Annotated in this window: 39 protein-coding genes (1 of these 39 running past the window's edge); 12 read left to right on the top strand and 27 right to left on the bottom strand. The window is 76.0% G+C overall.

All coding sequences use genetic code 11. From position 1 onward, the window contains the following. The coding region (locus ACFQBR_RS31265; RefSeq protein ID WP_378554930.1) for a site-specific integrase at positions 1-321 on the bottom strand (321 nt) is incomplete at its 3' end. A gap of 160 nt (positions 322-481) precedes the next feature. Here ACFQBR_RS31265 and ACFQBR_RS31270 point away from each other — a divergent pair. Beyond that, entirely contained in the window at positions 482-1,615 is a 1,134-nt protein-coding gene (locus tag ACFQBR_RS31270; RefSeq protein ID WP_344182280.1) for a COX15/CtaA family protein, read from the top strand. Here ACFQBR_RS31270 and ACFQBR_RS31275 read toward each other — a convergent pair. Continuing rightward, complete coding sequence (locus ACFQBR_RS31275) at positions 1,542-2,837, bottom strand: PrsW family intramembrane metalloprotease (protein WP_267949031.1); 1,296 nt, start codon at positions 2,835-2,837, stop codon at positions 1,542-1,544. The two genes, ACFQBR_RS31270 and ACFQBR_RS31275, sit on opposite strands and share 74 nt — an antisense overlap. Positions 2,838-3,020: 183 nt before the next feature. Here ACFQBR_RS31275 and ACFQBR_RS31280 point away from each other — a divergent pair, with 183 nt between their 5' ends. Continuing rightward, positions 3,021-3,422: a hypothetical protein gene (locus tag ACFQBR_RS31280; RefSeq protein ID WP_267949030.1), complete on the top strand. Its 402-nt coding sequence runs from the start codon at positions 3,021-3,023 to the stop codon at positions 3,420-3,422. A 72-nt stretch (positions 3,423-3,494) separates the two neighbouring features. Here the strand turns inward: ACFQBR_RS31280 and ACFQBR_RS31285 are convergent, their stop codons facing one another. From ACFQBR_RS31285 to ACFQBR_RS31310, 6 genes are all read right to left on the bottom strand, one after another. Then, entirely contained in the window at positions 3,495-5,432 is a 1,938-nt protein-coding gene (locus tag ACFQBR_RS31285; protein WP_378554931.1) for a hypothetical protein, read from the bottom strand. 286 nt (positions 5,433-5,718) lie between these two features. Beyond that, positions 5,719-9,396, bottom strand: coding sequence for a DUF5682 family protein (locus tag ACFQBR_RS31290; RefSeq protein ID WP_378554932.1), 3,678 nt, complete (start codon positions 9,394-9,396; stop codon positions 5,719-5,721). A gap of 5 nt (positions 9,397-9,401) precedes the next feature. Continuing rightward, a complete protein-coding gene (locus tag ACFQBR_RS31295; protein WP_267949027.1) occupies positions 9,402-10,544 on the bottom strand; it encodes an ATP-binding protein in 1,143 nt (380 codons plus the stop codon). A 183-nt stretch (positions 10,545-10,727) separates the two neighbouring features. Next, positions 10,728-15,581: a hypothetical protein gene (locus ACFQBR_RS31300; RefSeq protein WP_344183295.1), complete on the bottom strand. Its 4,854-nt coding sequence runs from the start codon at positions 15,579-15,581 to the stop codon at positions 10,728-10,730. Further along, complete coding sequence (locus ACFQBR_RS31305) at positions 15,578-16,471, bottom strand: DUF4132 domain-containing protein (RefSeq protein ID WP_344183293.1); 894 nt, start codon at positions 16,469-16,471, stop codon at positions 15,578-15,580. The genes ACFQBR_RS31300 and ACFQBR_RS31305 overlap by 4 nt, the downstream gene beginning before the upstream one ends. A gap of 261 nt (positions 16,472-16,732) precedes the next feature. Further along, positions 16,733-17,698 carry a heme o synthase gene (locus tag ACFQBR_RS31310; protein WP_344183291.1) on the bottom strand — a complete coding sequence of 322 codons (966 nt, stop codon included), beginning with the start codon at positions 17,696-17,698 and terminating at the stop codon, positions 16,733-16,735. 669 nt (positions 17,699-18,367) lie between these two features. Between ACFQBR_RS31310 and tkt the strand changes: the two genes are divergently transcribed. From tkt to ACFQBR_RS31340, 6 genes are all read left to right on the top strand, one after another. Then, positions 18,368-20,461, top strand: coding sequence for a transketolase (tkt, locus tag ACFQBR_RS31315; protein WP_267949023.1), 2,094 nt, complete (start codon positions 18,368-18,370; stop codon positions 20,459-20,461). A gap of 84 nt (positions 20,462-20,545) precedes the next feature. Beyond that, complete coding sequence (gene tal, locus ACFQBR_RS31320) at positions 20,546-21,652, top strand: transaldolase (RefSeq protein WP_267949022.1); 1,107 nt, start codon at positions 20,546-20,548, stop codon at positions 21,650-21,652. A 150-nt stretch (positions 21,653-21,802) separates the two neighbouring features. Next, positions 21,803-23,368, top strand: coding sequence for a glucose-6-phosphate dehydrogenase (gene zwf, locus ACFQBR_RS31325; RefSeq protein ID WP_267950321.1), 1,566 nt, complete (start codon positions 21,803-21,805; stop codon positions 23,366-23,368). A gap of 28 nt (positions 23,369-23,396) precedes the next feature. Beyond that, the gene (locus ACFQBR_RS31330; RefSeq protein WP_267949021.1) at positions 23,397-24,323 is read left to right on the top strand and encodes a glucose-6-phosphate dehydrogenase assembly protein OpcA; all 927 of its coding nucleotides are present in this window, start codon (positions 23,397-23,399) and stop codon (positions 24,321-24,323) included. Next, a complete protein-coding gene (pgl, locus tag ACFQBR_RS31335; RefSeq protein ID WP_344183288.1) occupies positions 24,320-25,066 on the top strand; it encodes a 6-phosphogluconolactonase in 747 nt (248 codons plus the stop codon). The genes ACFQBR_RS31330 and pgl overlap by 4 nt, the downstream gene beginning before the upstream one ends. Positions 25,067-25,225: 159 nt before the next feature. Next, positions 25,226-25,828, top strand: coding sequence for a pyridoxamine 5'-phosphate oxidase family protein (locus tag ACFQBR_RS31340; RefSeq protein ID WP_344183286.1), 603 nt, complete (start codon positions 25,226-25,228; stop codon positions 25,826-25,828). Between the two features lie 82 nt (positions 25,829-25,910). Here the strand turns inward: ACFQBR_RS31340 and ACFQBR_RS31345 are convergent, their stop codons facing one another. The 7 genes from ACFQBR_RS31345 to ACFQBR_RS31375 all read right to left on the bottom strand — a co-directional run bounded on the left by ACFQBR_RS31345 (position 25,911) and on the right by ACFQBR_RS31375 (position 37,846). Continuing rightward, positions 25,911-26,771 carry a MerR family transcriptional regulator gene (locus tag ACFQBR_RS31345; RefSeq protein ID WP_344183284.1) on the bottom strand — a complete coding sequence of 287 codons (861 nt, stop codon included), beginning with the start codon at positions 26,769-26,771 and terminating at the stop codon, positions 25,911-25,913. A gap of 214 nt (positions 26,772-26,985) precedes the next feature. Further along, on the bottom strand, positions 26,986-28,488 hold the full coding sequence (locus ACFQBR_RS31350) for a UDP-N-acetylmuramoyl-L-alanyl-D-glutamate--2,6-diaminopimelate ligase (protein ID WP_344183282.1): 1,503 nt from the start codon (positions 28,486-28,488) through the stop codon (positions 26,986-26,988). A gap of 670 nt (positions 28,489-29,158) precedes the next feature. Next, complete coding sequence (locus tag ACFQBR_RS31355; RefSeq protein WP_344183280.1) at positions 29,159-31,285, bottom strand: multicopper oxidase family protein; 2,127 nt, start codon at positions 31,283-31,285, stop codon at positions 29,159-29,161. A 204-nt stretch (positions 31,286-31,489) separates the two neighbouring features. Continuing rightward, positions 31,490-33,100, bottom strand: a complete 1,611-nt coding sequence (locus ACFQBR_RS31360; RefSeq protein WP_344183278.1) for an alpha/beta hydrolase — start codon at positions 33,098-33,100, stop codon at positions 31,490-31,492. Between the two features lie 142 nt (positions 33,101-33,242). Beyond that, on the bottom strand, positions 33,243-34,817 hold the full coding sequence (locus ACFQBR_RS31365) for an alpha/beta hydrolase (RefSeq protein WP_344183301.1): 1,575 nt from the start codon (positions 34,815-34,817) through the stop codon (positions 33,243-33,245). Positions 34,818-35,145: 328 nt separating this feature from the next. After that, positions 35,146-37,308 (bottom strand): CRISPR-associated protein, encoded by a 2,163-nt coding sequence (locus tag ACFQBR_RS31370; RefSeq protein WP_344183276.1) that lies wholly within the window; start codon positions 37,306-37,308, stop codon positions 35,146-35,148. Positions 37,309-37,471: 163 nt separating this feature from the next. Then, positions 37,472-37,846 carry a hypothetical protein gene (locus ACFQBR_RS31375; RefSeq protein ID WP_344183274.1) on the bottom strand — a complete coding sequence of 125 codons (375 nt, stop codon included), beginning with the start codon at positions 37,844-37,846 and terminating at the stop codon, positions 37,472-37,474. Between the two features lie 375 nt (positions 37,847-38,221). On the opposite strand from ACFQBR_RS31375, the gene ACFQBR_RS31380 reads away from it, so the two are divergent. Then, the gene (locus ACFQBR_RS31380; RefSeq protein ID WP_344183272.1) at positions 38,222-39,373 is read left to right on the top strand and encodes a hypothetical protein; all 1,152 of its coding nucleotides are present in this window, start codon (positions 38,222-38,224) and stop codon (positions 39,371-39,373) included. A gap of 146 nt (positions 39,374-39,519) precedes the next feature. Here the strand turns inward: ACFQBR_RS31380 and ACFQBR_RS31385 are convergent, their stop codons facing one another. The 6 genes from ACFQBR_RS31385 to ACFQBR_RS31410 form a co-directional block, all read right to left on the bottom strand. Beyond that, positions 39,520-41,802, bottom strand: a complete 2,283-nt coding sequence (locus ACFQBR_RS31385) for a TIGR03986 family type III CRISPR-associated RAMP protein (protein ID WP_378554933.1) — start codon at positions 41,800-41,802, stop codon at positions 39,520-39,522. Next, positions 41,796-42,557 carry a hypothetical protein gene (locus ACFQBR_RS31390; protein ID WP_378554934.1) on the bottom strand — a complete coding sequence of 254 codons (762 nt, stop codon included), beginning with the start codon at positions 42,555-42,557 and terminating at the stop codon, positions 41,796-41,798. Before ACFQBR_RS31390 ends, ACFQBR_RS31385 begins: the two co-directional genes overlap by 7 nt. A 48-nt stretch (positions 42,558-42,605) precedes the next feature. Continuing rightward, a complete protein-coding gene (locus ACFQBR_RS31395; RefSeq protein ID WP_352985027.1) occupies positions 42,606-44,240 on the bottom strand; it encodes an RAMP superfamily CRISPR-associated protein in 1,635 nt (544 codons plus the stop codon). Further along, entirely contained in the window at positions 44,237-46,168 is a 1,932-nt protein-coding gene (locus ACFQBR_RS31400; protein WP_344183235.1) for a hypothetical protein, read from the bottom strand. Before ACFQBR_RS31400 ends, ACFQBR_RS31395 begins: the two co-directional genes overlap by 4 nt. An 82-nt stretch (positions 46,169-46,250) precedes the next feature. After that, positions 46,251-46,931: a hypothetical protein gene (locus ACFQBR_RS31405; RefSeq protein WP_344183237.1), complete on the bottom strand. Its 681-nt coding sequence runs from the start codon at positions 46,929-46,931 to the stop codon at positions 46,251-46,253. Then, positions 46,928-48,832, bottom strand: a complete 1,905-nt coding sequence (locus ACFQBR_RS31410) for a hypothetical protein (protein WP_378554935.1) — start codon at positions 48,830-48,832, stop codon at positions 46,928-46,930. The genes ACFQBR_RS31405 and ACFQBR_RS31410 overlap by 4 nt, the downstream gene beginning before the upstream one ends. A 302-nt stretch (positions 48,833-49,134) precedes the next feature. Between ACFQBR_RS31410 and ACFQBR_RS31415 the strand changes: the two genes are divergently transcribed. Continuing rightward, positions 49,135-49,314: a hypothetical protein gene (locus ACFQBR_RS31415; RefSeq protein WP_344183239.1), complete on the top strand. Its 180-nt coding sequence runs from the start codon at positions 49,135-49,137 to the stop codon at positions 49,312-49,314. Between the two features lie 224 nt (positions 49,315-49,538). On the opposite strand, the gene ACFQBR_RS31420 is transcribed toward ACFQBR_RS31415, so the two are convergent. Both ACFQBR_RS31420 and ACFQBR_RS31425 read right to left on the bottom strand, forming a co-directional pair. Beyond that, positions 49,539-50,498, bottom strand: coding sequence for a CRISPR system precrRNA processing endoribonuclease RAMP protein Cas6 (locus ACFQBR_RS31420; RefSeq protein ID WP_344183241.1), 960 nt, complete (start codon positions 50,496-50,498; stop codon positions 49,539-49,541). After that, a complete protein-coding gene (locus ACFQBR_RS31425; protein ID WP_267949004.1) occupies positions 50,458-51,117 on the bottom strand; it encodes a DUF1697 domain-containing protein in 660 nt (219 codons plus the stop codon). Before ACFQBR_RS31425 ends, ACFQBR_RS31420 begins: the two co-directional genes overlap by 41 nt. A 195-nt stretch (positions 51,118-51,312) precedes the next feature. Between ACFQBR_RS31425 and ACFQBR_RS31430 the strand changes: the two genes are divergently transcribed. Continuing rightward, on the top strand, positions 51,313-52,338 hold the full coding sequence (locus ACFQBR_RS31430) for a hypothetical protein (protein ID WP_344183243.1): 1,026 nt from the start codon (positions 51,313-51,315) through the stop codon (positions 52,336-52,338). Between the two features lie 12 nt (positions 52,339-52,350). Here ACFQBR_RS31430 and ACFQBR_RS31435 read toward each other — a convergent pair whose 3' ends face one another. After that, the gene (locus tag ACFQBR_RS31435; RefSeq protein WP_344183245.1) at positions 52,351-54,144 is read right to left on the bottom strand and encodes a solute symporter family protein; all 1,794 of its coding nucleotides are present in this window, start codon (positions 54,142-54,144) and stop codon (positions 52,351-52,353) included. Beyond that, a complete protein-coding gene (locus tag ACFQBR_RS31440) occupies positions 54,144-54,575 on the bottom strand; it encodes a DUF485 domain-containing protein (protein WP_344183247.1) in 432 nt (143 codons plus the stop codon). Before ACFQBR_RS31440 ends, ACFQBR_RS31435 begins: the two co-directional genes overlap by 1 nt. A gap of 529 nt (positions 54,576-55,104) precedes the next feature. Between ACFQBR_RS31440 and ACFQBR_RS31445 the strand changes: the two genes are divergently transcribed. After that, on the top strand, positions 55,105-55,380 hold the full coding sequence (locus tag ACFQBR_RS31445) for a hypothetical protein (protein WP_267949000.1): 276 nt from the start codon (positions 55,105-55,107) through the stop codon (positions 55,378-55,380). Between the two features lie 170 nt (positions 55,381-55,550). Here the strand turns inward: ACFQBR_RS31445 and ACFQBR_RS31450 are convergent, their stop codons facing one another. After that, positions 55,551-56,648: a GNAT family N-acetyltransferase gene (locus ACFQBR_RS31450; protein WP_344183249.1), complete on the bottom strand. Its 1,098-nt coding sequence runs from the start codon at positions 56,646-56,648 to the stop codon at positions 55,551-55,553. Between the two features lie 198 nt (positions 56,649-56,846). Further along, positions 56,847-57,671, bottom strand: the 3' portion of a protein-coding gene (gene hutI / locus ACFQBR_RS31455) for an imidazolonepropionase (RefSeq protein ID WP_344183251.1). 381 nt of this gene lie beyond the right edge of the window; only the last 825 of its 1,206 coding nucleotides appear in the window; its start codon lies beyond the right edge, outside the window; it ends in the stop codon at positions 56,847-56,849.

Raw genomic sequence — 57,671 nt, forward strand, 5'->3', positions numbered from 1 at the left:
CGTCACCATCCCCTCGTACACGACCCAGGCCCAGAAGGCCCCGAGGTTGCGGTAGTGGTGCAACGCGTTGCCCGAGCTGGACTCCGCGGCGAGGTTGTCGAGCCAGCCGGTGATGTCCTCGGCGGTGATCTCCCTCAGGGCCCGGGAGCGGCCAGCCTTCGCCAGACGGGCGTCGAGCAGCCTGAGGGTCCTCAGGTAGTTGCGGATCGTGTACGGCGACGCGGACTTCCTCTGCTTCTTCGTGGCGGTCCCGGACCGGAGGGCCCGCTCCCACGACTTTCCGAGGATCAGGAGCGGGCTCGCCGCTGGTTTCTCTGACACGTACTTCTCCGATGGTGAAGGACGGGTATCGTGCGGCAATCGTGTCGCCGGTGACCGTCGTGCTATGGGACAAATGCGCCTCGCGTCCATGTCCCCGCAGGTCAGACACGTCATCAACCCTGGTTCACAGCAGAGATTTCCGTGTACTACGCTCTGTCGTATGTCTGATTTCCCGGCCGCCGCGGCGCTGGCCCCGAACACGCTCCCCCCGCTCGCGGCGGAGGACATCATTCTTCTCGGCGCCCCCCTGTGGGCCTGGCAGGTCGCCGTGGCCGTCGCCGGGGTGCTCGCCCTGGTCCTCCTGGCCCGGACCATCTGGAACCCGACCCCGAGGTCCCTGCGCGCCTGGACCCTCGGCAACATCGCGGTCAACGCCGGGATCGCCGTGACGGGCGCCACCGTCCGCGTCACCGAGTCCGGGCTCGGCTGCTCGGAGTGGCCCAGGTGCACCCCCGAGAGCTTCGTGCCCATCGATACGGGACACGCCGCCTTCAACGCCGCCGTCGAGTTCGGCAACCGGACGCTCACCTTCGTCGTGCTGGCCGTGGCCGTCATCACGTTCATCGCCGTCATGCGGATGACGCCGCGCCGCAGCGACCTGGTCCGGATGGCCGCCATCATCCCGTTCGGCGTCCTCGGCCAGGGCGTCGTCGGCGGCATCACCGTGTGGACCGACCTGCACCCCGCCTCGGTCGCCACGCACTTCCTGCTGTCCATGGTGATGACCTTCATCACGGTCGCCCTGTACGTGCGCTGCCAGGAGCCCGAGGGCAAGCCGCAGGTCTCCGTCGGCCCCATGCTGCACGCCATCAGCGTCGGCCTGGTCGTGATCGGCTTCCTCCTGCTGGTCGCCGGCACGGTCGTGACCGGCAGCGGTCCCCACGGCGGCGACGCGGCGGCCCCGCGCTTCGGGTTCGACATCCCGGTCGTCACGCGCATCCACTCCGCGCTGGCCTGGCTCACCCTGGTCGGGGCCCTGGCCGCCACCGTCATCGCCTTCCGTGGCGGCGCCCGCCGCCCCGTCCGGATCAGCAGCGCCGCCCTCGTGGCGGTCGTGCTCCTCCAGGGGGTCCTGGGCTACACCCAGTACGCCCTCGGACTCCCCGAGGCGCTCGTCGTCCTGCACGTGCTCGGCTCCGCCCTGACCTGGGTCGCCGTCTCCCGGCTGTACTTCTCCACCAGCCGCCTGGTGCCCGTCGGCGAGGTCGTCGACGACGGCCTCAGCCGAGGCCCGGAGGGGCCTGCTGGCCGTGACGGGGGACGTACTCCTGCTGGCTCCTCGCCTGCGCTATGACGTGGGCGAAGTCGGCCCGGCGCAGGAACCCCGAGTCGGTCGGCTTCTCCGCCCAGCCCGGGGTGACCGGCTGGGGCACCCGCCCCAGGAAGGTGTCCCGGGCCACGTGCATCAGCGCCAGGAAGGAGTCCCTGCGGACCTTCCAGTCCTGGCGGGCCGACCCGGCGTCCAGCCTCTGGTGCAGCAGTGCCAGCTCGGTCGCGGCCAGCTGGTACTCCTTCATCGCCGTCCGCCCCCGCCGGCCGGCGTTGCGCCCCGCCCACTCACGGGCCCGGCGGCGCCCCTGCATGGAGCTGAGCATGGTGATGTCCGACGGCGTGACCAGGCCGGTGGAGATGTAGGGCGGCAGGTACCGGTCGATGGCACCGATCTGCCCCCGCCGGTCGCGCGCCGCCAGCGCCAGGACGCCCATCAGCACCGCGAACAGCACGACGTAGGCGACGGCCAGGCCGTACCAGCCGAAGCGGGTGGACGCGTTCCACATGCCGTGCAGCAGGACGGCCAGCGCCCAGCCCCCGACGGGCGCCAGCAGGCGCAGGCGCCCGGTGCGCGTGGCCGCGTAGGCGACGCCGATGCCGATCATCGCGGTGTAGACCGGGTGGCCGAAGGGGGCGATGATCCCGCGGATGGCGAAGGTCGCGACGAGGGTCCCGTCGAAGAAGGCGCTCAGGAAGTACAGGATGTTCTCGGTGAAGGCGAAACCGGTGGCGACCATCCCCGCGTAGATCACACCGTCGGTGAACGTGTCGATCTCGTGTCGTCTGCGCCACAGCAGGATCAGCAGCACCACGCCCTTGGCGCTCTCCTCCACCAGGGGCGCCACCACGGACGTCCCCAGGAAGCCGCCCAGCTCCTGCCCGAACAGCGGCACGGTGACGTGGGCCAGCCCCCAGCCGTTGAGCAGCAGGGACGCCACCACCGCCACGCCCGCGCCCCAGGCGAAGGCGAAGAACAGCACCCACCCGGGCTCGGGCTCGATCCGGTCGAGCATGAGGATGAGCGGCACGAGGATGCCGACCGGGATGACGGCGGCGACCAGGCTGACGACGAATCCGAGGGCGCCGTCGATGCCCGCCGCGGCCCCGCCCGCCATCGCGAGCAGCCACAGGTAGACGAGCATGCCGGCCATGCACACCACGCTGACGGTGATGCCCAGGACGAGGGTCATCGAGTAACGGGAGCGTCGGCCCTGGAGGATGGCCTTGCTGTCGAGTCGGGGCATGGGCACCGATCGTAGCGGGAACCGCGTCGACCACGTGTTTCACCCCCGGCGAGAGGGACGCGGACCCGGGCTGCCGACGGGGGACGACACGCTCCGGCCGCCGCACGCGGGGACGGAACTCCCCGTATGGGGCAGGATCGGAGTCCGCGATGCGCGAGCGCACGAGAACGGAAGGGCCCCGCCATGGAACCGACCACCATGCCGTCCACCACCGCACCACCGCTCCTGTGGTTGATACGGGTGACGGCGCTCCTCCAGCTGGCCGCCGTCCTCTGGGAGGGCGCGACCGCCGGGCAGCTGGTGACGTTCAACACCGCCGCCCTGCCCCTGCACTACTACGGCGCGTTCGGGGTGCACGTGGCGGCGGGCCTGCTCGTGGTCGCGGCGGGCCTGTACTGGTACCGCTCCGGGGGCGGCCCCGGCCGCCCCCGCGCGATCCTGCTGGCCGGCCTGGCGGCGTTCCTGCTCGGCTTCCCGCAGGCCGCGCTGGGGACCTACGGGCCGCTCCAGGCCCACGTCCCGCTCGCCCTGGTCCTGACCGGGGCCGCGGTGTGGGCGGCCGTGCTGGCCTGGCGCAGGCCCTGACCCGCGCGGGACGGATTCCGCGTCCCCGGGACGGCCCGGCCCGGGGACGGGCCCGCCGGGTCCGGGCCCCGGTCAGGCCGCCGGCCGGTGCGGACCGCCGACCCGTTCGGCCCACGCCAGGACACGCAGGTGCCGGTGCGCGGCCCCCAGGTAGGTCGTCGCGGCCAGCCACGCGCGGGCCAGGCGGTCCGGCGGGGGGACCACCGACTCGCCCGTGGCGGTGCGCCGGCGCTCACGGGCCGCCCCGACCACCTCGCCGAGGACGTCGGCGGCGGTGGGCAGGTGGTGGCCCCGCAGCCGGGCGGGCAGCGCGGAGCCGTCCGGGGCGGCCTCCCGCCCCGCCTCGGCGATCCGGGCGAGGACCCTGGTCAGGGCGCCCAGGCCGGGGTCGGCTCCGGGCGGCTCCGTCGGCCGGGGGCGGCTCGGGACCGCCGACCCGGCCGAGGGCAGGGTGTCCAGGGAGAGGTTGACCCGTCCCTTCCAGGCGGCGGGCAGCGGCAGCCCCGGAGCGTGCACCGCCACCGGCACGAGGAACCCGGGCCGCTCGGGGACCGGCCGTGCCACCGCGCGCAGCGCGAGCCCGGGTTCGGCCGCCAGCCGGAGGAGGTTGCGCGCCCGGAGGAGGTCCTGGGCGCCGTCGGGTGCCAGGACCAGGGGTGCGCCGGTGGCCGCCTCCACGACCGCGGTCCCGCCCTCCGCCTCGCCGGTGACGGTGAGGTCGGCGAAGACCAGGTCGTCGCCGGTGCGGTGGACGGGGGCCGCCTGCGCGGCGACGGCCGCGGCGACCTGATCGGCGAGGGGCCGCCCCCACAGCCCCGCCAGGGGTTCCTCGTCCCAGGCGCACCCGGCGGAGACCGCCGCCGTCGTCGCGGACCCCCCGCTCAGTCGGCCGTCGGCGCTGGCCGCGACCCGCTGGGCGACCATGCCCGAGCGGCCGAGGTCGCGGTGGCTCAGCGCGGACCGCCCGAAGGCGATCCCCGCTCCGTAGACGGCGGCGGCCCTGTCGGGGCCGCCGGGGGCGACGTCGCCGATCCGCCACAGGCGTGCCCCGCCGGCGAGGGACACGGCGTGGGTGACGACGCCCGCGTATCCGGACGCGGTGACGACGCGTTCGCAGCCCAGCCCGTACAGCCGGAGGGAGCCGACCTCGGTGTACGAGCGGCGTCCGATCCCCACGTCCGCGAGGGTCGGCGCGGGGCGGGGGCCCTCCGGTCCGCCGCCGAGCCGCCACGAGGTGTCGAGGAGCCCGGTGAGGGCCGCGGTGTACTCGGCCAGGGCGAAGGCCGGTGTGGCGTGGTCGCGCGGACCGGCGGCCACGGCGGTGCAGGCGGCGGCCAGGCGGGGCAGGCGGGCGGCGCGGGCCGTCGCCGCGGCCCGCAGGAGTTCGGAGCGCTGGGAGGAGCCCGCCGCGCGGACCCCCGCCGCCAGGGTTCGGGCCCCGGCGGCCCAGGCGAGCGCGGCGGCGGCGCGGGCGTCGCCGTCCTCGCCGACCGGGGCGGTGAGGGCGTCCGCGACGGGGTCCCCGGAGGCGCGGGCGGTCTCCGCGACACCGCTCCGGCCCGCGGGGGCGGCCGGGCCGCCCGCTCCCCCCGGCCGCCCGGCCGGCGCGGGCGGCCCCGGCTCCCCGTCCCGCGGGGGGACGGCTCCGGCGGCCCGGTCCCCGGCGGGCTCTCCTGGCGGCTCGGAGCGCTCCGGCTCCGGGCCGGGCTCCGGACCGTCCGCGTCGTCGTCGCCCGTGGGCGCCAGCAGGCCGGCGACCGAGAGCAGGTGCAGGCAGCGGGGGGCGAGCAGGCAGGTGCAGGCCGCCTGGGAGGCCTCGGTGATCCGCGGGCCGGTCAGGGTCACGGTCTCGTTCCCCGTCCCGACCGTCCACACGGGGCCGTCCGAGCTCCAGTCCCACTCCTCGGCCGCGCGGGGGGCGGCGTCCAGCTTGCGGCGGACCCGGCCGGGCGCGGCTTCGAGCAGCTCGGCGAGCAGGCCCGGGTCGATGCGGGGGCGTTCGGCTGTCACCTGGGGTCCTCCTCGGACTGCGTGTGCGTACGGGGCCAGTCGGCTCGGCGGCCCCCGGCGGTCGGTCGGGCACGGTGGTCGCCGCACGGCGGCGGTCGGAGTCCGCCGGCGGGACGGTGCGTGCGGGGGCCGGTCCGCGGCCCCGTCCGGCCGCGGGGCGCGCCGCCCCGGGGGCTCCCCTCCGGCCCGGGCCCGGCGGGCGCGTCCCGCAGGGGGGTGCGGAGGGCGGCCGGCCCGCGCGGCGCCGCCGGGGGGACCCCGCCGGCGGCGTGCCCGTCCCGGGCGCTCACCCCCGCACCTTCTCACCGATCCACGACGCCAGCTCCTGCGGGCTCAGCGACGCGACCGGCATGCCCGCGGCGACGAACTGCGCGGCGAGCGCCTGGTTGCAGACCGGCGCCCCCGTGTCGTCGAGGGCGGCGAGCCCGAGCAGGTGGGCCCCGGAGGCGGCGAGCGCGCGTACCTCGGCCAGGGTGCGGGACAGGTTTCCGCCCTCCTCGAAGTCGGTGACGAGCGCGACGATCGTCCTGCTGGGGACCCTGACCCTGGCCCGGGTGTGCGCCAGCCCCGCGCCGATGTCGGTGCCACCGCCCACGGACACCTCCAACAGGAGGGACAGCGGGTCCGGCACCCGGTCGGTGAGGTCCACGACCTCCGTGGAGAAGGTCGTGAACGACACGCTCAGCGCGGGCAGGCCGTGCAGCACCGCCGCGACGAGGGCCGCGTAGACCGTGGAGCGCTCCATCGACCCCGACACGTCCACGACGATGTGGACGTGCCAGTCCGCGCTCCGCCGCGCCCTGGTCCGGAAGACCGGGGCCTCGGGGACCAGCAGCGGTCCGTCCGGGCCGGGGCGGACCGTGCGCAGGTTGGCGCGGACCGTGCGGCCGAGGTCGAGCGGCCCGCCGCGCCGGCGGGTGGGGCGCGGCACGGACAGGCCCGACAGGGCGGGGCTCATGCGGCGCGCGAGCTGCCGCACCAGCTGCTCAGTGATCGCCGCGACCAGGGGCCGCAGCTTGGCCAGACGCGCCTCGGGCAGCGCCCCGGCCAGCGAGAGCACCTGTTCGAGCAGGTCGACGGAGGCCGTGACCCGGCCGGGGTCGAGGCGGTCGAGGGCGTCGGCCCGGCCGCGCGCGGCGGCCCGGCCCAGCACCTCCTCGCGGACCGTGCCGCCGAAGAGGTCCTGGAGCTCCTCGTCCCACCGGCGCGCGGCGGGTTCCGGGCTCCCGTCGCCGCCCCTCGCGCCGGGGCGGTCGGAGGGCTCCTGGGAGCCCTCCCCGTGGCCGCGGCCGTACAGCTCGTCGAGCGCCGCCGACGCCCTGCGGGCCAGGGTCCCGCCGCCCCGGGGCCGGCGCCCGAGGACGAGCCGCCACCGGTCCGCCGCCCCGATGGCGTGTGGGGCGTCCCCACCCGGGGCCGGCCCCGGGGTCGGCTGCCCGGCGGGGGATGCGTCCGCGAGGGCCGCGTCCGCGCCGTGGAGGAGCCCCGGCACCAGGGTCTCCAGGGCCGCTCGTGCGGCGGTGTCCGCTCCGGCCAGCGCGAGGGCCAGCTCCGGCGGCACCTCCAGGCGGGCGTCCACCTCGCCGATCCTCTCGGTGACCGCGTCCAGGAAGCGCGAGCGCGCCGCCGCCGACAGCGCCTCGAACCCCTCGCGCAGGGCGGGCAGCCGCGTGAGGAAGCCGGGGTCGGACCAGGCCTCCACACGTGCTGTGAGCGCGTCCAGGACGCCGGCGTCGGCCTCGACCACGGGGGCGGCCACGGTCAGTGCCCCGGCCAGGCGCAGGGCGAGCGGCCCGCCCCCGGCTGCCGCCTCCACCCAGCCGGCCAGGCGTACGGCCATGTCCCCGGGCGCGAGGTCGCCCAGGACCATCAGCGCGGCGGAGGCGGCTCCCTGGGCGAGCGGCCCGCCGTTCTCGGTGAGCAGTCCCAGGTGCCACAGGAGTCGCTGGGTCCCCACCGCGCCGGGAAGCGGCGCCTGGTCCTGGACCAGGCGCACGACCCGCAGCAGCGCGGCGGCGTCCGCCGGGTCGGTGCTGCCGGAGACGCCCGGGACGGAGGCGACCGCCGCCTCGGCCAGCCGCACGCGCAGCCGGTGCAGGGGCTCGGGGGCGCGCGGCATGCCCGGCACCTGGCCCGAGACGACGCGTTGGACCCGGTCGTGGAGCTCCACGGCGTCGGACAGGCCCGCCCGCGGCAGCACCTCCTCCCGGACGCGGTCGCCCAGGTCGGCGGCCAGGTCGGTCAGGGCGCACTCGGCGGCCTGGGTGAGGAGGGCGCCGGCCGCCTCCGGTGTCAGGGAGCCCTCCCCGCCGTCGCCGGCGTCGCGGAGGCGTGCGGCGACGCGGCCGCGCGCGGCCTGTTCGAGGGTGGGCCCGTAGCAGGACGCGAGTTCGAGGGTGGCGCTGGTGGCCGGTGTCCAGCGCGCGGTCCACAGGCGGCCCAGGGTCTCCCCGTCGGCGGTGGGGCCGCCCTGCCGGGGCTCGGCGTAGGAGACGCCCGCCGCGTACAGGCGGTGGAGGGCGATGTGGCGTTCGCGGTCGCGGCCGCCGCGCAGGGGGTCCAGTCTCAGGTCCCGGCCCTCCTCGCCCGGGCCGGGCAGCCCGAGCCGGCGGAGGAGGGCGGTGGCGTCGGCGACCAGGCCGGAGACCGGGGCGCCGTGGGCGGGGGCGCCGCGCCGGGAGCCGACCAGCTCGCGCTGGGCGGCACGGGCCAGGGCGCGGGCCCGGCCCAGGGGCTCGCCCTGGGCGAGAGCGGAGGAGAGGCCCTCCACCAGCTCGCGGCGGCCCGGGGCGGGCAGTCCGCGCAGGGCCGCGAGGTCGCGGGCCATCCGGTAGGCGGCGGTCGTGTCGGGCACCCCGCACACGTGCCCCTCCGCGCGCAGGCGGCCGCCGATGGCGGACAGGCGCCGGACGGCCGCGCGTTCGATCCCCTCGGGGTCTCCCCCGGCCGCGTGGACGTCCTGCTGCCACTCGGGGTCACGGATTCCGGCCGGGTAGCCCGAACGCGAGTCCAGGAGGGCGAAGGTGTAGGGGATGAGGGCGGTGGAGACCCCCTCGCGGGGCTGCTCCCCGGGTGCGGGGACCGTGATCCCGCCGGTGGGCGGGAGGCCCTCCGGCTCGGGGCCCCTCAGGAACGCCGCTGCGGCGGTGTCCGGCGCGCCGCCCGGGGCCCCCTCCCCCGGCGGCCGGACCGCGGCGGGCAGGGCGTGCGGGGGAAGGAGCGCGGCGGCGTGGAACGCGCCCACGACCGCCACGGGCCTGGCTGCGCCGATCTCGCCGATCCGGCGCCGCATCCAGGCCTCGCGGGCGCGGTCCCGGGCTCCCACCCCGCCCGCGCGGAGGGCGGCGGCGCGGTGCGCCCACCCCAGGGCGAGGGCCGCCCTGCGGACCCTCTCGGGGGCGGCGCCGTACGAGCGCGCCTCCACCAGCCGGTCCCACAGCTCCTCCCCGTCCTCGACGCCGCCGGCGCGCAGCAGTGCGCGGTCCGGCGCCGGGCCCTCGGCCGGGCCGGAGCCGCCGCCGTCGTCGTCGACGGCCAGGGAGGCGGGCAGGTCCACGGCGTGCACGGGCACGCCCCGGGCACGCGCCCAGCGGACCGCCGCGAGCTCGGGCGAGAAGTCGGCGAAGGGGTAGTAGGAGTGGTCCCCCCGTCCCGCGTCGCCGAGCACGAGGGCGACCGGGGCCACCGTGTCCGGGTGGCCCAGCCACTCCAGCCACGGCCCGGCCTCCAGCGGGAGTTCGACGAGCACGGCGTCGGGGTCCGCCGCGTCCAGGAGCGCGGGGACCGCCGCGGCGAGCACGGGCGAGTGGTGGCGCACCCCGATGAGGAGGGGTTCCGTGCACGCCGCCAGCGCCTCGGGGACGGATGCGGCTCCCGTCGGCCCGCAGAGGGCCTCTGCGGCGTCCGGCGCCGGGGCCCCGCCCTCGGCGGGCGAGGGCCCCCGGTGGTCCGGTTCGTGGGACACGCGGCTCACTCCCCCACGACGTGGCGCAGCTCGTACAGGCGCTTCCACAGCCGGGCCCCGTTCTCCGCCCTGTGGCGGATGGCGGAGTCCCAGTAGGCGAGCAGGCGCCCCTGGTCGTCGGGGTCGTCCTTGCGGACCGCTCCCAGCAGGTAGCCGGGGACGAGGGCGAGGGGGTCGGCCGCCCCCAGGTAGGCGGTCTGCAGACCGAGGGAGGTGGTGACGCCCACCGCCTCGGCGGTGCTCATGACGGTGGTGGGCCGCTCCACGGGCCAGCCCTCGACGGAGGCTCCGGAGCGCAGGTCCCGGAAGGCGGTGACCAGCGCTTCGAGCACGGCGTCGTCCACGGGGAGCTCGTGGCCGTGGCGGGCCAGCGCCGTGCCCGCCTGGCGGCGCACGAGGTCCACCTCGGCCTCCAGGTCGGCGATGGGCGGGACCACCTCGAAGTTGAAGCGGCGCTTGAGCGCGGCGCTCATCTCGGACACGCCCCGGTCGCGCAGGTTGGCGGTGGCGATCACGTTGAAGCCGGGCCGCGCCAGGAACTGGCCGTCGTCGGTGAGCTCGGGGACGGCCATCCGCCGGTCGGAGAGCAGCGAGACCAGGGAGTCCTGGACCTCGGGCAGGCAGCGGGTGACCTCCTCGACCCGGACGACGCGGCCCGTCCGCAGCGCCGTGAGCACCGGGGAGGGCGCGAGGGCGTCGACGGTGGGGCCCTTGGCGAGCAGGAGCGCGTAGTTCCAGCCGTAGCGCAGGTGTTCCTCGGTGGTTCCCGCGGTCCCCTGCACGGTGAGCGAGCCGGTTCCGCTGACGGCGGCGGCGAGGAGTTCGGACAGGAGCGACTTGGCGGTGCCCGGTTCGCCGACGAGCAGCAGGCCGCGTTCGCCCGCGAGGGTGACGACGCAGCGCTCGACGAGCCCCCGCTCACCGACGAACTTGGCGGGGATCTCCATGCTCGACGGGAGCCCGTCGACGGGGGCGGGCAGCCGCAGCGCGGCGCCGCCGCTGCCGACGACGAAGGTCACGACGGCGCGGGGGGTGAGCCGCCAGCCGGGCGGGCGCGGCCCGGGGTCGTGGGCGGCGAGGAAGGCGAGTTCCCCGGCGTACCGGAGTTCGGCGGGCTCGATCTGGACGTCGGGCGCGGTTTCTGGCACCGCTTCTCCTCGGGGTGGGTTCTGGTCGGGTCTGGCGGGGGCGTGCGGGGCCGGTCCGCGCGGCGCGGAGGGCGCCCGCGGCGGCCCCGAGGGGCGCCCCGGCCGGCTCCGGCGGTGCGGAGCCGGCGGGGAACGGGTCCCGGTCCGCGCCCGTGCCCGGGGGCGCGGCCGCGGACCGGCGGGCTACCGGCCGGGCCGGTCCCCGTCGCGGAAGCGTCCCCACGCCTCGGCGAAGAGGTCCGGCAGGGGGCGGGCGGCGTGGAACCTCACCTGTCGGCCGGAGGGCAGGCGGTTCCTCCGTGCGCCCAGGTCGTACATCGGCAGCTTCCACGCCTCGTACGGCAGGTTGGGCGCCTTGGCGTCGGTCCAGGGGCCGGGGACGAACACCGAGCGCCCCGACCGGGAGCGCTTGGCGGTCAGCACGAGGTCCGTCGCCGCCAGCTCGGCCTGGACCTTCTTGTGGCGTGCGGGGGTCCACCCGTTGACCGCGCGGATCCTGCGGTCGGTGGGTTCGAGCAGCGTCAGCAGCTGGAGGTACAGGCGGGCGGCGTCCGGCGAGAGCCCGAGTTCGGCGCGGGCCTCCTCCAGGACCCCGGGGGCCGAGGCGGCCGGGTCGTGCTCCCGGGCGCCCTCGGGCAGCTTCCCGGAGGAGACCCGCTCGGCCAGGGAGGTGAAACCCTCGCCGAGCAGGAGTTCGACCTCCGCGAGGACCCCCTGCCCGACGTAGCTCGAGCCGTCGACCACCACGCTCCGCAGCACCCGCGAACGGACGTCCCGGCCCAGCCCGGACGGGCGGAACCACACCTGCAGCACTCCGCGGCCGCCGGCCGTCAGCACGGCCACGCCGTTGTCGGCGCTCTCCGCGAACGGGGTGCCGCCCGCGGGGTCCCGGTAGGGTTCGCCCCCCACCTCCTCCAGGCGCCGCCGGGCGTCGGTGACCCACATCGCCCCGACGCCGAGCAGCAGCCCGGGGGCGCTCAGCAGCTCCCGGACCGCGGTCAGGGCGGCGGGGACGCCCTCGCGCACCGGGTCCCCCGCGGGGAGCTCGTTGCAGGCCCACGGGACGAGGTGGGCGAGGTCGACGAGGACGGCGGTCAGCCGCCCCGCCTCCACCGTGGTGTGGAGGAGTTCCGTGTAGTCGTGGTAGTGGCTCTTGGACAGCCGGAGCCGTGAGACGACGTCGCGGTTCAGGGCCGGCTCACCCGTGTGGTCGGCGAGGAGGCGCAGCCGCTGGAGTCCGACCCGGTCCAGCCCCGACGCCCCGAACGCCGTCAGGGTGGACTCCGGCAGGGCGAACCGGCGTCCGAAGCGGGCGTTCCACGCCCGGGCGACGCGTTCGGCGACCCCGGACACGCCTCCCGGCTCCCACAGGGCGGCGATGCCCTCCGGGGTTCCGGGCAGGGCCTCGCGGTACAGGTCGAGCACGTCCTGCACGGTGACGCCGGCGAACTCCTCCGCGGCGAACCGGGCGCCGACCGCCGACAGTCCCAGCTCGCGCCGGTCCAGGTCGGGAACCGCGCCCGCGCCGACCCTCCACGGGGCGCGCAGCAGCAGTTCCGCGGCCTCCGGGATCAGCCCGGTGTCCCCGGCCAGGGCCTCGGCGGCGCCGGGGTCCCAGGGGATCGGGCCCCGGTCGGCGACGGCGGCGGTGAACGCGGTGAGCTGGTCGGCGTCGCCCCAGGCCAGGTCGGCCCGGCGGCGCTCGTACCCGGCCCCGGGGGACTCCTCGGGCGGGGTTCCGCCCGTGCGGGCCTCCACGAAGGTGTGCACGGTGCCGCGCTCGGAGCGGTTTTCCGCGCCGGGGACGCTGGAACGGGCCCCCGTGTCGGTGCGGCGGATCCCCTCCCCCGCCAGGGGCGTGAACTCCTCCCCGCCGACGACCTTCCCCGTCTCCACGGTCGCGGCGCGGTCGGCGAAGAGGGTCCCCGACCACCTCCGCAGGAAGTCCAGCAGGGCTGACCGTTCGTCCTCGCCGACGGCGGGCAGGGCGGACTGCCAGGCCAGGGCGCCGATCCGTCCGAGGAGGAGGCTCCAGTCCGCGCTGGTGCGGGGCCGGTCCGCGAGCTCCCCCGCGTCGGCCTCCCCCCGCAGGAACCGGGAGGTGGCCTCCAGGTGGACCCTGGCGTCGTGGTCGTCCCTGCCCAGGGCGGGGAGGAAGCGGTACAGGCCGCGGGCCAGGGGCTCCGACTCGGGCCTCCCCGGCACGCTCTCCACGGTCCGGCGGATCCCGGCGAGGTAGTCGCCCAGCTCCGCCCGGAGCCCGGCGGCCGAGTACGCGAACCCGGTGACGTTCCGGACCAGGCTCTCGTCGGGGGCGGCCCCGTCCGCGGAGAGCAGTGCCCCGGCCGCCTTCGGGGTGAGCTCGATGTCCGCCGTCCTGTTGGCGCGCCGCTCCGTCCCGGCCGCGTCCAGCAGCGGGCCCAGGTCGGCGGCGGACACGCGGCGCAGGAGGGCGGAAGAGCGGGGGTCCCTCGCCGTCATGAAGTGCCAGAACACGGGTTCGGGGAGGTAGGGGACGCCCCACTTGGCGGTGCACTCGCAGGCGGTGCCCGTGTGGCAGCTCCAGATCTGCCCGGAGCCGTCCGCCGCCAGGAGGGTGGCGCCCCCGGCGCCGCTGAGTGCGTGGGTGGCGCCGCCCGGGGCGGTGAAGAGGGCGGCCGGGGCGGCGGAGGCGTAGGAGTGGCGCCCCCTCCCGTCCGGGACGCGCACCTCGGCGGAGCGCCCGTCGGGGGCGGTGATCCGGAACGCGGTGTGTCCCGCGCGGCGGCCGAGCCCGACGACCGCGAACCCGGCGACCCCGTCGGCCCCTCCGAGGGGGGATCCCTCCGTGGGCTCCTCCAGGGGGCCCAGCGTGCAGGCGTGCAGGAGCAGCCGCTCCCCCTCGGCGAGGGGCTGCTCCTCCAGGAAGGCGGGCAGGCTCCTGCGGCCCCGGTCCCCGGTGGCGGGGTCCGTCTCGTGCAGCCGGCCGCGGTCCAGCACCCAGTGGGTGCGGCCGTCGCCGAGCACGTGGCGGTCGGCCCTGCCGGGGTCGTCGCCGGCCCGGACGGCGCGGTGGCCGCCCATGCGGGCGCCGTCCGCGGTGAGCTGGGCGACCCCCGGGCTCCCGCCGCGCGACCCCCAGGAGTACACGGCGGAGTCGTAGCCGGAGAACGTGAGCACGGTGTCGGGGTCGGTGGTCCAGTAGCCGCGGTTCTCGCGGTCGGCCCGGTAGACGACGAGGAAGGCCCCGTCGGCGTACACGGCCCGGACGTCCCCGGCCCCGGCCGGCAGGCGGGGCACGTGCTCGGCTACCCGGCCGCGCGGCCCGACCGCGATCACCTTGGCGGCGGAGGCCAGGGTGAGGACGGGCCAGCTGGCGGTGCCGGTGATCCCGGGACCCTTGCCGTTGCCGGTCGCGCCGAGCTCCCGGGCGGCCTCCTCCAGCGCCTCCCAGGCGTACTCGCCGACGATCCCGGCACGCAGGGTCACGGCGAGCGCCCCGGCGACGTCGACGGACTCCAGCTGGGCGAGGCGGTCGGGGAAGGCCCGGAAGGCGTCGCCCCCGACCTCGGACCTGAGCTGCTCCAGGTGGAGGCCGAGCTGGGCCAGGGCCGTCCCGCCCATGGCGCCGACCAGCTCTCCGAGCCGCCGGTCCACGTAGGGGTGCAGGTACTCGTAGGGCAGCAGCTCGTCCAGGACCCGGCCGTGGCGCCGGCCGTACCCGGTGGCGGAGGCGGCGAGCACGGGTTCCCACACGGGGTCGGCCCGCACGTGGGCGAGGTCGCGCCGGGGGGCTCCGCTCCGGTCGACCACCCAGGACTCCAGGTCCAGTGCGGCCTCCCCCGGCGGGAGCACGGGCACGCCCAGTTCGAGGCACATGTCGAGCAGCACCGGGGAGACCTCGCCGCGGAACCGGCTGCCGCGCCCTCCGAGGCCGACCGGGTCGCCGTCGGCACGGAGGCGGTCGGCGAGGCGCGGCACCAGTTCCAGGAGGCGGTCCGGCACGCTCCGCCGCCAGCCCCGGCAGTGGGAGACCATCCGGGAGAACCAGGCCGCGGCGCCTCCGGGGACCGGCCGGGCCGGGTCGGCGAGGAGGTCGACGGCCCCGGCGTCGTCGAGCATCTGCAGCCACCACTGCTGGAACGCGGCCCCGCCGGAGACGAAGAGGCCGAGCAGGGCGCGGGCGGCGTCCTCGTCGGAGCGGCCCAGGGCGACCAGGCCCGGCCGCGCCGCCTTCCAGAAGCCCTCCGGGGCCGAGGACGTGGCGGGCACGGTCAGGAGCTCCCGCAGGACGGCGACCTCCTCCTCGGCCGGGTCGAGCCCGGCGGCCCCGGCGAGGGAGCGGATCTGCTTGGGCAGGCCGGTCCAGGGCGGGAGCCCGCCCAGGGTCCGGCGGATGCTGAGCTCGCGGAACTCCGCGTAGGCGCGGGCGGGCTCGTAGCGCGCGGCGAGTTCGGCGGCGTGCCCGGCCAGGGCCTTGACCGTGAGTGCGCCGGCGAAGGCGAACTCCAGGAAGGCCTCCCGGCGGGTCGCCTCGTCCACGGGCAGGCTGTAGACGCGTTCGGCCTCGCGGGCGCGGCCGAACATGACGGCGGCGGTGCGCGCGTTGTCCGCCGCGACGAACGCGCGGCCCGCCTGCTCCCAGTAGGAGGGCAGGTGGTGCAGGGGCACGCCCTCGGCGATGCGCGCGAACTCGTCGGAGGCCGGGCCGGGGCGGTTCGCGGCCAGGCGGGCCGCGCGTTCCATGGGGCGGACCAGGGCGAGCGCCTCGGCGCGGCGCTCCGGGTCGTTGACCAGTGCCCACTCGGGGTAGCCGAGGCCGCGCGGGCGGGCCAGCGCCAGGGGCTCGGAGGCCTCCTCCACGGCGAAGCCGAGGAAGTCCAGGGCCGCGTCCTCGGCGGGGGCGAGGGTGTCGGGGACGAGCCGCACGACGGTGCGCCCGCCCAGCATCGGGTGGGTGTAGGCGCGGGCGCGGACGGTGTCGGCGGCGCCGTCGGCCGGGGTGTCCAGGGGGGCGAGGCCCGCCTCGAGGAGGCCGGTGCCGGGGGTGGTGGTCACGACTGCGTCGTCTCCTCTTCGGTGTTCCTGCGGCCCGCGTGGATCAGCTCGGCCATGCGGATGCCCTCCGACCAGGCGATGGGTCCCACGTCGCCGAGCCGGAGGGGGCGCTCGGCGTCGTCGACCCACAGGAGCCGGCCGGTCTCGGTCCCGTAGTCGGGCGCGTCGGAGCCGATCCAGTAGCGGGCCTGGACCGGGCGCCCCCGCTCCGTGACGCGGCAGACGGCGTAGCCCCCGCGGACCGTGAACCCGTACCGCTGGGCGCGGCCGGTGGCGTGGCGCAGCTGGTCGAACTCCCCGCCGGAGTAGTCCTCGACCGCGGTGGCTCCGGCCTCGACGGCGTCGGGCTTGCGGTGGATCGCGCGGGTGAGCTGCGGCAGGCGCTGGGTGATGCCGAGTTCGAGGGCGAACTCGCGGACGTCCTCCAGGTCCTCGACGAGGACGGGGTGGACCGGGACGACCCGGTCGGCGTCCAGCCAGACGCTCTCGGCGTCCAGGTCGAGGACGCCGATCCGGCCCCGGTCGTCCACGCCCCGCAGGAAGCCGCCGTCGCCGCCCCCGGCCGGGACGACGAAGAGGTCGGTGAGCAGCTCCCTCCAGGCGGGGTCGGCCCACACGCGGGCGATCACGGAGGCGGGCACGGGGAGGGAGCCCAGGAGCCAGGACTCGACCCGTTCGACGCACTCGCGCTCGTGGCGTTCGAGCCGGAGCAGGACGCCGCGGAGGTGTTCGGCCTCGGCGGACTCGCGCACCTTCTTGGGGACGGTCTTGAGCCTGCGGCCCCTGGCGTTGCGGCACACGAGGGAGGCGCCGTCGAGGGCGAGCGCGTAGCCGTCCGGGCCGTCGGTCCAGACCGGGTCGGCGGCAGGGGGTGGGGAAGTCGTTGCCATGGTGAGGTTATAGCGGTGACCGGTGACAACACGGGACACAGTCGCCGTAGGCGCCTTCTCCGCCACGAAGGGTGGCGTTCCCGTCCACCGCGGGTCACCGCCGCCGCGCACGCGCGGGGCCGCGAGGTCGGGGCCCGCGAGACCGGCCCCGACCGGATCCTGCTCGACCTCAGCCCGCCCCCGCACGCGCGGGGCCGCGGGCGGCGGACAGCACGGTGGCGCCGCCCCGAGGGGACGGCGCCACGTGTGCGTCGGCGGGGGTCAGCCCAGCGCGTTCGCGATCAGCGGGTCGACGGTGACCGCCACGAACAGCAGCGCCAGGTAGGCGTTGGACAGGTGGAAGAAGCCCATCGTCTTGAGCTGGGCGCCGGTGACGCCCGCCCGGGAGCGGCTGAGCAGGCGGTGCGCCTGGAACACCAGCAGCGCGCCGAGGGCGACGGCGACCGCGCCGTAGAACCAGGTGGTGCCGGCGACGGGCCAGAAGACGACCGACACGACGGCGGTGGCCCAGCTGTAGAGCACGCACTCCAGCAGGACCCGGCGGTCGCTGGCGACCACGGGCAGCATCGGCACCTTGGCCTGCGCGTAGTCCTCCCGGTAGCGCATGGCCAGCGTCCACGTGTGCGGCGGCGTCCAGAAGAACACGACCAGGAACAGGACGAACGGCGCCCAGTCGAGGCTGTCGGTGACGGCCGCCCAGCCGATCAGCACCGGCATGCACCCGGCGATGCCGCCCCAGACGACGTTCTGGGCCGTGCGCCGCTTGAGGAGCAGCGTGTAGACGAAGATGTAGAACAGGATCGCGAAGACCGACAGCGCGGCCGACAGCAGGTTCACGAGGAGCGCGAACCCGACCGTGGAGCCGACCGCGAGCACCAGCCCGTAGGTGAGGGCGCCCCGGGGGGTCACCAGGTCCATCGCGCCGGGACGCTGCCTGGTGCGACGCATCTCACGGTCGATGTCGCGGTCGATGTAGCAGTTCATCGCGTTCGCGCTGGCCGCAGACATCGTGCCGAAGAGGAGGGTGGCGACCGCGGTCCACAGCGGTGGCACGCCTCCGGCGGCGACGAACATCACCGGGATGGTGGTGATGAGGAGGAGTTCGATGACGCGGGGCTTGGAGAGCGCCACGTAGGCCTTGACGTACTCGCCCGTGGTGGCCCTGCGGGGGGCCCCGGGTTCGTGGCCGTCGGGGGTGGTGCCCGGTACGCGGTTCGTGAGCGCCATCAGTGCCGCGCCCTCACGGCCGGACGGCTCGCTCGCGTCCCCACGGGGGGTACCGGCTCGGTTTCAGACACGCGGATACCTCGACAACTCTCGGGATTTCGACACTGCTCGCCACGCGGGGCCGAGCGGACCGACAAAGCGTCAGGAACGGCGAAAACCCCGTCAACGACATACTGTAGTACTTCCTCGCGGGGACCGTGGACCAGCCCCCTCACAACGAAAGGCCCTGGTCCCGGCTCCGCGGATCGCACACGGGCCGCCGGGTGTACAGAAGGGTCGCACACGCCCCGTCGCTCATCCAGCCTGCCACGCGCCGGGGTCCCCCGGGCACGGGCCTCCCGCGGCTCACGGCCCGCGCACCCCCGGACCAGCGGAGCTACCACTCGGTAATGAGAGGTGTCGGGCAACGACATCCCGGGGCGCGGACGATAGGCTCGAACACGGCCGAACCTGTCGTGGTCTCCCGGCCGCGGCGGCCGTCGCCGGGGGCACCGATGACGCGTCCGCGCCTTGACAACCGCAGCGCGGCCCGCCCTCCCGCACCCCTCACGGCCCCGTCCCTCCGGCGGGCCGTCCCGGGGTGCCCGGCGCCGCCGACGACCAACGCAACCGACGCACCCAGCCCGCAGACCGGGCACGAGGGGTGCCCGAGAAGGAGAACGAAAGTCCGTGAACGCCCACACCCCGCAATCCCTGGAGTGGTCGGACCTCGACCTCCGCGCCGTCGACACGGTCAGGGCGCTGGCGATGGACGCGGTAGAGAAGTCGGGTAACGGACACCCCGGCACCGCGATGAGCCTGGCTCCCGCCGCGTACCTGCTGTTCCAGAAGGTCATGCGCCACGACCCCGCCGCGCCCGACTGGGTCGGCCGGGACCGGTTCGTCCTGTCGATCGGCCACTCCAGCCTCACCCTGTACATCCAGCTCTACCTCGCCGGATACGGGCTGGAGCTGGACGACCTCAAGTCCCTGCGCCAGTGGGACAGCCTGACCCCGGGCCACCCCGAGGTCGGCCACACCGCCGGCGTGGAGACCACCACCGGCCCGCTGGGCCAGGGCGTGGGCAACGCCGTCGGCATGGCGATGGCGGCCCGCCGCGAGCGCGGCCTGTTCAACCCCGACGCCGGCCCGGGCGCGAGCCCGTTCGACCACCACGTCTACGCGTTCTGCTCCGACGGCGACGTCCAGGAGGGCGTGAGCCACGAGGCGAGCGCCCTGGCCGCCACCCAGAACCTGGGCAACCTCATCATGATCTGGGACGACAACCAGATCTCCATCGAGGACGACACCCGTATCGCCCACTCCGAGGACGTGGCCGCGCGCTACCGCGCCTACGGGTGGCACGTGGAGGAGGTCGACTGGACCTCCACCGGCTCGTACGTGGAGGACATCGACGCCCTCTACCAGGCGATCCTGCGCGGCAAGGCCGAGACCGACCGTCCGACCTTCATCAAGCTGCGCACCGTCATCGGCTGGCCCGCGCCCAACGCGCAGAACACCGGCGCGGTCCACGGCGCCGCCATGGGCACCGACGAGATCTCCGCCACCAAGCGCATCCTCGGCCTGCCGGACGAGCCGTTCGGGGTCCAGGACGACGTCATCGCGCACACCCGCAAGGCCCTGGAGCGGGGCGGCGAGGCCCGCGCCGAGTGGCAGACGGCCTTCGACGCGTGGCACCAGGGCGCGGGCGAGCGCGCCGAGCTGTTCGACCGCCTCGCCGCGGGCAAGCTCCCCGACGGCTGGGAGGAGGCACTGCCCACGTACGAGCCCAGCGAGAAGGGCGTCGCCACCCGCAAGGCCAGCGGTGACGTGCTCTCGGCCCTGGCCCCGGTGCTCCCGGAGCTGTGGGGCGGCTCCGCCGACCTGGCCGGGTCCAACAACACCACGCCCAAGGGCGAGCCGTCCTTCCTGCCGTTCGAGCGGGCCAGCAGCAAGTTCCCCGGCAACCCGTACGGGCGCGTGCTGCACTTCGGCATCCGCGAGCACGGCATGGGCTCGATCCTCAACGGCATGGCGCTGCACGGCCCGACCCGCCCCTACGGCGGCACCTTCCTGGTGTTCAGCGACTACATGCGCCCGGCCGTCCGCCTCGCCGCGCTGATGAAGCTGTCGGTCACCTACGTGTGGACGCACGACTCCATCGGCCTGGGCGAGGACGGCCCCACCCACCAGCCGGTCGAGCACCTGTGGGCGCTGCGCGCCATCCCCGGCCTCGACGTGATCCGCCCGGCCGACGCCAACGAGACGGCCGTCGTGTGGCGCGCGGTCATGGAGAACTCCGGCCGCCCGGCCGCGCTCGCCCTGACCCGGCAGAACGTGCCCGTCCTGGACCGGTCCGAGTACGCCCCGGCCGAGGAGGCCGTCAAGGGCGGCTACGTGCTGGCCGAGGCGACCGGCGGCTCCCCGGAGGTCATCCTGCTGGCGACCGGCAGCGAGGTGCAGATCGCCGTGGAGGCCCGCAAGGTCCTGGAGGAGGCCGGAACGCCCACCCGCGTCGTGTCCATGACGTGCGTGGAGTGGTTCGAGGACCAGAGCGAGGAGTACCGCGAGAGCGTGCTGCCGTCGTCGGTGCGCGCCCGCGTGTCCGTCGAGGCCGGCATCGCCATGGGCTGGCGCTCCTACGTCGGCGACGCCGGCGAGTCGGTGAGCCTGGAGCACTTCGGCGCCTCCGCCCCGTACCAGACCCTGTACGAGAAGTTCGGCTTCACCACCGAGGCCGTCGTGGAGGCGGCTCGCAAGAGCGCCGCCAGGGCCGGACGCTGACAGCGCGGGTCCCGCCGTCGACCGGCGGGACCCGCTCCCCTTGTGCGAGAGGGCGGCAACGCCCGTGAGGAAGGCGCGAACACCATGAGCAACCCACTCGAGGACCTGTCCGAGGCAGGCGTGTCCGTCTGGCTGGACGACATCAGCCGCACACGGCTGCGGACGGGCAACCTGACAGAGCTGATGTCGACCCACAAGGTCGTCGGCGTCACGTCCAACCCGAGCATCTTCGACAAGGCGCTGGCCGAGGGCGACGCCTACGACGAGCAGGTGAGCGAGCTCGCCGCGCGCGGCGTCTCGGTCGAGGAGGCCGTGCGCCTGCTCACCGCCTACGACATCCGCTGGGCGGCGGACACCCTCCGCCCGGTGTACGACGCCACCGACCGCGTCGACGGCCGGGTCTCCCTGGAGGTGGACCCGCGCATGGCCATGGAGACCGAGCGCACGGTCGCCGAGGCCAAGGCCCTGTGGTGGCTGGTCGACCGGCCCAACCTGATGATCAAGATCCCCGCGACCGCGGAGGGCCTGCCCGCCATCACCCGCGTGCTGGGGCTGGGCATCAGCGTCAACGTCACGCTGATCTTCTCCCTGGAGCGCTACCGCCAGGTGATGGACGCGTTCCTGGAGGGCATGGAGCTGGCCCGCGCCAACGGCCACGACCTCTCCCGGATCCAGTCCGTGGCCTCGTTCTTCGTCAGCCGCGTGGACGCCGAGGTGGACAAGCGGCTGCGGGCGATCGGCACCGAGGAGGCCACGGCCCTCCTCGGCCGCGCCGCGCTCGCCAACGCCCGCCTGGCCTACCAGGCCTACGAGCAGGTGTTCGAGGGCAAGGAGTGGAAGGCCCTGGAGGCGCTCGGCGCCAAGCCCCAGCGCCCGCTGTGGGCCTCCACCGGCGTGAAGGACCCCGCCTACGAGGACACCCTCTACGTCACCGGGCTGGTCGCGCGCGACACCGTCAACACGATGCCGCAGGCCACCCTGGACGCCGTCGGCGACCACGCGGTGGTCGCGGGCAACACCGTGCTCGGCAGCTACGCGCAGGCCCACGCCGACTTCGCCGCCCTGGAGGCCGCGGGCGTGAACCTGACCGAGGTGTTCGGCCACCTGGAGACGGACGGCGTCGCCAAGTTCGTCGCCTCGTGGGAGAGCCTGCTCAAGGGCCTCTCCGAGAAGCTGGCCGCCTCGGCCTGAGGCGCCCCCTCCCGGGCCGCGGGCCCGGGAGGGACCCCCGATCCGGTCCCCGTCGCCGCCCGCGCCCGCGCCCCCGAGGCGTGTGCGCGGGCGGCCGGCCACCGCCCACCGGCCGCTCTCAGAAGGAAGAGACCTGTGAAAGAACCGGTGATGCCCGGAGCGGTACCCAACCCGCTCCGCAACGCCCTGGACCGCAGACTGCCCCGCATCGCCGGCCCCAGCGTGCTGGTGCTGTTCGGCGTCACGGGCGACCTGGCCAGGAAGAAGCTCCTGCCCGCGATCTACGACCTCGCCAACCGGGGGATGCTGCCGCCGGGCTTCGGCCTGGTGGGGTTCGCCCGCCGCGACTGGGAGGACCAGGACTTCGCCGAGCAGGCGCACGAGGCGGTGCGCAAGTACGCGCGCACGCCGTTCCGCGAGGACGTGTGGCGCCAGCTCAGCGAGGGCGTCCGGTTCGTTCAGGGCGACCTGGACGACGACGACGCGTTCGACCGCCTGGCGGAGACCGTGCGCGAGCTCGACGAGGTGCGCGGCACGGGCGGGAACTACGCGTTCTACCTCTCGCTGCCGCCCAAGCTGTTCCCGACGGTGGTCAAGCAGCTCAAGCGGTCCGGCCTGGCCGAGCCCGGCGAGGACGACGGGCCCGCGGGCGGGGGCGGCCTGCGGGTCACCCCCTGGCGCCGGGTGGTGATCGAGAAGCCGTTCGGCCACGACCTGGAGAGCGCGCAGGAGCTCAACGCGGTGGTGGACGACGTGTTCCCGCCGTCGTCGGTGTTCCGCATCGACCACTACCTGGGCAAGGAGACGGTCCAGAACATCCTGGCGCTGCGCTTCGCCAACACCCTGTTCGAGCCCCTGTGGAACCGCAGCTACGTGGACCACGTGCAGATCACCATGGCCGAGGACATCGGCGTGGGAGGACGCGCGGGCTACTACGACGGGATCGGCGCGGCCCGCGACGTCATCCAGAACCACCTCCTGCAGCTCCTGGCCCTCGTCGCCATGGAGGAGCCGATCTCCTACAGCGCGGACGCGATCCGCGCCGAGAAGGAGAAGGTCCTGGCCTCGGTGTCGCTGCCGGAGGACCTGGGGACCGGGACCGCCCGCGGCCAGTACGCCGCGGGATGGCAGGGCGGCGCGGCGGTGCGGGGCTACCTGGAGGAGGAGGGCATCCCCTCCGACTCCGTGACCGAGACCTACGCGGCGCTGAAGCTGGCGGTGGACACCCGCCGCTGGTCGGGGGTGCCGTTCTACCTGCGCACCGGCAAGCGGCTGGGCCGGCGGGTGACGGAGGTGGCCCTGGTGTTCCAGGCCGCCCCGCAGCAGATGTTCCCGCGCACCGACGTCAGCGAACTGGGGCAGAACGCCCTGGTGCTGCGCATCCAGCCGGACGAGGGCGTCACGCTGCGGTTCGGCTCCAAGGTGCCGGGCGCGAGCATGGAGGTCCGTGACGTGAGCATGGACTTCACGTACGGGCAGTCCTTCACCGAGGCCAGCCCCGAGGCGTACGAGCGGCTCATCCTGGACGTGCTCATCGGCGACCCGCCCCTCTTCCCGCGGCAGGAGGAGGTCGAGCTCTCCTGGCGCATCCTCGACCCGGTCGAGGAGTACTGGGCCGAGTCGGGCCGGCCCGAGCAGTACGGCTCGGGCACCTGGGGCCCGGAGTCCGCCGAGAACCTGCTCGCCAGGGACGGCCGCCAGTGGCGGCGCCCGTGACCAGCCACGACCACGCGGGGAGGAACCCATGACGCTCTATCTGCCGCGCACCACGACGTCGCAGATCACCGAGGCGCTCATGTCCGAGCGGCTCAGCGTCGGCGGCGGCGCCATGAACATGGTGCTGACCCTGGTCATCGTCACCGACGAGGCCGACCACTACGACGCCGTGCGCGCCGCCACCGAGGCGGGCCGCGAGCACCCCTCGCGTGTGGTGGCCCTGATCCGGCGCGACCCCGACGCCGAACCCGCCATCGACGCCGAGATCCGCAGACCCGGCACCTCCGGGCCGGGCGAGGCCGTACTGCTCCGGCTGTACGGTCCGCTCGGCGAGCACGCGGACTCGGTGGTCACCCCGCTGCTGGTCCCCGACGCCCCCGTGGTGGCGTGGTGGCCGGGCGCGGGCCCCCTCAACCCGGCCGCCGACCCCGTGGGCCGCCTGGCCCAGCGCCGCATCACCGACGCGCTGCGCGCCCCCGACCCGTTGCGGGACCTCGTGGAACGGGTGGCCCACTACCGTCCGGGCGACACGGACCTGACCTGGACCCGGCTGACGCCGTGGCGCTCGCTCCTGGCCAGTGCCATGGACCAGCCGTGCGGGTGGGTGAACTCGGCGAGGGTGACGGCCGAGGCGCACTACCCGAGCGCCGAACTGCTGGCGGCGTGGCTGTCGGACCGGCTGGAGGCGCCCGTGGAACGGGCCGTCTCCCACGGCCCCGGGCTGACCGAGGTCAGGCTGACCACCTCGGAGGGGGACATCGCGGTCTCCCGGGTGGACGGCAGGGTGGCCACGCTGTCCCGGTTCGGGCAGCCGGACCAGACGGTGGCGCTGGCACGGCGCGGCGCAGCACTGGCGCTCGCCGAGGAGCTGCGCCGCCTGGACGCCGACGAGACCTACGAGAGCGCGGCCCACCACCTGGGTCCGCTGCTCGCGGAGAGCGGAGCACGAGGATGAGCGAACCGGAGATCGTCCGCCACGCGGACGCCGCGGGGCTGGCCGACAGCGTCGCGTTGAAGCTGGTCAACATGATCGTCCAGGCCGAGGCGGACAAGCGTGACTTCCACCTGGTCCTGACCGGGGGCGGGATCGGCATCCGCGCCCTGGAGGCGGTGCGCGACCACGCCAACGAGGCCGGGATCAGCTGGGCCCACGTCCACCTGTGGTGGGGGGACGAGCGCTACCTGCCGGACAAGGACCCCGAGCGCAACGAGACCCAGGCGTGCGCGGCGCTGATCGACTCGATCTCCGTACCGAGCCACCAGGTGCACCCGATCCCCGCCTCCGACGGGCTGGACGGGGGCCAGGTGGAGCACGCGGCGACCCGCTACGGCCGGGAGCTGGCGGTGGCGGCGCGCGGGGAGGGACCCGTGCCCGTGTTCGACGCGTGCCTGCTGGGGGTCGGCCCCGACGCCCACGTGGCCTCGCTGTTCCCCGGGCTGTCGGGGGTGCGCGAGGACGAGGCGTCCGTCGCCGCGGTGCGCGACTCGCCCAAGCCGCCGGCGGAGCGGGTGACGCTGACGCTGCCGTCCATCCGCGCGGCCCGCGAGGTGTGGGTGCTGGCCTCGGGCGAGGGCAAGGCCGAGGCGGTGCGCCTGGGGCTGGCCGGGGGCAGCGTGGACGAGGCCCCGGTGGCCGGCGCCCGCGGCGCGGAGAGGACCGTGTTCTGGGTGGACGAGGCCGCGGCCTCCGAGCTGTAGCGCGAGACGGCGCGTGCGGGCGCCCCGGCCGGAACCGGCCGGGGCGCCCGCGTGTCCGGCCCCGGTGCCGGCCGCGGCGGCGGCCGGGGGACGCCCCGTGGCCGCATCCGGCCGGTCCCTCCCCGGGCAGCGGCGCCCCCTCCTGCCAGAATGGCCGCCATGGCGAACATCCACGACACCATCGGCCCCCGGCTGACCCGGTTCCTCCTCGACCAGCCGGTGTTCTTCGTCGGCACGGCGCCCCTGGGCGCGGAGGGCCACGTCAACGTCTCCCCCAAGGGCATGGACGGCACCTTCGCCGTGCTCGACGAGCACCGGGTGGCCTACCTCGACTACACGGGGTCGGGTACCGAGACCATCGCCCACCTGCGGGAGAACGGCCGCATCGTGCTGATGTTCTGTGCCTTCGACGGACCGCCGAACATCGTCCGCCTCCACGGCCGGGGACGTGCCGTCCTGCCCGCCGGGGCCGGGTTCGAGGAGCTTCGCTCCCATTTCCCCAAGGAGCGCACCCTCGGGCAGCGGGCGATCATCGTGGTCGACGTCCACCGCGTCTCCGACTCGTGCGGCTTCTCCGTCCCCCTGATGGACGTGCGCGGCGACCGCGACCTGCTGGACCGCCACCACGAACGCCGCGATCCCTCCTACTTCACCGACTACTGGCGGACACGCAACGCCACCAGCATCGACGGTCTGTCCGGCGTGCCCGAGCCGTCCGGTCCGGATGCGGGGACCCCCGGGGACGCCCGCACACGCGCCTGAGGGGGCGCCGGACACGGGAGCGCGGGCACGGCGGGGTCCGGGCACCGCGTGCGGACCCCTCCCCGCGCCCCGGCCGCGTGGCTCAGTCGGCGTCCCCGGCCCCGCCGAGCGGGCGCAGGCGCACGGCGGTCTCCGTCCCGTCCCCGTGCAGGATGTGGCGCATGCCCGAGTGGTCGGGGAAGAGGCCCTCCGGGGTGTGCGCCAGCAGCTGGAGGTGGGCCATGGCGTACTTGGGCGTCGAGTTCCGGCCCGGGAGCCGGATGGACAGCTCCTCACGGGCCTCGAAGTCCTGCACCTCGACCTCCCCGGCCAGGGCCGCCAGCGCCTCGGCCCCCGCGGCGACCGGGACCTTGGCCACCCAGTGCGGGCCCTCCGGGGTGAGTGCCCTCTCCCTCTGCTCGGCGGTCTCCCCGGACCAGGTGAACCAGGGGGCGCCCGTGACGGCGGCGCCGTGTTCGGCGGCCAGGGCGCCGAGCTCCGCCACCGTGGCCGTGACGGCTCCGGTGACCGCGTCCCAGTCGTACTGGTCGGGTCGGCCCGCTCGCCGCTCCACGGCGACCGGGGGAACGGTCCTCGACAGGACCGTCGTCCCCGGCGCCTCCCCGCGCCGGACCGCGGGCGGGGCGGTGAGGAGTGCGCGGGCGGTGGCGATCGCCTCGTCCTCGGCCCGGCGCCGGCGGTGCAGGGCCCCGGTGTGCTCCTCCAGCAGTGCGGCGGCGGTGTCGGGGGCCTCCAGGGCGCGGCGGACGTCCTTGACGCTCATACCGGCGCCGCGCAGCGCCGTGACCAGCACGGCGGTCGCGACCTGCTCGATGGAGTAGTAGCGGTACCCGGTCTCCCCGTCGACCTCGGCGGGGACCAGCAGCCCCTCGGAGTGGTAGAAGCGCAGCGTCTGCGGGGACAGGTCGCTCATCTCGCTGAATTCCTTGATGGACAGGCTCATGCCGCCAGTCTCGGGGTTGCGGTAACCGCAAGGTCAAGCCCGCGGCCGCGAGTCCTCCCGCCGCCCGGGAGCCCGGGCCCTCACACCGCGTGGGAGGCGGCGCCTGTCACGCCGGCCGCGGAGGGGCGCTCCCCCGCCACGCGGGGCGGCCTCCCCGGCGGCCGGGCGCGGGGCGGTCGCGACCCCGTCGCCGCGCTCCCGGGGCCGCCTCCCCTCACGCCCCCGAGTGCACCGCGGGCCGGGCCCGGGAGAGCTCGCGGACGGTCGCCATGTCGTCGAAGGGGAGCATTTCGCCGCCGACGATCTGGTACGGCTCGCTGCCCTTGCCGGCGAGCAGGACGACGTCCCCCGGACCGGCCGAGGCCAGGGCGGCGGAGATGGCCGCACGGCGGTCCCCGTCCCGTTCGTACGGGGTGCCCGTCCCCGTGAGTCCCGGGGCGACCTGGTCCATGATCGCCTCAGGGTCCTCCCACCTCGGGTTGTCCGATGTCAGGAAGCACAGGTCGGAATGGGTTCCCGCGATCTCCCCCATCCGCGCGCGCTTGGTCGTGTCGCGGTCGCCCCCGCAGCCGAAGACGGTGAGGACCCGCCCCCGGGCGAACCCGCGGATCGTCCGGAGGACCTTGTCCAGCGAGTCCGGCGAGTGGGCGTAGTCGACGACCACGGACACCCCGTGCGGGGCCTCGAAGCGCTCGAACCGGCCCGGGATCTGCGGCATGCGTTCGAGCGCGTCCACGAGGGCGCCCAGTTCGTGGCCGAACCAGTGGCAGGCGGCCAGGGCCGCGAGCGCGTTGGACACCGAGAAGCGGCCCGGCACCGGGATGGCCGCCGGGTACCTGCGGCCGCCGTGGTGCAGGACGAAGCGCGTCCCCGAGGCGTCGACCTCCAGGTCCGTCGCCCGGTAGTCGGCCTCCGCGTCGATGGCGTAGGTCGTCACCGCGCCGGGCATCATGGCGGGGATCGCCGCACCGACCGGGTCGTCGGCGTTGACCACGGCGTGGCGGCACATGCCCTGGAACAGGCGCAGTTTGGCGTCGCGGTAGTCGTCCATGGTGCCGTGGTCGTCCAGGTGGTCCTGGGTCAGGTTGGTGAAGATCCCGACGTCCACGAAGGAGCCCTCCACGCGGTGGTGGAGCAGGCCCATCGACGTGGCCTCCAGCACCACGCTGAGGGTCCCCCTGTCGCGCATGCGCCCCAGGATGTACTGGAGGTCGGGGGCCTCGGGGGTGCTCAGCACCGAACGCGGCATCGGGACGGGGTCGCCGCCGGTGCGGCTGCCGGAGGTGCCGATGACACCGACCCGGGCTCCCTTGGAGATGCGCAGCAGCGACTCGTACATGGACGACACCGAGGTCTTGCCGTTGGTCCCGGTGACCGCCACCACGTCCATCCCCCGGCCCGGGTGACCGTGGTAGCGGGCGGAGACGAGGGCCGCGGCGACACGGGCGTCGGCCACCTCGACCACGCAGGCGCCCTGGGGCGCGAACCGTGACGAGGGGTCCGGCGGCCCGGTCTCGACGAGGACGGCCGCCGCGCCCCGGGCGAGGGCGGACGCGACGCCTTCGGCCCCGCCCCCCTCGTGTCCGGGCACGGCGACGAACAGGGATCCCGGGGACGCCCTGTGGGCGTCCAGGCACGGGCCGGCGGTGATCCGGATGTCCGGGTCGCCGTGCAGGATCCGGTGGTCATGGCCTTCGAGCAGCTCGCTCAGCTTCACGAGGGGTTCCCTTCGAGCATGGCGCGCGCCGTTCGCACGGGCGGCACCGGTGGGCGCGGCCGACGGGATGCCGTGGGCCGGCGGAGCAGGGAGCGGTGGTGCGGTGTGGCGGGCCCGGTGAGGGGCGGGCGCGGCTCCCGGTCAGGGGGCGGCGCACCGTGTGGGTGGGGCGTGGCGCACCGTGGCGCACGGGGGCCACGGGGACGACGCGGTGGAGAGGCGGCCGGAACCGCGGGTGGAGGTCGCTAGCCGTGGCCGTGGAGAGCCCGGAGCCCGGTACGGGGGGCCTCGGGCACGGCGCAGGTCGAGCCGGTGACGGCGGAGGGGGCACGGCACGGGGCGGCGAGGGGAGAACCCTGTCCACACGCGCGAGTACCGGCCATGCTCCGAGTGTACGCGCCCGGTCGCGGACCGCGGCGGGCGGAGCGCCGGTACGGGGGCGTGGGGCGGGGGCGCCCGTGCACGGGGCGGGCGCGGGGCGGGGCAGCGCCCACCCGGGGACGCGGGACAGGACAGCGCCCACCCGGGGACGTGCGGCGTCGGCCTGCGGTGCCGTGCGGGACGGGGAGGGCGGCCGGGCCGGTGACAGGGCGCCCCCGCCCCGGCCCGCGACACGCGTCCGCCCCCCGCACGGGCCCGGTCGGCGGGGCCCGGCCCGCGGTGCCGGGCCTCACCCCCGCTCGGCCTCCGACCCCTCCGCCCCGGCGTCCGGCGCCTGCGGTTCGGCCCCTCCGACGAGGCGCGGGTCACGGGCGGACCTGCCCGGTTCGCGCCCGGCGGCCCGGGGCGGGCCCTCCCTTGGGAGCTCCTCCGGGCCCGCCGCGTCCCGGGCGATCCGGACCGCCGTCGCCGCGGCGCCGTGGCCCATGGTGTGGCCGAACCTGGCGATCTCCGGGGGCGCCACGTTGAACGGGCGCATCATGCCCATGTCCTCGTGTTCGAGCAGGTGGCAGTGGTACATGTACCGGCCCGTCCCTCCCGTGAACCGGCCCATCACGCTCACCATCGTCCCCGGCCCGACCCGGATCACGTCCTTCCACCCCTCCTCGTCCGGGTTGACCACGCCCGCTCCCGCGAAGGCGAGCGGGTGCCGGGTGGTCTCGCTCACCCGGTCGAAGCCCGAGACGTCGTAGGTGTCGCGGCGCAGCGCCTGGAACCTGGTGAGGTGGATGTGCATCGGGTGCATGGGACCCCCGAGGTTGAGGAAGCTCCACATCTCCCACCCGTCGAGCGGGACCACGAAGTTGATCGTGTCCATGAAGGTCGAGGCGGCCTTGCGGTAGGTGCGCAGGCGTCCCGAGTGGTCGCGGATCCGGATGTGGCCCCCCTCGGGGTGCGCCGCGTGGCCGTCGTCCGCGTGCGCCGGGTGCGCCCCCGCCGCGTGCGGGGAGTGGTCACCGGGCGCCGCCACGTGCTCCAGCTCCAGGAACTTGGGGTGCGCGAACGCGTCCGGCTGCGTGATCAGCACCATCCGGTGGCCGTGGTGGGGGTGGTCCTCGTGCCTCACCCTCACGTAGCCGGCCTTGAGCGCGGGGTCGGCCGGAGGCGTGAAGGAGTCCGTGACCCCGGTCGCCGAGACCCGGAACTGCATGACGGCGGGGAAGAGCTCGCCGCGGCTCGGGTCCCCCTGGTCGTCGACCATCACCAGCCGCAGCCGGGACGCCTTCCCCGCCTCCGTCCCGAACTTCTTGAAGTCCACGAGGAGGTCGACCCGTTCGGCCGGGGAGATGGTCAGCCGCCCCCGGAGGTCGATGGGCCTGCCCAGCCTCCCGCTGTCCGTGCCGACCTGGAGCACCGCCCCGCGGACCTCCTCGGGCGTCGGCGCGGTCAGGTTGCCGCCGTCGTCCTCCTTGAACAGGCGCAGCGTGTAGGTGCGGGCGTTGGCCCCGTTGAGGACCCGGAAGCGGTACCAGCGCCGCTCCACCTCCAGGTACGGCCAGATCCTCCCGTTGACCGTCTGGTAGGGCCCGGTGAAGGGGAGCGTGGACGGCCAGGTGGTGGGGTCGTCCGGATCCACGCCGTCGCTGCCCGTACCGGTCGCCGGGCCGTCCGCCAGGGCGACCACCTTGTGCAGGAGCTGCGCGGTGGGCGGGCTCCCCGGCCTGCCGTCCGTGGTCTCCAGGTTGCGGTCGCCGAGGATGAGCGGGACCTCATGGACCGTGCCGCCGTCCGCGCCGCTGGTGGGGGTGAGCGCCTCGTCGTCCTCGTCCCGCAGGATGTAGGCCCCGAACAGCCCGGCGAAGACGTTCCACCGGGTGATCCCCATCGCGTGGTCGTGGTACCAGAGCAGGGTGCCGGGCTGGTCGTTGGCGTACTCCGAGAGCTGGGCGCGTCCCGTGTAGACCGCGTCGTCCGTCCACCCGTCGCTCCCCCCGTCGGTGTAGCCGCCGTGCTGGTGGGTGACGCTCCACGGACGGATCGCCTCGACGGCGGTCGCGGTCGCGGCGCCCTCGCTGCCCGGCCGGGAGGGGGTACCGGGCGGCCTCGGCGGCACCCAGACGTGGCGTACGGGGTACTTCTCGCCGGTCGTGATCGCGTTCTCCCAGATCACACGGATGCGCGTGCCCCTGGCCACGTCGAAGGTCGGCCCGGGGACCGTCCCGTCGTAGGCGAACGCCTCGGTGGCGGGCTCGCCCCGCACGTCCAGCTCCGAGTGCAGGCTCACCTTCGTCCGCTTCAGCCTCACCGTCACCTGGGCCACCCCGTCGGGGCCCTTCTCGGACAGGTCGGCCTCGGCCGGGACGGGCAGGGCGTCCTTGAAGGGGGTCAGTCCGAGTTGCTTGGGCAGGTCGGCCATGGTCATCCTCCGTGTGGTCGGAACGGCTCGCGCGGGCGGTCCCCCTCCCGCGCCGGCATCGGGCGCGCCGGGCCCGGGCCCCGGCCGCCGGCGGTCCGTCCGGGGACGGGCCGCCGCCCGGGTCCCGGTCGCCGGACGACGTCGGGGGAGGGCGGTGCCACGGCCCGCCCGGGGCGGGAGCGGCAGGCGGGCCGCGGGCGCGGCCTAGACGAGGACCTGAGGGCAGGTCAGACCGTGTTCGGGCACCTTCCCGCTGATCAGGTACTCGTCCAGGGGGTCGTCCACGCAGGCGCTCTTGCCCCTGCCGTACACGGTGTGGCCGCCGCCCTCGTAGGTGACCAGGACGGAGGTCGTCAGCCGGGCGTGCATGCGCTGCGCCCACCGGTAGGGGGTCGCGGGGTCCCCCGCGTTGCCGACGAGCACGATCGGCGGGGCGGCGGACGCCGTGAACTCCTGGGCGCCGGTCTCCGCGAGGGGCCACCGCGCGCACGAGGCCGTCGCCCACACGGGCGCGCCGCCGAACAGCGGGGCGCGCAGCTCGGCCGCCTCCACGGCCTCCCGGTAGGCGCTCAGGTCCTCCGGGTCGTCCCGGTCCGCGCACATGACGGCCGTGTAGGCGTCCGCGTCCTCGTCCGCCTCCCCGCCGAAGGCGCGGTCGTACATGTACTCCAGGTACCGCCGGTAGGTCTCGGACCCGGTGTCCCCCTCGGCCAGGTCCGTGAAGAACCCGGCCAGGTAGTCCCAGGTCCACTCGTCGTAGAGCTGCGTGGCGACCATCTCCGCCAGCATCTCGCCGGTGACGGTCCGCCCCCGCACGGTCGGCCGGTCCCGGTCGAACCGCTCCAGGAGGGCCGGCGTCTCCTTCACCGCGGCCCGGCCCGACGTGAACGGGCAGCCCTCCACGGTCCGGGCGCAGTGCTCGGCGACCATCTCCCAGGAGTCCTGGAAGGCCTCCTGGACCTCCACCGCGAGCCGGGCGTTGGAGGGCGCCGTGTCCACGACCCCGTCCAGGACCAGCGCCCTCGTCCGGTCGGGGAACATGTCGGCGTACAGGGCCCCGACGTGGGTGCCGTACGAGTAGCCGACGTACGTCAGCCCCTCGTCCCCGAGGGCGTCGCGGAGGACGTCGAGGTCGCGCACCACGTTGACGGTGCCCATGCGCGACAGGAACTCCCCGCCGACGGCCTCGGCGCAGCTGCGCCCGTAGGCCTCGGCGGCCTCGCCCAGCCCGCGCAGGTCGGCGGCGGTCTTCGCCGCGGGGTCCCCGGGGGCCACGCGTTCCAGCTCCCGCTCCCACGCCCGCGACCCGTCGCAGTCCAGGCCCCCGCTCCGTCCGACCCCGCGGGGGTCGAACCCCACCAGGTCGAAGGAGGCCTGCACCCGCTCCCCCAGGAAGGGGTTGCGCATGCCGTCCACCGTCGAGACCCCCGGCCCCCCGAAGTCGACCACCAGCGATCCCCTGCGCTCCGACTCCGGGCCGTGCGCGGGCCTCCGGGCCAGCGCGATCCCGACCGTCTCCCCGTCGGGGCTGCCGTAGTCGACCGGGACCGTGAGGGTGCCGCACTCCAGCTGCGCCATCCACGGCGGGGTGCCCCCGCCCGCGTCGGCGTCGACCGCGTCCAGCTCCGCCTGCGTGAAGCACGGACTCCACGCGATGTCCTGGCCGTAGAACGGAAGGGGCACGTAGGAGTCGGCGGGCGGCCGCGCGGAACCCGTGGTCACCGCGAGCAGGACCGCCAGTCCCCCGGCCCCGAGGACGGCTCCCGCTCCGCCGAACCGCCCGAGAGCACCCGTACACCAGCGCCTTGTCCGCACCGTGGCTCCGTTCCCGTCAGCGCCGACCGGCCGCTGCCGGGGCCTTTCGCACCATTTCAGCGGAGAACACTCCGATCACGGACGGTAACATTCCGTTCGGGAGGTAAACAGTCGGTCTTGTCTGCGGGCGTCCGTCCACGTCTCAGGCGCGCGGACAGGTGAGACCGGAACGCGGCGCCTCCCCCGTCAGCAGGTAGGCGTCCACGGGCCGGTCCACGCAGGGGCTGCGCTCCTTGCCGTACAGGGTGTGCCCCGCCCCTTCGTAGGTGACCAGGACGCCCGTCTCCAGCTGGTCCGCGAGTTCCTCGGCCCAGGCGTAGGGGGTGGCGGGGTCCCCGACGGTCCCGATGACGACGATCGGCGGGGCGTCCGGGGCGGTGATCCCCGTGGGCGCCTCCTCGCTCTCCGGCCAGTACGCGCACGGCAGCTGCTCCCACACCAGGTCGGGGCCGAACAGCGGGGACAGCCCGGCCGCGCGGTCGGCCGCGTCCCGGTAGGCCGCCACGTCCTCGGGGTCGGCGCGGTCCGCGCAGTTGACGGCCGTGAACACCGCGTTCGCGTCCTGGTGCTCCAGGCGGGGGTCGACGTCCTCCGGGTCGACGTCCTCGTACTTGCCGAACGTGTTGTCGTACAGCTCACCGAGGTGGCGCGCGGTCCCCTCCCCGTCGTCCGAGGCGAGGGCGCCGAGGAGGGCGGCCAGGTAGTCCCAGCTCTCCTCGTGGTACAGCTCCATGCCGATCATCTGGAGCAGGGTCTCGCCGTCGACGGGGATGCCCTCGACCTCGGCGGGTTCGCGGTCGAGCCCCGCCAGGAGCTCCTGCATCCGCGCGTCGGCGCCGCCCCCCTCGGGGTCCGCCCCGGCGAACGGGCACCCGTCGGCCTCCGCCGCGCAGTGGGCGGCGAACATGTCCCAGGTGTTCTGGTGGGCGGCCACCTGGTCCAGGGCGATCCCCGCGTTGGACAGCTCGGTCTCCACGGCGCCGTCCAGGACCAGCGCCCGCGTGTTCGCGGGGAACATCTCGGCGTAGAGGGCGCCGATGTGCGTGCCGTACGAGTAGCCCACGAAGCTCAACCGCTCGTCGCCCAGCGCGTCGCGGACGATGTCCAGGTCGCGGACGACGTTCACCGTGCCCAGGTGGGCGAGGAACTCCTCCCCCACCGCCTCGGTGCACGCCTCGGCGTAGCGGCGGGCGGCGTCCTCCAGCGGCTGGAGTTCCACGTCGGTCAGGTCTTCGGGGTCGGTGTCCGCGACGCGCCGGAACGCGTCGTCCAGGACGTACCGGTCCCCGCACGCGAAGCCCCCGCTCTCCCCCACGCCGCGGGGGTCGAAGGAGACCAGGTCGAAGGCGGAGCGGACCTCGTCGCCGAAGTACGGGAAGTCCAGCATCTCGATGCCCGACACACCGGGGCCGCCCGGGTTGAGCACCAGGGACCCCAGGCGCTCCTCCGCCGGGCCGGTGGCGGGGGCTCTGATCAGCGCGATCTCCAGCACCGTCCCGTCGGGCCGGTCGTGGTCCAGGGGGACGGCCACGGTTCCGCACTCCAGGGTCTCCAGCCAGGCCGCGTCGGCCCCCCACCCGGCGAGTTCGCCGACCTGCCGCTCGTCGTAGCAGGCGCGCCAGCGCACCTCCTGCCCGGCGAAGGGCCCCTCCTCCCCGGGGGGCGCGGACGAGCACCCGGCGAGCAGCAGCACCGCGGCCGCGGCCCCCGCCGGCACCGCCCTCGGGGCCGCCCCCGCTCCCGTGCCTCCCCCGACGCCCGCTGCTCCCCTGCCCACGCGCGGCTCCGTTCCTGTCCCCGCGCCCCCGCGCGGCGGCCGTGTCACACCGGGACCGGCTCGTCCCTCACCGGAGAGGGTGCCGTACGGACCCCGGGCGATCCACCCGCCGGTCCGGCGCCGTCCCGGAAAACAGAAGTGGCGGCCCCCGGAGGGCCCGCCTCCGGCCGGGCGGCCACCCCCTCGCGGCGAGGGGCCGTCCCGCCGGGCCGCGGGAGGCGGGCGGACCGGAGTGCACGGGACCGCCCTCCCGGGCCCCGGCCGGGGCTCAGAGCAGGGTGACGTCGGTGTCGAACAGGTCAGGGAGGTCCTCCGGGGAGGCCACCGCCACCAGCGGGCGCAGGGGCTCGCCGAAGCCGATCCGCGCGTGGCGCCCCCGCCCTTCCCCCTCGGTCTGGGTGATCCAGTCGACCAGTTCGACGGCGCGGCTGACGTCCCCGCCGGGCCGGGTCAGGGCGACCACGGTCCCCGCCACGTCACAGCCGGTGTTGAGGAGCAGGGTCGCGGAGAACACGCTCTGCGCCCACGCGCCCCGGCCCACCGGGTGCGCGCCGCCCCCCGGGGTGCGGCGGCGGGACCAGCCGGGGGCGGCCAGCCCCACGGCCCGGTCGTCGAAGGTGAGCACGAGGCTGGGCCGCTCCTGCGCGGACAGGCACTCCACCGGGTGGCCGAGCGAGGCGTCCGCCCACACCCCGACCGGGCCCCCGGCCGCCCGGACCAGGGCGTCGCGTGCCGCGTCGAGCAGGTCGGCGTCGACCTGGTCGCGGGCCTCCCCGCACGCCCACTCCGCCAGGGGGCCGCTCAGGGGCGAGTACCCCGGAAGGAGCAGCGGCCAGTCCACGGCGGCGCGCCCCCTCAGGGGCACGGGGCCGTGGGTCATGCAGACCACGGTGCGCCTGCGCCCGAGCTGGTAGGTGACGCAGGCGCCCGACCGGCGCGCGGCCAGGGCCAGGCCGAGGCTCATCGCCTTGGTCCCGGTGGTGATGTCGACGACCACCGGTGCCGCTGCCCCGCCGGACCGCTGTTCGGCGATCCACCGCCGGGCGACCCCGGTGACCGCCTCCGTGTCGGACCCGTCCACCGGCTCCGGGGTGAAGCGCACGCGGTCGCGGTAACCGCCCTCCTTCAGCTCGGCGGCCTCGGGCCGGTCCGCACCGGGGTTCTCGGCCGCGTGCAGCGTGCGTGCGGCGGCCTCGCGCACGCCGCTCAGGACGCTCTGCCGGGAGGGCAGGACGAGCGTGTCGGCGGGGCGGTGGGCGTGCACGGCGGTGAGGGTCCCCATGCGGCTGCCGCCCAGGGAGGTGACCAGCAGGGGGCCGTCCCCCGGTCCGGGGTGGCGTTCGGGCGGCTCCGCCCCGTCCGGAGGCGGCTCCGGCGGCGCGGGCGTCCGCGCGCCACCGCCGCGACGCGGCGGGGCGCCCAGGCCCGGGAAGAACGCCTTGCGGACCTCCTCGAACGAGGTGAGCCGGGCGAGCAGGTCGTCCAGGCTCCACACGTGGACGCTGCGCGCGCTCAGCGCGGGGTTGTACGCGGTGACCCGGTCCCGCAGCCCCGGGACCGCGGGACCGGAGTGGACGAACAGCACCTGGACCGCTCCGCCGAAGACCCGGCGGGCCTTGGTCACGGTCCACCCGGCGCGGGCCACGACGTCGTCGGGGCGGGACTTGGCCTCGACGCACAGCACGCGGTGGCGGTAGCGGACGACCGCGTCGAAGTCGGCGACGGCTCCGCCGGGGTGGAGCGGGTCGGCGACCTGCCGGGGGCCGAGCACCTCCGTGCCCCGGTGGCGGCGCGTGTGCCGCAGCAGGTGGGAGAGGACCCGGCCCTCGGCGACGACGCCCCGGCGCACCGCCGGGGACATGTCGGGGAACCGCGCCAGGAGTGCCTGTTTGCCGCCCTGGACGAAGAGGCGGACGGGTTCGGGGTCGCGGTCGTCGAGCCAGCGGGCGCCGTGGATCCCGGCCAGGGTGCGCAGGTCGACGCCGTCGCCGACCACGGGGCGTCCCGGATGGGAGCCGTCCGCGGTGCGCAGGATGTCGCGCTGGGCGTCGAGGTAGTGGCGCCAGCGGGGGGCACGGGGGTGTCTGTCGGGGGGCAGCGCCCGTTCGTGGAAGAGCGCGGCGGCCACGCTCATCACCTTGGTCCCGCCGGTGTAGTCGAGGAACCAGGGTTCTCCCCCGTTGTCCCGGTGGAACGCGGCGAGGGTGTCGGTGACCGGCCCGAAGTCGTGCGGGTCGGGTCCCACGCTGGCCACCCGCACCGACGCCCGGCCGGCGAGCCGTTCCACCGCGCGGGCGACCCGGTGCGCGACGGGGAGGGTTCCGTCGCTGCCGAGCAGGAGCAGGCGGTCGGCGGGGAGGGTGAGCGAGGACAACAGGGCCGGGGTGGGGTTCTGCCCGACGAGCACGACGGCGGTTCGGGGACTGTCCACATTGTCCTTCGCACGGGGAGCGGGGGCGGTTTCGGTACGCACAAGCTACTGCCGGGTTCCGCCCTTCCTCCAGGGCGGGCGCCGGTTCGCCCCCGGGCGGTCGGGCCCCGGGGGGAGGCGGGTCGGAAGGGGTCGCTCCGGGGTCCGGCGGGGAGGCCGGCGGTCAGGCCCCGACCCTCTCCTCGGCGGCGGGGACCCTTCCGCGCACCGGTGAACCGCTGATCACGAAGGAGCGGCAGGCGGTCACCACGCCCTTGCCGTCGCGCACGAGGTCGGAGGGGACCAGGAGGTCGCGGCGCTCGGGGTGGGCGGAGCCGACGACGGAGGACACGATGAACCACACCCCGTCCTGCGGCTCGGGCAGGTTGGCCCTGGTGCGCTCCTCGGCCATCAGCGGCACGCCGGCCACCTCCAGTCCGACGGGCACGCGCACCGCCTCGACCCTGGCCGGCGCGTCGGACCCCGGCCAGCGGCGGATGACGCGGGAGCTCTCGTCCACGACCGTCACCGCATGCGGCGTCAGGTTGACCACCGGCATCCGGCACCCTCCGTTCGTCTCGGTCCGCGGCGGCCGGCCGGCGTGCCGGGTCCGGCCGTACCGCGCACCGGTCCAAGGCCTTCACCGCAGTCTCTCGGACACACGCGCGGGGGGCGGCGGACGTGCGTACCGGGCCAACCCCGGGAAAGACGTGGGGCCCTTGTTTCGGATGTCCATTTCATCAGCATCAGAACTGGTTTATGCAACCTGATAATCCAGCCCAAGAATTGACATTTCCCTATGTGTGGCCCTATTTTGCTATACGACCTCCCGTTCACGCGGGGGTGTCACCTGAGGTCTCACGTCTCTTCCACATGTGCTTTCCCGGAGGGCTGGGAAAGCAACCGGCCCCGGAACACCCGGGGAGAAGAGTTCGTGAGCACGCACCACTGCTCCGCCTGGGAGCTGTTCGGCTCCGCCGCCTTCCTTCGCGTCTTCACGCGCGTCCTGGGGTGCGGGCCGTGCTCCGCGGACGGAACCGCGCAGGGCTGCTCGGGCCACTCCGAACAGTTCTGCGACTACGTCGACCTGTGCGCCGAGCACTGCCCGTGCCCGGTGCACGGAGCGGATCCCGACGGCGTCATCGCCGTGCGCATGCGGCGTGCCGCGCCCGGCGCCGCGGGGGTGGACCGCACCGCCGCGCACCGGCTGCGGGACGCCCTGGACGACGTGCGCCGGGACCGCTCCTACAAGAACCTGCGCCGCGTCTACCCGCAGAGCGCGCCCGACGGCCGGATCCGCTGCGCGTTCTCCGAGCGCCCGCGCCGCTGGGCGCAGCGCCGCGACGTCGCCCTGGTCGCCACGGACGTGGTCGACCAGGAGGCGCTCGCCATGCTGGTGCTCACCGCGGGCTGGGGCAACCCCGCCGCCGACCTGCCCGAGGACATCCACCCGGGCGAGACGGTCTCCTTCACGGAGGACGGCAGCGCCGTGCCGGTCGCCGACCTGCACGGCCGCACGCTCACCGCCGTCAAGGAACCGCCCATGGTCTCGACCGCCACGGGCGACTACCTGCTGCGCAAGCTGGCCGAGCTGGCCGCCGGGCGCGACGCCGACCCGGGCCGCACCCCCGACCAGCGGCGGCGCCTCGTGCTCCGCGGCCTCCTGCCGGAACTGAACGGCGAGGACGTCGCCCGCCGGCTGACCGGCGTGCTGGGGCGGATGGCCACGACCATGCCCCGGCACTTCGCACTGGTGCAGCAGGCGCGCGGCCGGGCCCGCAGCGCCCCCTACTCCCCCGTCCCCGACCCCGACCCGGCGGACCCGGCGGAGGACCCCTCCCGGCGGCGCGAGGTGCTGAGCGAGGCGGAGCGCTCCTGGCTGCGCCGTACCGGCCTCGCGCTGACGACGCGGGCCCAGGAGTCGCGGTCGGCCTTCGACGCCGACCCGCAGGGCGCCCTGGAGACCCTGCTGTGCCGGCTGCTCGACGAGGGGACCGACGTCCCCGCCCTGTGGGCGGGGGCCCAGGACGACCCCGACCTGCGAGCGGACCTCGTGGAGGCCCTGGCGGAGGCCATCGACAGGTAGCGTCTCCCCGGACGGCCCGGGGCCCGGACCGCTGCCGGCGCGGAGCGGGGGCGCGCCCGAGGGCCCCGGACCGCGGCGGGTCCGGTCGCCGAACCGTGCTCGGGCCGGGGGCCTGCCGCGCGGCGCGCCGGAAGGGCCCCCGCCGCTCAGGCTCCCCTCCCCCGGCCCGCCTCGGAGAAGCGCCTGGCCAGCGGGGGGAGCACGGGGTACTCGGCGAACTCGCGCAAGGACATCACCGCCGTCTCCTCCAGGGGCAGGCGTCCGCGCCACCGGCCGGCCAGGCACACGTCGCGCGCCTGCTCCACCTCGCGCCACCGTTCCGGGCCGGGCCCGCCGGGCAGCCGCCGCGCCGCCAGAGCGCCGTCGAAGGCGTCGAGGAACCCCCTGACCTGTTCGTCGGTGGCCCGGACGACCCCGGCGGACGGGTCCAGGTCCAGGGCGCGGGCGCGCCGGTCCACCAGGTACAGCTCCGGCGCCAGGTGCACGCTCCCCATGCCCAGCGACTTGCCCATCCCGATCTTGTGCGCGTACTCGGGGTCGGCGGGGTCCCCGCCGCCGACCGGGTTGTCGAGCAGCAGGGCCCGCAGCAGGACGCCGAGTTCTCCGTCGGTGAGGTTGGTGAAGGTGATTCGCGAGTGAAAGGCGAGGCCGTCCCGGAGGGGGACCACGTCGCGCTCGGTGTCCCGGGGCGGCTTCGCCCGGTGTCCGGGGTCCAGCACCGTCAGGTCCAGCTCCTCCTGGGCGCGCGCGTCGTGGCGGAAGGGGCGGGCGCCGCCCGCGGGGTGGCGGTGCAGGTACACCTTGTACCCGCCCAGGCGCACGTGCCCCTCGTGCGACCAGGTGACGATGTCCGGCCGGTCCCCCGACCCCGCGTCGGGCCCCTGCACCAGGTAGTTCGCGAAGCAGCCGCGCTGGGGCGAGAGCAGGCGCACCCGCAGGACCGCCCCGTCGGGGTAGTCCGGGTCGGGGTCGAAGGAGAGCGCGCTACCGAAGGAGACGCGCCCCTTGGACGCCCCGGCCTCGCCGGCGAAGGTGTCGGTGTCGCCGAACAGCGCGCGGCACACGTCCACCGGGCGGCCCGCGCGCCCGACGCGGTCGGGGTCGCCGTGCTGGGGCCCGAGCACGGGCCCGGGGACGGCTCGGCGGACGGGGTTGTCCTCGCTGACCGCGATGCGGTAGCCGCCTGAGCGGCCGAAGGACACCACCGCCCCGGACAGGTCGACGTCGAACCACACGGGTTCGAGGCTGCGGCGCGGCAGTCCGCCGCCGCCGGTCCCGGCCACCGGTTCGCGGGCCGGTTCGGCGCCGCCGGCCCCCAGGCCGTCGGGGAAGGCCGCCCTCTGGTAGCCGGTGACCTGTTCGGCCGACTCGAACAGCTCCACCATGGGCCCGGGCACCCGCAACCGCCCCCCGCGCAGGTCGCGGGGACGGGGGAAGAGGTAGGCGTTGCGGCGGTCCCCCGCGGCGGCCCCCGTCAGCACGACCAGGGCCTGCACGACCCCTCCCCGGTCGGGGCCGCCCGCTCCGGCGGTCAGGGCCGCGAGGTACTCCCGCGCCTGGCGGGCCGTGGGGGCGACGGCGGCGATCCGCCGCTCCCCCGGCAGGTGGACGGCGTACACCCACCGGTGCTGGAGGCGTCCGTGCTGCTCGTGGGCGGTGGGCACGTAGGTGTTCCCGCGGGGCGGGTCGGGGAAGTCGTCGACCCCGAAGTCCCAGGTGCGCAGGCTCTCGCGCAGGACCGTGAAGGGCACCTTGAGGGCCTGGCCCGGTTCGGCCGAGACAGCGGTGCCGGGGACCTCCACGACGTACCAGCAGCCGTCCGGCGGGGAGTGGAACAGGAACCCCTGCCTGGTGCGCAGCCCCGCGCGGCGCCTGCGGTAGTCGGCGTGCTGCCGGGCCATGACCTGGCGTGCGCGGGTGGACAGGCCGCTGTCCGCGCTGCCGGGATCGATGCGCACGGGAGCGCGGAAGAACAGCATCGGCGTGTTGACCGGGCCGGTCTCGCCGCCGGTGAGCATGCGCACGGTGTTGCGGACGAGGCCGCGCAGGCTCGATCCGGGCAGGGCGGGGAGGAGGCGTTCGCCGTGGGGGAACCGGAGGGAGGAGCCGACCCGGCCGGGTTCGGGGGTCTGGCCGACGAAGGTGGGGGTGAGCGTGGTGACGGCCAGGTCGATCCACCCCGAGCGGGTTCCGTCCGCCGTGCGGTCGTGGCTGCGCAGCAGGTCGTCCGTCACGTGCCCGGCGTGCAGGTCGGCCGCGGGCACGGGGGTCTCGGCGAGCGCGACCAGGCCGTAGGGCGCGGTGGCGTGGAACCGCCCGCCCCGCCCGCCCGCGGCCGCGTCCGCCGCGGCGGCGGGCCCGGGGGCCGCCCCCGGCGGCGGGCACGGCCTGCCCCCGAAGCGTGAGGCGACGTCGCGGGGGTTCACCATCGGCGCTCCTCCTCGGCGATCTCGTCCCCGGTGCCCACGTCGAACTCCGGTCCTGTCGGCTTGGCGCCGGACCGCATCCCCGTGAGCCGGTGGAAGGCCACCCCCACCGCCCCCGTCCCGGGGTCGGACGCCCAGTACTCCCGCACGGTCAGCCACGTGCCGGCGCTCTCCAGGGCCGCGCCGCGCCCGCCCGGACGCGGGCGGGCGCGGCCGGTGAAGTCGGTCCACCCCAACGGCAGGGCGGCCCGGGTGCCGGAGGGCTCGCTCGTCGCCGAGAAGGGCACGTCCCCGCCGAGGGTGCGGCTGTGCGCACGGCCGTTCCACCCCTGGAGGAGGAACGAGCGGTCGCGCGGGCGCAGCCACTCCGGGAGCGGGGCGGGGTCGTCCGCGCTGATCCACCCGTCCTCCGCCCCCTCCCCGAGCCTGATCTGGGCGCGGGGGCCGAACACCAGGACCTCCAGGACGCGCCACCGGTCGGTCGCGGGCCTCAGCGCGGGGGCCGACAGGTCGGCGGTGGACGGGTGGTCCGACCGGCGCCAGCGCCCGCCCGGGCACGCGCCGGTGATCCGTCCGTCGCCGAGTTCGGCGAGCAGCCACTGCGGGGCCTCCGGCGCTCCGGGGATCCCGTCGGTCCCGGTGTCCAGGAGGCGGCAGCGGACGCCGCGCGTGAAGACGTCGTCGAGGACGCCCTCGACCTGTCCGCCGTCCAGCCGCCGGACGGCCAGCCCCTCCGGCCTCGGGGGTGTGTGGTCCACCTGTGCTCCCTTCCGTCCCGTCGTCCGTCCCCGCCCCGTGCCCCGGCCTCACCGCTCCCCGCCGGCCCGCGCCGTCCCGCCCCCCGGCGCGAGCCGGCTCCTCAGGGCCGACACCCACCCGCGTGCGGTGGCCGCCTCCGCGCTGCCCGGGGCGAAGAGCGCCGTGAGCAGGTCCACCCGGTGCGGCGGCCCGCCGTCACCGGTCCAGGTGGTGAGTGCGGCCCGGGTCGCGGTCAGGCGTCCGTTCCCGCTCCCCGCTCCGGCCCCGAGGGTGTCGAAGGGGACCGTCGCCAGTTCTCGCACGACGAGCACGAGCAGGCCGCGCACCGCGTCGTCGGGGTCGCGGACGTCCAGGACCACCTCGCCGCTGCCGCCGCAGTGCAGGTCGCTCGTGAACACCCGCCCTTCCACCGCGTCGCCGAACAGGGAGTCCACGGTCAGGCGGGTGGCGGTCAGGTGCGCGCCGCCCCTGAGATGGGGGGCTGCCCTCAGGCGCACCCGCGAGGGGCGCGGGCGCGCGCCCCCGGGCCCTGTGTCCGCCCCCCACCAGTGGGCGTGCCATTCCTGCCACCGGGCCCCCTCCGCGCCGAGGTGCTCGGCGGCGTCCCGGACCAGCCTGCCCCCGATCCTCTTGAACAGGGCGAACAGGGCGGTGTCCCCGAGCACCGGCGCGAGGCGGACGGAGGCCTTGTCGGCGTCGGACACGACCGGGCGGTGGCGGTGTGCCCGGTCCACGGTCCCGAGCCTTTCGGGAGCGGGCACGTCGCCGACCATGATCAGGCCGGGGCGGGGGCTGCGCGGCGGCGGTCCGGCGGGCTCGGGCTGCTCGGCCACGGCCAGCGTCAGGCGCAGTTCGGCGCGGTGGCGCCGGTCGGGGCGGGCTGGGCGTGCCTCCAGACGGGCGGCCGCCGCCGCCCGCCCGTGGGCGCGCAGCCGCGCGGCCAGCGCGGTGGACAGCTCGGCGGGGGCGTCCGCGAGCGCCGCGGCCCCGCGCTCCCAGCGGTCTGCCCAGGACCGGGCGTGGTAGGCGAACCAGGCGCGCTCGTCGGTGAGGTCGTGCCGCTCCGCGGTCCAGTGCGTGGCGCGGACGGCGCCGTGGCCGCGTCCGGTGCGCCCCCCGACGCGGATGCCGGGGCCCTCCCCGGAGAACCCGTCGGCGGCCAGGACCAGCAGGTCGAGCAGGAGCTCCTCGTCGGCGGGGGCGGGCACGCGCAGCCGCATGTGGGCGGTGAACACGGTACCCGCCGGCAGCACCTCCCACTGCCACATGCGCCCCGGGCGGACGGTACCGGAGGCCGGGTCCACCCGGGTGCCGACGCGGACGGCGACGGTCGTGCCCTCGGGCAGCTCGGCGGCGGCGTCGTCGACGTCCAGGGCGCTCGCCGCGGGCGCGTCCGGCTCCCCGCCGGGCGGGGGACCGGACTCCGGCGCCCCGAAGAGCCGGCTCACCTTGCTGGGGTCCTCGGTGCGGGCCGCGAGTTCGTGGCGAAGCAGGCCCGCCAGGGTGGTCGCGCGCAGTCGGGGCACGCCCGTGCGGGGGTCGCGGTCCACGCGCAGGTCGACGTCGCCCTCCGCGGCGTGGCGGGGCACCGCCCGGGCCGCGCCGATGTGGGTGTCGGAGAGCAGGCACAGCCGGACGGCGATCTCCCAGAGCGGCCCGGGGCGGGCGGGGCGGGTGCTCAACCGCCTCCCCCAGGATCGTGGCGGCCCTCCTGGGCGGCCCGCAGGACCACTCCGGCCTCGGACAGCCAGGAGGAGGCGAGGAGCAGTGCCAGGCGGGGAGCGGCCCGGCGCTCCCACACGCGGGCACGGGAGGAGAGCCCGCTGGGGTGGTCGCGGGGCGGCAGGCCGTCGGGGAGGGAGAGGTCGACGGCGGCGAGCGCCCGGGAGTAGGCGGGGCTGTCCGGGGGCTCGGGCCTGTTGTCGCGCCACCACTCGGCGGCCGCGCCACCGTCGGCCAGGGCTCCGAGCCAGGACTGCACGGAGACGGGACCGGGCCGGCCTGGCCGGGACAGCCGGGCCCCGGCGAGGGCGCGGACGGCGCGGTCGTGCAGGGCCTTGTGCGTGCCCGCCCGGTCGGCCCGGCCGCGCGCACGGCCGGAGACGGTGCGACCCAGGGCGGTCAGCGCGTCCTCGGGCGTGCGGTGGGGGTGGCCCACGACCTCGCGGAGGCGTCCGAGCAGGCTGGGGGTGAGGGGGGCGAGCCCCCGGGCGGAGTCCCGGGCGAGGGAGCGTGCGTGGTCGCGGACCGGACGGGAGGCGGCGTTCCACAGGAGTTCGTCGTAGAGCTCCTCGAGCCCGCCCTCCCCGCCCGTGGCGGTCGGGACCGCCGGAACCGCCGGGACCGCAGAAACCGCTGGGGCCTCAAGGACCTCAGGAACCTCCGGGACCGCAGGAGCCGCAGGAACCGCCCCGGCGGGCGCCGGCGGGGGCGGGACGCGCGCGGGGGGCCGGCCCGCGGACGGGGCCGCCGCGAGCGGGACGGCGGTCGGCGCGAGGGGGCGGGGCCCGCCCGGCGGGACCGGGAGGAGCGTGAACTGGCCGTGGCCGTCCACCACCCGTTCGCCCAGCGGGTGGGCCTCCAGGTCGCGGGCCTGGTCGGCGGTCAGGCCGCCGTCGAGCCGCAGGCGCACCACCGCACCCGGCACGGCCGCCCACCGCTGCGCCATCGGCCCCCGGTAGCCCCGGTGGTAGGCGCCGAGCAGCCCGGCCTCCACGTGGTGGGCGAGCACCCTGGCGCCGGAGCCGGGGAGGCGGCGGGCGAGGAGGTCGAGCACGGCGGGCACCAGCGCCCGCGGGCTGGACTGGCCCTCCTCGCCGACCAGCAGGGCCGGGGAGAGCAGCAGGAGGTCGAGGGGGGCGCCGGGGGGCCAGTGGCGCGTGTGCGGGTGTGCGACCCGGTCGGGCGACAGCAGCCGGTGCGGGTCCGCGGGGGCCACGCTGACGCCGCCGTGGGCCCGGGTCCCGCCGGAGCCGAGGGTGAGGGTGCCGTCCGCCTCGTCGAGGACCTCGGCGACGCGCTCGGCGAGGTCGCGGAGGGAGCCGCTGTCGGCGGCGAGCAGCTGCCAGCGGGCCTCGAAGACCTGGCCGGGGTCGACGGTGGTCGCGAAGAAGGGGACCCCCTGGGACCGGTCGCCCGTGCGGGACCGTCCGAGGTACTGCTCGGCGGTGGTGCGCACGGCGGCGCGCAGGGAGCGGTCGAGGGTGACGTGGCCGCGAACGGCCCGGTAGGGGGTGGCGGGGTCGGTTCCCGCGAAGACGTCGACGGTGGTGTCGCCGTTCTTGCCCGGTGTGTAGAGGTGGGCGGGGGCCGGGTAGGCCACGAGCGCCCGCGCCGGCGCGGAGTCCGCCGGGAGGCCCGGGTCGGCCCCCGGTTCGAGGCGCGGGTAGGCGGGGGCGAAGCGGATCCGGTCGCCGCGGGCGACCCAGTCGAGCAGCTCGCGCTCGCGGCCGGCGCGCCGGAGCGCCGCGGCGAGCATGCCGCGCTGGGCGCGCCCGCCGATGGAGTGCTCCGAGTCGATCCGCAGCGGGTCGAGGGAGGTGCGCACCGCCAGGGTGTCGGTGAGCACGTAGCGCAGCGGCAGGTAACCGGAGGCGGGGAGCGGGTTCACGCACCCACCCCCGCGGGCGGCGCGGTGCCCGCCGCGGGGGCGGGGCGCCGGCCGCGGGACGCGTCCTGGAGGGGGCCGGTGTTCACACACGTACCCCTTCCCGGTCCGGCCCCTTCCTCACCGGCGCGGCCAGGCGGAGCGTGACCGCGTGCGGGTCCCCGTCCGCCCCGGCCAGGCGCACGTCCACCCGGCCCCGTCCGCGCGTGGTCCTCAGCCCGATCCGGGTGGTGGCCAGGCAGGCCCGGGCCAGCAGCCGCCAGTGCGCCTCTCCGGGGGTGGTCGCCCAGGTCAGCGTCGCGGACAGGGTCGGCCCCGGCAGGAGTACCCGGTTCGTGCGCAGCCTCCCCGGCTCCGGGGCCCCGTCAGGTCCGACGGCGGTCCCCGACTCCAGGGCGGTGTACGCGTCCGTGACCGCCCGGCGCAGGACGGAGCGCAGGGGTTCGTCCCGGCCGGCCAGGGCGCGCGCGACCGCCGAGCGGACGTCCTCTCCCAGGACGGCGTGGCCCACCCGCAGCATCCGGTCCGCGCCGTGGGAGCGCCTCCGGCCGAACACCTCGTCGCACGCGGCGGCCAGCTCCGGGGCCGCCCCCAGCGCGTCGGCCGCCCCCGCGCGCAGCCTGGCCGCGAGGCGGTGGCGGGGCAGGTAGGGCAGACCGTGCTCGTCGGTGACCACGTCCGTGTCCGCGCCCGTCCCGTCCGCGCTCGCGCCGACGAACAGGGCGGGGGAGGCCAGACGCACGACGATGCGGTCCGGCGGGCTCACGTCCGCGCACCCCCCGGCGGAGCCGGGGGGTGCGGGCCGCCGGAACCCGCCCGCCCCCGCGGCCGGGGCCGGTGGGGCTCGAGCGCCGCCGCCAGCCCGGGGTCCAGGTACAGGTCCATCACCTCGACCGCGTCGAGCAGCGCGCCGGGGGTCCACTCCCGGGGAAGTCCGACGGGGCCGCCGGTCACACGGGCGCGGCGGGCGAGCTCGGGGCCGGGGTCGGCGCCCGACTCCAGCAGGGGCACGAGGGACGAGACCAGCCAGCTCCGCCGCCGGGCGTCCCCCTCCGCGAGCAGGCTGCCGGGGGCGGACGCCGACAGGTACCGGTCGAGGAAGCGGGCGAACCCGGTCCCGGTCAACGGCAGCCCGGTGCGGGGGACGGGCGCCAGGCGGGCGCCGTCGAGGCGGCGCAGGACCCGGTCGACGCCGTCGAACCGCGTCGTCCAGGCGACGGCGTGCTCGTCCGGCGCCCCGGGGTCGGCCTCGGCGAGCGCGACCCTGTGCTCCTTGGCCCTGCGGCACATCGCCTCGCACAGGTCGTAGCCCAGGGAGAGGGGCGCGCCGACCGGCTGGACCGCGATCCCCACCCCGACCGTGGGCACGAAGGTGGTGTGCCCGCCCCCGTCGGGGCGGCGCACGGTCCGGCCCGCGCCCGCCGGTCCGCCGTGGGCCCCGGCGAGCGCGCGGTGCAGCGCCACCCGGGGGTCGCGGGGGTCGCCGATCTGCTCGGGGTCGGCGTCGAGCCAGTCGAGCGCGTAGCGGGCCAGGCTCAGGGCCAGGCGTGCGTCGCACAGGACGGTGAGGTCGTCCCCGGCGACCACGATGGGGCGCACCGGTATCCGGACGGGGCCGGGCGGGACGTGGTGGAGGGTGACGGGCCGGGCGGCGCCGGCGCCCGGGATGACGGGGGCCCGGCCGGGCTCGGCCCGCACCGTGGCGGCCACCGCGCGCACCAGGACCCGGGCCAGTCCCTCGGTGAGGCCGGCGATGCGTCCGGACAGCAGGCGCTGGGCCATCGCCCCGGAGCCGGGCACGCGGGGGTCCCCCGCGCGCTCGCGGTAGGAGCCCAGGATGATCCCGAGGCCGTTGACGTCGATGTGGACCACCGCGATCCTGCTGACCTCGCCGTGGTCGCGGCCGAGCCGGTCGACCTCCATCGGGAGCGCGAGCGCGGGCGCGCCGGTGGCGGTGGCGGCTCCGGCCAGCCAGTCCGCGCTGTGGGCGCGGTGCCAGCGGCGGCCGATCCCGCGGGCCCTGGCGACGTCGGCGGTCACCCGCTCGTGCACGTCGGGGTGGTCGTCCTGGGCCCGGCTGCTGTCCACCGTCTCGGCCGGGCCGCCGCTGACGGAGCAGACCGCGGTGATGCCGTACCCGTGGGCCGGTGTGTGCAGCGCCGACATGTGCCGCCTGGCCTCCCGCAGCCGCTGCGGGAGGACCGCCAGGGCCGCGTCGACCCCGGCGACGGGCGCGGGGGCCGCCGCGGCGCCCGGCCCGCCGTCCGCCGGCGCCCCCGGGCCCACGGCCCGGACCGCGCCGTAGGGGACGTGCGCGACCACGGGGGTCAGGTCGCCCGCGCGGTCGCGCAGCCGCCGCGTGTAGCGGGCCGTGAACCGGCGCGCGGCCGCGGCGTCCGGGAAGACCGCCGTGAGCGCCCCTCCCGCGTCGCGCAGGACCACGCAGCCGGGGGGAACCAGGTCGGCGATGCCGTGCTCGGCGTCGGAGGTGTCGGTCAGCTCGGCGACGAGCGCCGCCCGTCCCACCGCGTCCAGGATGCGGCGCCCGCTGTACACGTAGGCCTGGATGCCGCGCAGGTCGACGCCGACCACCACACCGCTGGGCGGCGGCCCCCCGGCGTCCGGGGCGGCGCCGGGCGGGCTGTGCGGTGCGGGAACGGGGGTCACCGTGTCGGGTCTCCTCGTCGGCGGGTGCGGGGAAGGTCGCGGGGAGGGGAGGGCGCGGGCCGCGCGGGGCCGCCTCCCGGGGACTCCTCTCGGACGGTGCCCGCCTTCCACCGGCCGTGAGAGACCACGGTTACCACCCGGGCCCGGGGGCCGCTCCTCCGGGGGCGGTCGACGCCGGGCCTCGACCGCGTGGTGGTGCGGCCCCGGGGACCGCCCCTCCGGGGGCCGTCGGCCCGCCCGGGACCGGGGCTCTGTCCGAGAGAGCTGGGTGCACCGCCCTTCCCCGGCACGGAGGTCTCCCCATGGCACCGCACACGTCCGAGACGATCGCCCTGCGCGGCCGCGACCCGCACGCCCCTCCCGCGGACGCGCCCGAGCTCGTCCCCCGCGAGCTCGTGCCGCACCTGCGGGGGCTGGCCCGCGCGCTCCGGGACCGGGACACCGGGCGGACGGCGCCGGAGGGAGGGGCCCCGCACGCCTGAGTCGGCGCGGGGCCGGGCGGCGCCGCGGACCGTGCCGCTGCCCGGCCGGGCAGCGGCCCCGGCGCCTGCGGGAGCGGCCTCCGGCACACGCGAACGGCGGGGACACGGCGGGGAGGGGGCGCCGGCTCCCACCCCCGTCCACGGGGTGGGAGCCGGCGCGGCCGGACCTGGTCGGGCACCGGTCCCCGCCCGCCGTCCTCGGGCGGGAACCGGCGGTCTGGGGGTCAGTCGAACAGCGTGCCGCCGAACTCCTCGGCCTCGGCGACGGCGCGGACGTGGGCGTCCCCCACCCGCTGGGGGGTGCGCCGGGCCACCCGGTTCGGCATCCTGCGCGCGCGGGACACGGGCGCCTCCGCGAACGGCCGGCCGCAGGTGACCGTGTCCACGCGCACGGAGCCGAAGCCCTGGGCGGTGTACTTGCCGACACCGGCGAGTTCGAGGAGTTCGAGGAGCGTGGCGAAGGCGTCGGCGTGGCGCCGGTCGCCGCCGGCCATCTCCAGCCTGAAGCCGCCGTGCCAGCCCAGGACGGTGCGGTTCTCGGCGTGGTGGTGCTCCGCCAGCCGCACCTCCTCCCCGGGCAGGGGCGTGCGGCGCACCTGGGCCATGCCGCCCAGGACGAGTTCGAGCCAGTTCTCGGCGAGGGCGGGCGGCGCGAACCGCGCCACGGCGCCGACGGCCCCGCTGCCTCCGACGATCCCGCCGCCCGAGCGGTGCACGGCTCCGAAGAGCCGCCGCGGGCTGGGCCAGATGTGCGGTATGCGCTCGCCCGTGGCGTCGCGGGTGGTCATGACGACGGGCGTCCGGCTGCGCACCTCGGCGGCGCGCACCGCCGACGGGCCCCGCGGCTCGACGAGCATCTGGGCGTAGGTGCGCTCGTGCGTGCGCGTCACCGAGAGGGGCACCAGCAGGTGGTCGCCGATCCGCTGCGGGTCGCCGACCAGGTCCTCCGGGTCCAGGGAGGGCGGCACCTCGTCGTCGAGCCAGGTCAGGGTCCAGTGGTACAGGCGGTCGCCCAGGGGGCGAGGCCACCCGTTCATGGACCACCGCTTGGCCGCCGCGTGCTCCTCCGGGGGCTGCGGCCACCACCGGTTGAGGAGGCCGTGGCAGTCCTCGGGCCGGATCGGCCGCGCCGTGTCCGACAGGTCACGCAGGATCACGGTCCACCGTCTCGGCACGGGCACCACCCCTTCGCGTGGTCGTGACGGCGTCCGGTGCGCGCCGTCCTCGGTTCACCGAGGACTTCTCTCGGACAGTCGCGGGCCGGGCCCGCTCCCGGTCCCCGACCATCTCCACCAGGCGCAGCACGGTCCGCCAGTTGCGGCTCGTGACCGTCCCGTCGACGTGCCGGACCACGAGGTCCGGCAGTACGGCGGACCTGATCCCGTCCTCGTGCCAGGTGTAGACCTGGTCGCCCACCAGCGCCATGCGCTCCCCGGGGTGGCGGGAGGGGTCGATCCCGTTCAGCGCGTCCGCGTCCACCGCGCCGGCACAGAAGAGGACGAGGAACCCGGAGGGGTCGGGGACGTCGAACGGGTTCGCCTCCACCGCGGCGCGCATCCCGGCCGCGGTCCGCACCACCGTGGGGACGTCGTGCCCGAGCACGTCCCTGATGCCGTTCCGCACCGTCTCGGCCACCTCCGCGGGATCGGCGTCCCCTCCCCCGAAGACGGCGTTCCCGCTCTGCGCGTAGGTGGCGACGCCTGTGTACCCGAGGTCCTCCAGCAGGGCTCGCAGGTCGGCCATGGCGATGCGGCGGTGACCGCCGACGTTGATCCCGCGCAGCAGTGCGACGTACTCGGTCATGGTGTCCAGCCTGCCGCCGCCGGTGCGCCGCCGCAAGCGCGGTCCCGTCCGCCTCCCGTGGTCCGGGGAGGGCGGACCGCGCGCCGCCCCGGCGGACCGGCCGGCGCCTCCCGTGCCCCGGCGGGCGCTCCGGGTGCGTACGCTGGCAGGCGTACGCGACGCGCCCCGCCGACCGCCCACGACACCGGAGACGCCGTGCCCCGCCTGAGCCACACCTTCGACATCACCGCAGTGGACCGGGAGGTGGTCGGGCGGATCGTCTCCGCCCTGCACGAGGTCGCCCGGGGCTGCCGGTTCGACGGCCGGGGATGGCTGCTCCCCCCCGACCCGGAGTCGTGGGAGCGCCTGGTGGCGCGGGCGGACGAGCTGGGGCTGGTCGACCGGGAGTCGGCCGAGGAGCTGCGCGAGGAGCGGCGCGACGCCGCCGCGCGGTTGCGCGAGGGCTCCCCCCGGACGGAGGCGGAGGCCGACGAACTGGAGGTGACCGCCGCGGAGCTCGCCCTCCAGTTGCAGACCGGGCGGCACCTCGCGCCCCGGAGCCACTACCTCGTGGCCGAGCTCTCCCCCGAGGGCGTGCCCGTCGAACCCGCCGACGACGAGGAGAAGGGGTGGAGCGGTACCGGGCTGACCGTCACCGCCTGGGACGAGACGGGCACCTCCTCCGTGGACTTCAGCATGCCCGACGCGGTCGGCGGAACCGAACCGCCGGTCACCTGGGGGACCGTCACCCACGACGCGCCCGCGGGCCTGCTGACCTGGGCCGCCGAGGTGAAGCTGCCGGGGAGGGGCGCCTGGCTGCGGTCCGCGTCGGGAGAGTTCCGGTTCTCCACCGGTGACTGGTACTCGGCGGTCTCCGGCCGGGGCGGCGGCCGTCCGGCCCGCCTGCGCGCCCGCCACGCCGTCGCCGAGGTCGACGCCTGGCTGGCGCCGACCGCCGGGGCGGACGGCCGCTGGTCGGTGGAGGCGGTGCTGGACGTGCGCGGCAAGGGGGTCTTCCGCCCGGTGGTGTCGGCGGCCGTGTGGGCGGCCGTCTCCTCGTTCCGGCGGGCGGAACGGCGCGCCGCCAGGCTGGGGACGGGCGAGCCGACCACCCGGCAGCGGCTCGACCGGACGGCCCTCGCCTGGGACCGGATCGCGCGCAACGCGCCCCGCCTGCCGGAGCTGCTGCACGACCTGGCCGCGGCCCTGGCCGCCGCGGGCCCCCGGAGAGGCTCCCGCTGACCCGCGGGCCGCTCAGCCCTGGTCGGCGCCCCAGCCGGTCAGGGAGCGCACGCGGAGTTCGGTGAACCTGGCGGTGTTGCGTTCGGCCGAGAGCAGGCTGCCCACGATCGCGCACGCGAAGCCGATCGGCACCGCGACCAGGGCCGGGTTCTCCATGGGGAAGACCTGGACGTCGATCCCCGCGGGCAGCACGGAGAGGTTCTCGCCGGTCACCGGGTCGGTCCTGCCGGACATGACCGGGGACAGGAGCATGAGCAGCAGTGTGGCCGACAGTCCGCCGTAGACCCCCCACTCCACGCCCCGGGTGTTGAAGCGCCGCCAGAACAGGGTGAGCACGATGACCGGGAGGTTGGCGGCGGCCGCGATCGCGAAGGCCAGCCCCACCAGGAAGGCCACGTTCTGGTCCTGGGCCTGGACGGCGAGCACGATGGCGACCCCGCCGACCAGGCAGGCGGAGAGGCGCGCCACCCCCACCTCCTGCGTCTCCTTGGGCCTCCCCCACATGAGGACGTGGCCGAACAGGTCGTGCGCGATGGAGGACGAGGAGGCGAGGGTGAGGCTCGCGATGACGGCGAGGATGGTGGCCAGCGCCACGGCGGAGATCAGGGCGAGGAGCACGGCGGCGCCGACGGGGCCCGCGGTCAGCCGTCCCACCTCCTCGGCGAGCATCGGCACGGCGGTGTTGCCGGACGGGTCGAGGGCGAGGATGCGGTCGGTGCCCACGAGGGCGGCGGCGCCGAACCCCAGCGCGAGCGTCATGAGGTAGAAGACGCCGACCATGACGATGGTGCGGTGCACGGAGGCCCGCGCGGAGCGGCCGTCGGGGACGGTGTAGAAGCGGATGAGGATGTGCGGCAGCGCGACGGTGCCGAGCACCAGCGCGAGTCCGAGGCTGATCAGGTCGAGTTTGTTGAACAGGGTCCGGGCCGGGTCGCCCGGCACCTCCACCCCGAGGCGCAGACCGGGTTCGAGGAACGCCTGCCCGTGCCCGCTGGCCTCGGCCGCCCCGCCGAGAAGGGCGCGCGGGTCGAAGGAGAACAGGGCGAGCACGAGGGCCGTGAGCAGGCCGGTGGCGCCCAGCAGGGCGACCGCCTTGATGATCTGGAGCCAGGTGGCAGCCTTCATCCCCCCGTACACGACGTAGGCGATCATGAGCACTCCGACGAGCACGATCGCCCCGGTGCGCGCCTGCCCGGCGTCCATCCCCAGGAAGGTCCCGCCGTCGTGCAGTCCGAGCAGGACGGCGACCAGGGCCCCCGCGCCGACCATCTGGGCGACGAGGTAGAACACGCACACGGTGACGGTGGAGACGGCGCAGGCCAGGCGCACCCGCATCCGGCGCATGCGGAAGGCGGGCAGGTCGGCCATGGTGAAGCGGCCGGTGTTGCGCATCAGCTGGGCCATGGGCAGCACCAGGAGCCAGGCCACCAGGAAGCCGATGGAGTACAGGAACCCGTCGTAGCCCTGGAGGGCGATCATCCCGGCGATGCCCAGGAAGGACGCGGCCGACAGGTAGTCGCCGGTCAGGGCCAGCCCGTTCTGCGTGCTGGAGAACCCGCGCCCGCCCGCGTAGAAGTCGACCGCGCCCCGGGTGGTGCGCCTGGCGCGGACGGCGACGGCGAGGGTGACCAGGACGAAGAGGGCGCACAGGCCGATCGTCCACGCGTGGGCGATGCCGAACTGGCCCTCCAGCACGCCCCCCGGCACGACCGCGGTGCCGTCGGCGAGGGCCTGTGCGCGGTCGGCGCCGTCCCCCGTGACGGCGCCGACCGCGGCTCCCGCGGAGGGGTCGGCCGCGGCGGGCATCAGCGCACCGCCGCGGCGTCGGCGCGGGCCCGGTCGCGGATCTCCTGCGCCAGCGGGTCGAGGGAGCGGTCGGAGAAACGGCTGAACGCCCAGGCGAGCACGAACGCGAGAAGGAACTGACCGATTCCCATGACCAGTGCCACGTTGACCGAATCCACGATCTCGATGCTCATGAAATCGCGCGCGTACGCGGACAGGAGCAGATAGGACAGGTAACCGAGAAGGAATGACGACACCAGCAGGACCGCCTGGAGCGTGAATCCCCTTCGGAGTTTCACGAAGCCCGGATCGACCGACATGCGCTCGCACGCGTGCGCCGCTTCCGCGCGCGCACGGCGCCGATCCGCCTCCGACCTGCCCTCACGGTCGCCGAAGTCCTCCCCCCGGTCCCCGACACGTCCCCGGTACGCGCCCTCCATGTACTCGACCACGACGCTCCCCCCGTTCCTCGACCGCGCCCGCTCCCCGCGGGACCCGCCATTCGCCGGTGCGCACCCCGCGTGCTCCCCCCACCGGTTTTCCGGGACGGCTCCGCCCGCTGGGCGGGCCGCTCCGGATCGGCAACACACTAGCCACGCGCACCACTCCGCGTTCACCGAATTCGCACATCCACTTCCCGGAATTCCGGCGCGCCGACACGAGAAATCGGACGAAGAAGAGAGAAGTCGATCACCCGGCCCCATATCGCCCCGGCGCCATTTCCCGGGTCGCGGCGGCGGCGCCCGAACCGCCCCCCGTCCCGCGCGACCGGGATCACAGCCCCTCCCTCACCACGCGGACCCGCTGGTCACCGGGGGCACTCGCGCCACACGTTGGCGCATATGTCGCCGGTCTTCGCTAGGCTTCGGGGCGACCCCGAACCCATGACGGAACCCCGGCGTTCAGCCGGTTTCCGCGTTCGTACAGGTGTATGATTAAGGGGTCCGCACATTCACGCGATACCGAAGGGAAATCCCCGCCGTGGTCACCGAGGTCTTCACGCGCAAGTACTGCGATCCCCACGCCGTCCGCGAGGAGAAGGTCGAGGCGAGTGAGGTCATCCAGTTCGCCTGGGACGGCGCCGTCCGTGAGGTCGACGCCTGCGGCGAGTGCTTCAAGGAGCACGAAGCCCGCCTGGAGCCCCTCGTCGACTACTCGCGTCCGGTGAAGAAGCGCCGCGTCACCAAGAAGTCCTCCCCCGCCTCCACCGAGGATTCCGGGAACGGCGACGACGCCGCGGACAGCGACAGCGAGTAGCAGCAGGAGACCTCCGGGGAACGGTCCTCCCGTGCCCCAGGAGACACCTCATCGCGTCAACCGCGAGCGGGGGCGGCGACACCCCCGGTGGTCGCCGCCCCCGCGTCCTCGCGGCCCCGCGGACACGCGTCCCGCCGCGGGCCGCGCGCGGCCGGCGCCCGCCGGACCGCTCAGCCCTGCCCCATCAGCCGGGCGAGCCTGCCGCCGTGCCGCGCGGCCCCGCCCGATCCCCCCTGCAGCGCCTCGGCGACCGGAACCCTGGCCTGCACGTACGGGCCGCCCTCCCCGTGGCCCCGCACGGAGGCGCCCAGGCGCCGCATGATCCGCATCATCCCCGCGTTGGCCAGCGCGGTCTCCGCCCGCACCTCGGCCAGGCCCCAGTCCGCGGCGATCACGGTCAGCTCGCGGGCCAGGGCGGTGCCCACCCCGCGCCCCTGCCAGGCGTCCTCCACCAGGAAGGCGATCTCGCCGACCCCCGGGTCGAGGGTGTACATCAGGTGGCCCAGGGCCACCGGGTCCTTCCCGCCCCGGGGGCGCACCGCCAGGGTGAGCCCGCGCCCGGGGTCGCAGAACACCCTCAGCATGTACGGGCTCAGCTCCACCATCCCCGCGAAGTAGCGGCTGCGCACGGTCTCCGCCGAGCAGCGCCGGTGGAGGCCGCTCAGCGCGGGCGCGTCGGCCTCGCGCACCTGGCGCAGGGACAGCTCCTCGCCCCCGGCGGTACGGACGGTCCGGTCGGTGGGCACCGGCCCGGTCGAGGGCATCACCGAGCGCACCAGCGCCTCGGCCCGGCTCGACTCCGTCCAGGTGAAGGCGTGCGACCGCCGCCGGACGAGGACGCCGCGGAGCGGTCCGACGGGCACCAGCATGGCGGTGCCCGCCGGATCGGCGGCCTCCTCGACACGGGTCAGGTTGGTCCAGTGGGCCCCGTCCGCCGACAGGAGTTCGGCCAGGGCGTCGGGGAGCCGGTTGGGGTGCGACCGCAGCCTCGCGGTGAGCAGCAGCGCCCGGGTGACGTCGTCCCCGACCTCGCGCCTCTGGGCGGGGACGGCCGTGACCGTGCCGGTGGGGCAGTGCTCGCCGAGCGCCCGGACGGCGACGGCGTGGTCGCCGGGGATGTCGACGACGAACTCGTCGACCACCCCGGACACGTCCGTGTGGATGGAGAGTCCGACGATGTCCCCGCCGCATCGCGCGAGGGCGCCGACGACCCCGGCGAGCCCGCCCGGCCGGTCCTCGACAGCCGTCCTGATCCGCCAAAGGCTCACTGCGGCCCTCCCTGGGAGAAGGTGCACCCGCCGCCCCGGAACGACGCTGTTCCGCGGCGGCGGGACGCGCACCGACGTGGAACCAGGGTGGGCGGCCCAGGTTTCGCGGACGTTAGCCGCCCGTTGAGTTCGGACGGCTTTTCACGGCCCCCGGACCTCCCCGCGTCATACTCCGTCGTCCGGCCGGGCGGCCCCGGGTCAGGGCCGTCCGGCGACCAGCTCCCCGTCCTTCCAGACCGCCGCGACCTGCGGGACCCCGGGGCGGTAGGCCAGGTGGACGTGGTCGGGCGCGTCGAGCAGGGTGAGGTCGGCGCGCGTGCCCGGGGCGAGGTGGCCGACGTCGGTGCGGCGCAGGGCCCGCGCACCGCCCGCCGTCGCGGCCCACACCGCCTCGTCCGGGGTCATGCCCATGTCGCGGACCGCGACGGCGATGCAGAAGGCCAGGCTGGAGGTGAAGCAGGAGCCTGGGTTGCAGTCGCTGGCCAGGGCGACGACCGCCCCCGCGTCGATGAGGGCGCGTGCGTCCGGGTAGGGCTGGCGGGTGGAGAAGTCCACGCCCGGGAGCAGGGTGGCGACCGTGGGCTCGGGGCGTCCGCCGGCCTCGGCCAGGGCCTCCACGTCGGCGGCGGACAGGTGGGTGCAGTGGTCCACGGAGGCGGCGCCGAGTTCGACGGCCAGGCGCACGCCCGGCCCCTCGCCCAGCTGGTTGCCGTGCACCCTGGGCAGCAGGCCGCGCTCCCTCCCGGCGGTGAGGACGCGGCGGGAGGCGTCCTCGTCGAAGGCGCCGCGCTCGCAGAAGACGTCGACCCACCTCGCGTGGGGCGCGCAGGCGTCCATCATGGGGCCGGTGACCAGGTCCAGGTAGCCCTCGGGGTCGTCGGCGTACTCGGGGGCGACCACGTGCGCGCCGAGGAAGGTCACCTCGTCGGTGACCCGGGCGGCGACGGCCAGGCAGCGCTCCTCGTCGCGCGTGGTGAGCCCGTAGCCGGACTTGACCTCCAGGGTGGTCGTGCCCTGGGCGCG

The organism is Nocardiopsis tropica (genome assembly GCF_042660575.1).
Taxonomy (GTDB): domain Bacteria; phylum Actinomycetota; class Actinomycetes; order Streptosporangiales; family Streptosporangiaceae; genus Nocardiopsis; species Nocardiopsis tropica.

Bases quoted from the DNA above. Each gene is read 5' to 3' on its own strand.
- ACFQBR_RS31270 (WP_344182280.1), top strand. From the start codon at position 482: ATGTCTGATTTCCCGGCCGCCGCGGCGCTGGCCCCGAACACGCTCCCC.
- ACFQBR_RS31275 (WP_267949031.1), bottom strand. From the start codon at position 2,837: ATGCCCCGACTCGACAGCAAGGCCATCCTCCAGGGCCGACGCTCCCGT.
- ACFQBR_RS31280 (WP_267949030.1), top strand. From the start codon at position 3,021: ATGGAACCGACCACCATGCCGTCCACCACCGCACCACCGCTCCTGTGG.
- ACFQBR_RS31305 (WP_344183293.1), bottom strand. From the start codon at position 16,471: ATGGCAACGACTTCCCCACCCCCTGCCGCCGACCCGGTCTGGACCGAC.
- ACFQBR_RS31310 (WP_344183291.1), bottom strand. From the start codon at position 17,698: ATGGCGCTCACGAACCGCGTACCGGGCACCACCCCCGACGGCCACGAA.
- tal (WP_267949022.1), top strand. From the start codon at position 20,546: ATGAGCAACCCACTCGAGGACCTGTCCGAGGCAGGCGTGTCCGTCTGG.
- zwf (WP_267950321.1), top strand. From the start codon at position 21,803: ATGCCCGGAGCGGTACCCAACCCGCTCCGCAACGCCCTGGACCGCAGA.
- ACFQBR_RS31330 (WP_267949021.1), top strand. From the start codon at position 23,397: ATGACGCTCTATCTGCCGCGCACCACGACGTCGCAGATCACCGAGGCG.
- pgl (WP_344183288.1), top strand. From the start codon at position 24,320: ATGAGCGAACCGGAGATCGTCCGCCACGCGGACGCCGCGGGGCTGGCC.
- ACFQBR_RS31340 (WP_344183286.1), top strand. From the start codon at position 25,226: ATGGCGAACATCCACGACACCATCGGCCCCCGGCTGACCCGGTTCCTC.
- ACFQBR_RS31345 (WP_344183284.1), bottom strand. From the start codon at position 26,771: ATGAGCCTGTCCATCAAGGAATTCAGCGAGATGAGCGACCTGTCCCCG.
- ACFQBR_RS31355 (WP_344183280.1), bottom strand. From the start codon at position 31,285: ATGGCCGACCTGCCCAAGCAACTCGGACTGACCCCCTTCAAGGACGCC.
- ACFQBR_RS31375 (WP_344183274.1), bottom strand. From the start codon at position 37,846: ATGCCGGTGGTCAACCTGACGCCGCATGCGGTGACGGTCGTGGACGAG.
- ACFQBR_RS31385 (WP_378554933.1), bottom strand. From the start codon at position 41,802: ATGGTGAACCCCCGCGACGTCGCCTCACGCTTCGGGGGCAGGCCGTGC.
- ACFQBR_RS31415 (WP_344183239.1), top strand. From the start codon at position 49,135: ATGGCACCGCACACGTCCGAGACGATCGCCCTGCGCGGCCGCGACCCG.
- ACFQBR_RS31425 (WP_267949004.1), bottom strand. From the start codon at position 51,117: ATGACCGAGTACGTCGCACTGCTGCGCGGGATCAACGTCGGCGGTCAC.
- ACFQBR_RS31435 (WP_344183245.1), bottom strand. From the start codon at position 54,144: ATGCCCGCCGCGGCCGACCCCTCCGCGGGAGCCGCGGTCGGCGCCGTC.